Here is a 51,378-nt window from a genome sequence, read left to right as displayed (position 1 = left end):
CGTCCCGCCCCAAGAACCGGCCTGTGGCGGCCCGTAACCACCCGGTTGGACTGGATGTCCGGGGAAGGGCTGCGGGGCCGCGTACGGGCCGCCTGCAGGCTGCGTCATCGTGGTGGTCTTCGTCTTGCGGCCCATCGCCGCCGCGATCGGCCACCCAGTGATGGCCCACAGCCCGCACGTACACACCGTCAGCAGGACGTGCAGGCCATGGTTCGCACCCCGCTTCGTCACCTGCGTCTGCTGCTGCGGACCCGGCGGAGGACCGTACGGGGGAGGGAAGTTCGGCTGTGACAACGCGCTGCTCCTCGGCTCCGAGAGAACGGACGCGCCGAGCCTCCCAATCGCGTGAGCGCCCCGTGGCCGAAGTGATGAACCTGTGACGCGCGATCACGCCAGCAGCGCAGACTCCCGCGCCTCCAACTCCTCCGGCTGCAACTGGCAGTCCCGCCACACCGCGAACCAGCGCCGCCACTCCCGCAACTGCGCCCCACGGTCCCACCACGTCCCGCCCTCCATCACCGGACCCGCCTCCACGGACACCACCCCCGGCCCCGCATTGCACGCCGGATGCTCCAGCCAGATCGCCAGATGCTCCGCATACATCGACTCCGGAAGCCCGAACGGCAGCCACTCCACCTCCGTCCGCGCCACCGCCGGCCACCAGCCGAACCACTTCGCGTGATCCCGAAAACGTCGCTCCGGATCCAAGCTCGTGCCGATGTACAGCAGCCACCCGTCCGCGTCGAAGCACCGGTACAACCCTGTCGGGCCCGCCGCGGCACGCCGGCGCCGAGCCTCAAGCTGAACCTCCCAGCACGGCCGGCACCGCCCGCCCGGCCAGATGTACCGGGCGCGGCTACCGCACTCGCGGCACTCCCCGGGCCCCTGCGAACTGGGCAGCTCCATCGGTCAGAACGGCGCCGGGCCGCTGCCGATGACCGCGATGCCCGTCGAGCCGGCCTGAAGGTTGGTGGCGACGACGTTGCCCTCGCGGCCGTCGGGGAGGCACAGCACGATCTGACTGGCCTGGAACACGGCCCACGCGTCGCCGTCGGTGTCCACGTCGATCGTGCCGCTCCACGCCCGGAAGCCGCCGGAGTCGTACGAGTTCAGGTCGACGTAGGCGGGGGCCTGGATGTCGCCCGCGATGATCTCCGCGGGCCCGCTGTAGCTGCTCATGAGCGGAGCCTAGGCCCGGGCGCTGACAGACGGGGCGCAGCGGGGGAGGAGTCCGCGAAGTCTTCCGGTCTGCCGGAACTCCTGGCTACAATCGCGGCCACGTCCGCCGCGCGTCCCACCCCGCGTCAGACAGCGGGGCCTTCCCCGTGAAACGAGATTCCGCTACGCTGCCCGCGTCGCACGCGGCCCATGATCCGCGACAACAATGCAGGCCCCGCAGCCCACCTGGCTCGGGGCCTTTCCCATGCCCACAGAAGGCCTCACCCCCACAGCGGGGTGGGGCCTTCTCGCGTTCCAGGGAGACCCGTTGCCCCACTGCCCCCGCCTCGCCGGCCACTGCACCCAGACCGGCGACCACTGGATCCACCACGGCACCCTCCACGCCGTACCTGCCCCGCACCAGGTCGGCGGCACCCCGATCGTCGACGTGCGCCTGGAGGAGTACGAAGACGGCGTGCCGCTCCTCGTCCTCGGCTGGGGAGGCGACACCGCCAGCCTCAGCGCCGGCCAGGCCCTCAAGCTGGCCGGCCGTCTCGTCGGCTTCGCCGGCCGCCTGATCGTCGAGGCCGCACGCCTCGTGAAGGCCCGCCGCACCGCCTGAACCCGCCGTCCCCCTGCGAGCCCCGACCGCACCGCGGCCGGGGCTTCTTCATGCCCGCACACCGAAGGCCCCGCCGCTGCCCGGCGGGGCCTTCGCCGTACCTGGAGGTCAGCCATGCGCACGTACAACTGCCCGGCCCTCGGAGGCCACTGCGTCACCGACACGTACTGGTACCACCAGACCGAACCCGTCCCGCTGCCCCTCGCGGACGGACGCGAGGGGCTCCTGTGGGTGGCACAGGCCGAGGCTGCCCCCGCCCGTGTCTACCTTCAGGCCGAGCCGGCGGGTGCGGTGACGGTCCTCTCAGGTGTTGCCTCGCTGGGCCAGCTGCTCGGTGAGGGCCTTGATGGCCTCGTCCGGGCCGCCGGCCTGTTCTACGAGTTCGCCGAGTTCGGCGGGTACGACGGCGGCCTGGCGCTTGCCGCGGCTGGTGAGGAAGTAAGTGCGGCGCAGCAGGCGGACCGAGGCGAGTAGTTCGGAGATGTTCGCGCGGGCCACGGCGATGGGCTGGTCTGCAGTGTTGGAGTCCATGGCGTCGATGTTAGCAATCCGCCTTGATGTACATAAGGACGCGATGTACCGTTGATGGGTCGAGCCGCCCCGACCCTCGGAGGTCCCCATGGCGCAGCGCACCTGGCCCACCCGCGACGAATGGGCCGCCAAAGCCGAGTACTCCGTCCGTACTGCCTGCCTCCCCAGCGAGCGCGTCAGCAACAAGCCGGCCGACTGGCTCACCGAAGCCGAGCTCGCCGAGGCCCGCACCCTCATCCCCGTGATCCTCAAGGCCGCCCGCGCCGGCCTCAACCGCGAGATCAAGAACTTGCGCACCCAGCTCGGCGACATCCCGAAGGGCGCCGCCTACTACGGCTGGTACGAGAACCTCACCGGCGACCAGAAGACGCTCGCCAACCAGCACGACAGCCTCGCCAGCCACCGCCGCCAGCTGAACCACAGCGCCAGGCGCGCACTCGACGCCTACGCCACCGTCAGCGAGCTGCTGTTCGACTGGGGCCGGGTCGGCGCGGCCGCTGTCCAAGTGGGCGCAGCTGACGAGCAGACCGACCGGCTCGACAAGCTGCAGCACGTGCTTGCCGAACGGCGTGACACCGCCGCCCAGGCCGCCCTGCGCGAAGCCATCGACCGGACCGTCGCCCGCCGCAACAGCGACGAAGGCTGGGCCGCCGAACTCGAACGCCGAGCCGAAATCGACGCCGGCCCCCGCATCATCCGCCACCCCGCCTAAGGAGCAGCAGTGAACCCCGACGACATCCCCGCCGCCGTCACCCAACTCGTCTACACCGACCCGACCGGCATCGTCCTCAGCCAGAACCAAGCCGCCGCATACCTCGCCCACTACTGGCCGGCCATCAAGGCGCACATCCTCCGCGAAGCCGCCACCCAGCAACGCCAAGCCGCAGACCGACTGCCCGAACACCTCGCCGCGGCCCGACCCCTGATCGGCACGGTCGCCGACCTGATCGACCCCGACGCGCTCTACTGGTTCAAGCCGGCCCGCATCCGTGACGCCGCCACCGACCTCCTGCAGCCGGAGGTGGAGCAGTGATCTACGACGGCAGCCTCCCGCCCGCCGACGGCCGCGACTACTACTGGAGCACCCACGCCAACCAGTGGGAACTCGCCGACACCGAACCCGACCACTCCGACTGCATCCACCCCCACCGCACCGCCGACGGCTACACCGACTGCGACGGCCGACCCCTCTGAGGAGCAGCAGTGACCGAACCGAGAACCCACAACTACGGCCCCGGCCACCGCACCTGGGGCCACGACTACTCCATCACCCAGACCATCGACGGCGGCCAGCGACTCAAAGTCTCCGGCTGGGGCCCCATCGGCGGCCACATCCGGCAGGGCGACTACCTCCTCCTCCAGAAGGACCGCGACCGCGACACCCGCTACCAGGTCACCGAGATCCGGTACGACCTCGACCCGAACGACATGTGGCACGCCACCCTCGACTTCGCGCCCCGCCAGGCCAGCAAGGAGCCGCAGTGATCACCGGTCGGGTCCGGCACGCCATCGACCTCCACGCCCACCCCGACCAGCCGCCCACCGCCACCATCGACTTCACCTCCCACGACATCGGCCACACCCAAGGCACCACCCTCAGCCACAACGGCACCGTCATCGCCCAGTACCTGCCCGGCACCCGCTACTGGGACCGCGCCCTCGACATCGCCACCCAGAACCTCACCAAGGCCGCCGAACGCACCCTCGCCGGCGGGCAACTGTGGGACGTCGCCAGGTTCACCGAGCACCTTGCCGCGATCCTCGACGAGGACAACTGCACGCCCTGGAACGGCGTCGGCCCCGACGACGAGGAGTGGCAGTGAACGCCTGGGATGACCTTTCGCCGCGGGCCCGCTGGTTCATGGAGAACTTCGACGAGCTCACGATCGCCGAGATGCTCGCGTCCGCCGACCCTGGGGACGGCAAGCACCGGTACCTGTCGACCGGCTGCCTCCACCGCGAGCACGACTACTGCAAGTCGAACACCGGCAGCAACGGCCAGAAGGTCCCCGCAGTGTGCAAATTCTGCCGGGCGCCTTGCGTATGTGCGTGCCACAGAGAGTGACGAGCCTAGGCGCCTGAAGAGCCCTGCCGCCCGACGCGGCAGGGCTCTCGTCGTTCCCCGCCGCTACCCGGCCGGGTCGCGCTGATGCGGTACCTGATACCAGCCATGCCGCGCTGCGCCCTCGTGCAGCCATGCCGTGGCGAACTCGCGGAACAGGTCCTCCGGGTGCTCGCCGAACGGCAGGCCCATGATGGCGAGGAGCCGGCCGCCCGTGGTGGGGCCGGTGTCGCAGTGTCGGCAGAGGTGGAGGTCGAAGCCGTCGCCGATGGCGACGTGGGCGGTGAGGACGAGGGTGGTGCCGCAGGTGGGGCAGGGTTCGGCGCCGGGGGTGACGGTCACGGTGAGGTCGGTCATGCGGGCTCCTCCGTGGTGGGGGTGGCTCATGATCGACCGGCCGGGTTGCGGAGTCAAGAGTTCCGGCGCTGCCCGACCACCTGCCCCGCCAACACCGCCTCCCCGCCCGCCGTCCGACTGTTCAACGCCTGACTTGCAACGGCAGGGAACGCCTCCACCTGCGACTCCAAGCGTCCCGCCAGTCGGCGATGCCTGAACGGCTCCGGCGGGTCCGGAACGCCCGACTCGTCATCGTCGACGTGCCCGGCCCTGGCGGACGTGCGGACGAACTCTTCGGCAAGCTGCAGCATGGCCCGAGACGCGGTGACGATGGGCGCCGGCCCTTCTATCGCCACATGCTGCGCAGCGTGCCGAAGATCTATGGTGTCGATGAACAGCTGTGCGCGAAGGGGATCTGCCCACTCGGAGTTCAAGACCTGCCTGCGTTCGAAGGCGTTCACCGCCGCCTGGTCCAGTTCCTCCGCCGGTACCGCGATCCGGGCCGCGGCAGCAGCGAAGTCCTGCGCTGCATTGAGGAACCGCTCGTACACCTGCCGTTGCGCCGTGCGCTGTGCAACGTCCATGGGCGCGAGGTACGTGCTGCGGGCCGTGGCAAGTGCGGCCTCCACGGCCCGTCGGGCCTGCACCCGGGCCGCCCCGAGGGCGAACGAGCCGGCAACCAGGCCGCCGACAAGACCGCCGGCCGCGCCGATCGCGGCGCTGATGAGTTCAGAGTTCACCGGAGGATGGTGGCAGTGGCGCGGGGCGGGCGTCCCGGGTTCCGGCGGATTGGCCCCCATCCGCGCATTCGAACGTACGTGCGACTAGCCTGGGAGTCGTGACCACCCTCCACCCCACCTGGTGCGACCCCCACCACTGCACTGTCGCCGACCACCCCACCGGACGCGGCGGCGGCGCCCACCGCTCCCGACTCGGCAGCCCGCCGGCCAGCAACGCCTCGACGACGCCGAACCACTCGCCTGGCTCCTCGCCGAGTACAACCCGTCCCCCACCACGCGAAAGCGCCCGGCTATGGTGGCCGGGCGCAGCAAGACGATCACAACTCGGGCAACCCGTAGCCGGACAAGTCCGCGATCACGTTCTCCACCCGCTTGGGAAGCGGCGGAGCAGGCTCACCCACCGACGGCAGCAGACCCTGCCCGCTCAGGTACTCCGCCCGCTCCTCCTCCGACGCCCCGTCCCACCACGCGTCGAAGCCGTTCACGGCACCATCCCGTGGCACCGACACCACTCCGGACACGACCCGTCCGGCAGCCGGTCCGACTCACCCGCATACCCGGTGCCGTCATCCGGTTGCCCCTGCTGAGCGACGGCAGGACGCAGATGCACCTCACCCGCCGGAAGGCTGCCGTCCGGCACCAGGGGGAACCCGAAGAACTCCCCAACCTGCCCGGCCGCGAACCCGCCCCGATCCGCCGGCCCGCTGAAGAACTGCGTCTTCAGCCGGCCGAGAGTCACCGGCTCCGCGGCAACCTCCTCCACCGGGCCCGTCGTCACCACCCGGAACCCGGCCTCCCCATCGCGGGCGGACTCCTGCCGGAGACCAGGACTGACCTGCTCGCCGCACTGGCAGAACAAGGCCAGGCCCGACCCGGGGCGGTGTCCGAGCTTCTTCGGGTCCCGGTGCTCGCAGACGAACGCCGCACCGACCTGAGGCAGCGCCCGGTCAACCTGCCGGGCAAAGCTCGCGGCCACCTCCACTGCATGCCTGCGCAGCAACTCGTCCACGACGGACCGAGACCCGTTGCCGCTCTTCATTCCCCACTGGGCGAGCAGGTTCAGCAGCATCGACCGGGCGTCCTGGCCCTGGTGGTTGGGGGCGGGCTCGACCGGGGGCACCTCGGCCTTGGCGAGCCGAATCTCGACGTCCGCCGGGGTGTCGCCATCGAGGGCGCGGATCGTCGGGCACGGCCACGGGTGGTCGTCGCAGGAGTCGAGCCCCTCGGGGTCGCAGCCGATGCACCACTGGCCGGAGCAGTCGGCGTTGCCGCATGGCGCCGGACGGTGGAGCGTCCGGACGGCGGCGATGCGGGCCGAGCAGATCGCCGACTCGTTGCGCCAGCCCTCCACGGCCCCTTCGCACTCTGCCGTCACGGCGGCGAGTCGGGCCTCGGCGGTCTCGGAGCGCTGCTTGAGCGCGGCTTCGTCGAAGGCGCGCCGACGCCACTTCGCGAGCTCGTCCTCGGCGATGCTCAATGCGTTACGCGCGTCGGTGAGCTGTCGGGCGAGTTGCTGCTGGTAGGTCTCCTGCTCGGGGATCATGCTGCACTCCTGACGGGGCCGAGGTGGAGCTGGCCTGTGCGGTGGGCGCGGACGATGGCGTTCGGGTTGGTGGGGGCGCCGAGCTTGCGGCGGATGGACGCGAAGCGGGACGCGACGCCGTCGTAGGTGAGGCCGAGTTCGGCGGCGATCTCGGCCATGGTGGAGCCGTCGGCGTAGAGGGCGAGGGTGTCGACCTCGGCGGGGGTGAGGGGCTGGTCGGGGCGGGCGGTGACGGGCATCTACCGCTCCTTCGTGCTGGTGGTCTGGTAGGCGTGGACGATGGCGTCGAAGTCGGCGTCCCAGTCGGCCTGCGTGGGCCGGGGCCGGGGCACGTAGACGGCGGTCCGGCGGCCGATGCGGTGGAGCCACCACACGGACAGCACCGCGGCCGGGCCGCAGGTGGCGAGGAGGGTCCAGGGGTTCACGTCCGGTCTCCTTCGGGCTGGTCTCCGCGTCCGGCGGCGCGGCACAGGGCGAGGGCGGTGAGGGCGGAGGCGGCGACCAGCAGGCCGCCGCCCACGACCAGCAGGACAGTCACCCGCCGTCCTGTCCGAGGACCGCGCGGGCCACCGCGAGCGCCTGGTCATGCGTGTTGATGCCCCACGAGAGCTTGAAGCCCGCGGGTGCGACCTCCGCCTTGGCGGTCTCGCAGGCGGTCCAGATCTCGGCCTCACGCTCCAGCCAGGCGGCGACAGCGAGGCCGACGCCGGGGTGCATCAGGGCGATGTATGCGGCGGTGTCGCGGCGTTCCTCGGGGAGGTCGGCGCCGGGCTGGGGCGACCAGTTCCTGCCGGTCCGGGGGTTGGCGGGGCCGACGCGGAGGAAGCCGTTCGCTTGGTGGACGGTCCACGGGCCGGGGTCGCCGTAGAGGGTCGCGGCGGCCCGGAGCTTGCGGGCGGCGGCGGTGAGCAGGTCGGCGGGCTGGTCGGGCATCGGGTTCTCCTCGGGGTGGGGCCGGCCGCCCGGGGAGGAGCGGCCGGCCGGGCGTGGTCAGCTCTGGTCGGCGATCAGGTGCCAGGCGGGGCCCGGGTGGTCGGCGTAGTCGAGTTCGAGGCAGGCGTGGCGCAGGCGCGCGTCTCGTTCGGCCTGCCCAACCGGGTCGAAGGGGGTGACGATCACCGTCTCGCCCATGTCCGCGTTGAAGTAGTCCGTGCAGAGGTAGGTGGTGTCGCAGTCGTAGGGGCCCTCGCTGGCGTGGCCGACACCCTCGTGGTGTTCGAGGATGGCGTCGCGCAGTTCCTCGCCCTGCCATCCGGCGGCGTCGTGGGTGTCGGGGAGGGGGACGCCGTACAGCAGGACGGCGCTGTTGTAGATGCCCATGGCGGGTGCTCCTGGGGGTTGGGGCCGCCGGGTGGTCCGGCGGCCGAGCGGGGCGTCAGGCGCGGGCGGGCTCTATGGCCTCGCCGGTCAGGGCCTCGACGGCCATGGCGACCAGGTCCCGAGCGACGTTCGGGGTGACGGCGTTGCCGACCATCTCGACCCACTGGCGCTTTGTCGGGGGCTTGCCGGCCGTCTCGCCGATGAACACGTAGTCGTCGGGGAACTCCATGGCGCGGGCGTATTCGTGCGGCTCGATCATGCGGAACCGGCAGTCCTCGACCGCGGCAACCCGGCCGCCAACGAGGAGGGAGTGCCGCTCGACGGTGGTGACGGTGGCCATCGGCTCGGCGGCGAGCTGGGCCTTGCCGTTGCTGTAGTACGGGACGAGCAGGTCCGGTGCGGTGACGAGTCCGTGGTGGTTGCCGCCAGCGGTGACGGTGGACATCGGGGCGGCGGCCGAGCGGTGGGAGGATCCGCCGCCGCGCAGCTCGACCATGTACGGCGGCACGGCGAGGCCGGTCTCGTTGCGGGTGGTGACGGTCCGCAGAAGCCGGTCGGCCGGGTCGGCGGTCTTGCCTTCGCGGCCTTCGGTGGGCACGAGGAGGGGGCGGGAGAACTTGGCGAAGCCGTCGCGGATGCGGCGCATGGTGTTGGCCTTCAGCGGGCGGCTGCGGTCGCCGATGATCTGGGCGGGCAGCGTCCAGTCGATGGCGTCGGCCGCGGAGCGGACGGCCGGCTCGACGACGGCGTTGCGGCACTCGACGCGGGGGCACCGGTACAGGTACTGGCCGGTCTTGCCGTAGACGCCCCACGGCCGGTCGGGGCTGGACATCTTGGTGTGCTTCCAGGCCTGGATGAGCTGGACGCGCCCGTGCATCGGGCAGTCGCCGTACGGGCGGAGCCACTTCTCGAAGTCCGGTGCGCGGTGTCCCTTGCGCCAGAACTTGACGTACATGCGGGGCCGGCGGGAGCGACTGCCGGGACCGTAGGCCTGGGCGTGGGCGCTGTCGAGGTAGATGATGCGGTGCTCGTAGCCCCAGGAGCGCATGACCGCGAGCCAGGCGTCGAAGGTGCCGCCGGGCATGTCGTCCGGCCCCCACCAGCGGGCGTCGGGCACGTTCTCGACGATGATGATCGGGTAGCGGTGGGCCTCGGCGAAGCGGGGAACGTCCCACATGGTCGCGCGGGAGCGGATCGCGGCCTCGTCGGTGCCGTCGGCGGCGAACAGGCCGTCGTTGTACTCGCCGTGGCCGCGGCGGCGGCCCTTAGCCCGGGAGTGGTTGGTGCACTCGGGGCTGGCCCACAGGATGTCGGTGGCGGGGTATCGGCCGGGGACGACCTGGGAGATGTCGGCGCAGTCGTGGTCGGCGTCGGGGTGGTTGGCCTGGTGGGTGTTGACGGCCTTGCGGGCGTGGTTGGCGGCCATGCGGACCTGGACGCCGGGGATCTGGACGGCGCCGGTGGAGGAGCCTCCGCCGCCGCAGAACAGGTCAGTCATGGTGATCATCGAGGGCTCCTGGATCAGCTGGTCTGGGTGCGGGCGGGGCAGGACGGGTAGTGGCCGGGGTGGACGTACGTGACGCAGCCGCAGCCGCCGGGGCTGGGCGTGGTGCGGGCGGCGATCTCGGCCTCGACCACGGCCAGCACGGCGTTGGTGATCCAGTCGGCCCACTCGCCGATTCGCTCCCGGCCGGGCTCGTCGTACAGCTCGGCGTCCTGGAGGCCGATGAGCATGGTCGGGCGGATTGCTGCGTCGATGCGCTGGCGGAGGGGCTGCTGGCTGGTCACCGGCCCTCCCCCGCGGCGAGGAGGTCGAGCTGGGTGCCCAACGCCACCGCGGCCGGCGGTTCGACCCGCTCGGGGTCCCACTCGATCTCGGCGTTCTCCCAGTTCATTTCGAGCATGTCGCCGAGCGAGAGCATGCTCCACAGGGCCTGGCCGAAGAGCTCCCTGCTCATCCGGCCGTCGGGGTGGAGGGTGCAGTCCTGGGGCTCGTAGCCGTCCTTGTGAACGCGGAAGCGTCGGGGCTCGGCAGGCAGTTCGATGGGCAGGGCGGGGTGCATCAGGCGGCGTCCTTCTCGGCGAGGCGGGCGTTCTGGTTGAGGAGCGTGGCGACGGTGCTCTCGTCGACGCAGAGTGCGGCGACCAGGGCCGGCACGTCGACGCGGGCGTGGGCGATGAAGCGGGCGTTGGCGGCCCCGTGGTCGGGCAGGTCGACGTTGCACGTCTCGCCGATCCACGTGGGATCGGGGAGGCAGTCGTCGGGGGTGCCCTGGTAGATCTCGTGGCTGTCGGCGGTCCACGGGCCGGGGGTGGCCGCGTCAGCGCGGGCCTTGATGGCGTCGAGGTCGAGCGGGGCGGCGGGCTGGGTCATCACGACTCCTCGTTGGTGGACGCGTGGTTGGTGATCGTCGGGTAGAGGTCCGGGAAGCTCAGGCAGGCGTCCACCACGGCGGTCAGGGCCTGCCGGTCGCCGGGGTAGGCCAGGTCGTGGTGCCGGATGCCCTGCACCCAGCCCATGACGGCCGCCTCCCTGACCAGCAGGCGCTCGCGGTTGGTGAGGCCGGAGAGGACCCCGGCGACGGCACGGGCGCGGTAGTCCTCCCGCTGGGCGAAGTAGTCGACGAGGGCATCGGGGAGGCCGACGCCGGCGTCCTGGGGCTGGCTCATCGGGTGGTCTCCTCGGTGCGCGGGTCGACGTGCTCCAGGGAGATGCCGCCCGCGTAGCCGTCGACTAGGACGACCGGCTCGCCGTGGCCGAGGGCCCAGGCCCGGCTGCGGGTGCGGGTCTGGAGGCGCTTCGACTTGAACTCGGCGAAGGCGGGGTGCTCGGGGCGGAGGCCGGGGTAGGCGGTGACGGGGGTGCCGGGCGGGTAGCGGTCGTTCCACTGCTCGGCGGTCAGGGGCTGGGGCTGGGTCATGGCGGGTCCTCAGGCGGTCGGGGCGGAGGTGGTGTGGCCGGCGAGTGCGGCGGCGACGATCTCGCTCCGAACCCGGCGGAGGTCAGCGAGGGCGTCAAGCCACAACTCGGCGGTGGCCGCGTCCTTGGGATCGGCGTCATGCGCCGCCCGGCACTCGGCGGCCCACAACTCGGCCTGCGCCAGCAAGGTCGAAGCGCTCATCAGGGGTCCCCTCGCGGGTCTAGTGGTAGGCGTACGCGCGGTACTCGGCCGCGTCCTCGTCGAGCTGCGCCCGGCACTCCGGGCACTCGCCGTCGCCGTCGAACTCGGCGTCGTGCGGGCAGCCGGCCAGCATCCCGGCGGCAATGCGGTCGATCAGGTCGAGCGTGTCCGGGTGAACCCGGCGTTCCGTCGGCGGGACGAACTCGGCGAGCAGCCGGTCCTCCAACTCCGCCCGGCGCAGTCGGGCCACCTTCAGCGCCCCAGCGGCCAGCTGCGCGTACTCGGACCAAGCGCCCCCGTACCGGGCCAGATCCCACTTGCGGTAGGCGATCTCCCGGTCCGTCTCGTCGACCTGGGCGAGAAGCCCGGAGACCTCCGGGTCGATCCACCTGCCGGTGCCCGGGTTGATGGTGCGGATCGCGGCCGGCGTGATGTCGGCGACGGTGAGGGCGATACCGGTGAGGATGATCCGATCGGTGACGGTCATTGGCTGGTCCGTTCTGTGCAGGTGCTGCTCGGACGGGAAGATCAGGCGGCGAGGGTGAGGCGCAGCGCGGCGGCCTTGTACTCGGCCTTGCGGGGCCGGTAGGTGGCGGCGATGAGGGCGACCTGCGCGGCGGTGTACCGGTAGACAGGGCCGACGCGGTCGGCGGTGACGCGGGCGATGCGGGTCTGCACCTTGCCGAGGAGGCCGGCCTTACGGAGCTCGCGGGCGGTCTTGCGGAGCGCGGCGGTGACGCCCTTGGCGGCGGCGGCGTCGGTGGTGGCCTTGCGGACGTGGGTGGCGATGGTGCGCTTCTGGTTGGCGCGGGTCCGGTTGCGGAGGGTCTGGCGGGCGGTGCGGGTGCGGGCGTTCATGAGGGCAACCCCATCGGCTACTTGGTTCGGCCTGGCGCCGCTCCTTGTAGATACAAAGCTACGCGTCTTGTATCTACAAAGCAAGGGGTTCGGCTGGAGTCTTGTATCTACATAGGGCCACCCGCCCCGTTGCCCCTTGTAGATACACGCCGGTACCCTGTCACCATGCCCAAAACAAGCAGCGACTACGAGAAGCCCAAGGCCATCCGCATCCCCACAGAAGACGAATGGGACCCCTTCGGCGACGCCACCAAAGCCGTACACCCCAACGGGCGCAGCCCCCGTACAGCCGTGATCCGCGAGTTCATGCGCTGGTACATGCGACGCCCCGGTGCCAAGCTCCCCACCCGCCCCGACGCCGGCCCCTGGTCCACCCCGAAGACCGACCAGGAACAGCCCGCCACCGACTGACCCACACCGCCCCGCCAGCCGCCGGCCCACGCCGCGCGGCCATTCGCGCTGCCCGCTCACGACTTCACCACCCGAACGTCGATCCCGGCAGCCCGCGCCAGGCGCACGCAGCTCCACGTCCCCCGCGACCCCGCCGTCGGGAACGCGAGCACCCGGTCAGCCCCCGCCCCGACCATCCGCGCATTCCGCCGCGGACCAGCACCCGGACAGAAGTCCGCCACCAGACCAGACCCCGGGTGATGCGCATCGCCAGGCCGGCGCAGCACCCGATGCGGACCCGACGGACACTCCCACCCGCACGAATCCCAATCCGCCCGGTACGGGAACTCCTCGGCCCGTAGCGGCCCGACCCGCCGCACCCACTCCGACGCCCACGCATCCGCACCCGACGGACACGCCCCGTGCGCCACCAGCAGTCGGCCACCGGACGCCGCCAGTGCTTCCTCGTTCAGCGCCCCGAACACCGCCGCCGGCGACGCCAACGACCGGCTACCCGTCACGATCACGACCCGGTTCCGCGCCGTCACGGCCGCACCCCCGTCGCGCCGCACCGGATGCACGAGAATCCGGTCGGCGGTACCCCGTGGCACGTCCCACACGCCGGCACAGCAGGCCCGTCACCCGCAGCCACCAGCACCAACTCAGGCGCCCACCCCAACCACACCAACAGATTCGCCAGCAGATGCGCATCCGGCATCCCACCCCGCGTCATCCGCGTGAACGCCGACGGCGTCGACCCCAGGCTCCAGGCCAGCCGCGACCGCGACCACCCCAGCTCGGCACACCGCGCATCCACCACCGCCAACAGCCGGGCGGGATCCAACCTGATCGCCCCGCTCACGACACCCCGTCCTCGGCGTCAAGGTGCTCCAGCATCCGCTCGAACCGGTCATCGAACGCCTCCGGCAACCCCCACAGCACACCCCACGCCGCCGGCCGCCCCACCAGCCCCGCCCTCGACGGCTCCACACACCGGAACCGGCGCCGGTGACGATCAAAGGCCGTCCGCGAACTGAACGTCAGGTGACACCCCCCGCAGTGCCCCCGCTCCCGCCCCGTCCACCACGCCCCACACCCGTGCCAGATCGCATCCCGCGGCACCCGCACCTCGCCCCCGCTCACTGGATACCCCTTCCCGCGTTCGCCGTTTCGCCTAGAACCGCTTCGCAGCCCGACCCCGGGCCATCGGTCCAACCAGCCCCCGAAACGCGGCCTACGCCCGCCTGCCGCAGTTCGGCATCGTGTGGCGGCCGAATCGACCAGCCCTGCGCCCGCAACTCCGCCACCACCAACTCCGCCTGCCGCCACGGCTTCGAGCACGGGTGCTCCTCGATCACCGCCGCGATCACCGCCACCACAGCGGCAGGTATCGGGTCGCGGCGCATCCTCCGGGCCCCACGGTCACCAGGCACCGTCGCCGTCCTCCAGCTCGTCCTGGTCCCCGTACGCGGAGCTCAGGTACTGCGTCGTCCACCCGCGACCGCACCGCGGGCAGCGCCACCAAGCGGTCACCCGCGCCCCGTCGTCGTCCTGGCCGGCGCACCCGGCCTCGGCCAGGCAGGTGGGGCAGTGCTCGTGCAACGTCATGCGAGGGCTCCTGACTGCGAGTAGCCGGTGTACGGGTCGGCGTCGATCGGCGTGTACGTGCGCCACGGCCATCCGCCGACCGGGCCCTGGCACACGTAGCGGGGCCAGGCCCGCTCGTCGCGGGCGCCGCGCCAGGGCAGGACGCGGCGGGCGCGGTCGTCGTGGGCGGAGCGCTTGTCTTCGACGGGCCGCAGTCCGAGGCCGAACTCGGGCCAGCGCAGCCACAGCGAGCTGCCGACGGGGCGGAGGGTGCGGGGGCCCATCGGCCCGCCCTGCGGGGAGTGGGCTTCCATCGACAGGGCGCAGCCGGCGGTGGCGCGGGCTTCGTCGAGAACGACTGTGATCTTGCGGGCGAGTTCCTCCGAGTTCGGGTCGCCGTTGTGCAACCGGTAGATCGGCCCGACGATCAGCAGGTCCGGCATCACGGCCTCGACCCGGCGCATCAGCCACGCCCGCCCGTCGGCCCGCGTCAGGTCGACGCCTTGCGGCCGCAGGTCGATGTGCAGCTGCCCGCGCTTGACCGGCGCGCCGAGCTGCTCGGCGACCTGGACCAGGGTCCGGTAGTGCCGGCGGGACTGGCGGTGGGAGTTCTCGCAGTCCAGGATCAGCACCTTTTGTGCGCCGCACGGGTTGTGGTCGCCGAACGGCAGCAGGCCGGCCGCGGCGGTGACGCCGAGCTGCCGTTGCAGAACCGATTTGCCTCCGCCTTCCCCGGCGGTCCACACGATGCGGTCGGTGCGTTCCAGGTAGCCGGGCAGCGTCCAGTCGTGTTCGGGGTCGTCGCCGGCGAGGAACTCGTGGATGTCCTGCACGGGGGAGTCCTCGGCTGCCCGCCCGGCGTCGCGGACTTCCCGGATGCGGTTGACGGCGTGTTCGGCGAGGTCGCTGGCCCGCGCGTTGCCTTCGGGCGTGAACCCGAGTTCGCGGATCTCGGTGCCGGCGTGGATGAGTTCGCGGCGTACTGCAAGGTCTCGGATCCGCTCGTCGAGCCAGGCAAGGCTCGCCCCGTGCAGGGCAGCGTCGATGCATGTGTTGATGTAGTCGGGGCCGCCGCATCGGGCGAGGTCTCCGCGGGCCTGGAGTGCGGCGTTGACGGTGAACGGGTCGATCGGGTCGCCGCCGTCGGCTATCGCGAGGATGGCCTGGTGAATGAGCTGGTGGCCGAGCCGGTAGTAGTCGCTGCTGGTGATGGTGAGTTCGCGCAGCGCGTGCCGGGGGCTGCGGCTGAGGACGATCTCTCCGATGAGGGCCTGTTCGGCGGGCAGGTCGTGGGGCTCCATGCGGGTGATCGGCGTGTCGTCGTTTGTGGTCATCAGAAGACGCCTTCGTCTGCGTGGGACTGGTGGCTGGTGGCGTGTGCCTGATTGCGCCGGCGTTCGGAGTCGGCGCGCAGGCGGAGCTTGGGGTACTGCTTGCGCAGGGTCGGCATGGCGAGGATGTTGGCGCGCCAGAACTCGTCGGCCTGGGACCAGCGGATGATGTCGAGGACGTCGTTGAGGGCGATACCGTCCTTGTCGATCATGAGGCGGGCGGCGTCCCGCCATCGCTGGGTGATGGCCGGACGCTTCGTGCCGTTCCGCACGATCAGCTCGACAAGGAGCGCGCAGGCTTCCTCCACGTCCGGCCGGCTCTGCCGGGCGGACCGGATGTCGACGACATCCGCAACGAAGAAAGAAGGGGATTGGGGTAGGGGAAGGGGAAAACGCCCGCGCGCGCGCGTTGAGCCTTCGCCAACCCCTTCCGGGAGGGGTTCCGCAACCCCCTGCGGCACCCCTTCGGGAACCCGGCCCGCGGGCGGTCGCGGTCCCAGGTCACCAAACGCCTTCCGCAGCACCTCGATGTGCCCCGACACCTCCTGCCGAGGGGACAGCCCCTTGCGGCCGGGCTCGTCGCTCAACTGGTCCAGAGGAATGCGGCTCACCTCATCGAGCAGTGCCCATCGAAGCCGCCTCGATGAGATCTCCAGCGCACCGGAGACCATCGCGCCCATGATCTGCGGCTGCTTCCACACCCCGTCGTTTCGGACGAACGATCGGACCAGCAGTTCCTCGGTGTCCTCGTCGACGACGACGAACCGCCGCTCGGCAAGGCCGGCAAGCTGCCCGCGAAGGCCCTCTGAGGACAGGCCGATCGCCTTGGCGCTCCACCGCTTCAACGTGAGCGGCAGTAGGCCGGCGTGGTTCAGGTTGGGCTGCGAGATGAGGAACAGGTAGAGACGCTGCAGCTCGGCCGTGAGCGCGGTGAACTCGGGGTCGTCCCAGATCCGGGTGAGGATTCGGCCGTGACCGCGTGCCATGGTGGTGTCCGATCAGGAAGTGGCGGGCGATGGAGTCGGTTCGGGGGCGGTGGCGCGTTGGCGGCGCCGGAGTTTGCGGTCGGCTGCGGCGACGGCGACGGCGTCCCGGCAGGGCTGGCAGGTGGGTGTGCCGAGGACGGTGTGGTCGTAGTAGCCACCCGTGGAGCCGCAGCGGCCGGTCCAGTCCGCGACGGCGTCCGGGTCGTCGATCTCGTCGTCGTCCCAGGCCATGGGCGGGGCCCAGCGGTGGTCTGCGGCCATGCGGTGGGCGGTGTGGATGTCGTAGCCGCGGGCGCCGTGGTCGGCGGGGTTCTGGTCCCACAACTGGTCGTAGGCGACGGCGATGCGGGCAGAAAGTCGGGCACTGACGCGGGGGACCCGCCCGTGGAGGATGGCCCGCAGATAGCCGGTATCGCAGATCCGCTGCCGGGCGTTGATGGTGCGCAGTGGCCAGCCGGCGGCCGTGAGGGCTTGGAGGCGGCGGGTGCTGCCGATGGCGGGTACGGGGGCGGTGCCGGGGTCGGCGAGGGCGCGGTGGATGCGGATGCCGCGGATGGCGGTGGCGGTGTCTGCGCTGATTGTGGCCAAGGTGCGGTACCGGACTTGCTTGATGCGCCACTCGGGTAGGCCGGCCTGGGCGGCGATCTGGGCGTGTGTCATGCCGGCGGCGTGCAGGGCGACGATGTGGTTGCGGACGGGCTGGGCGGCGACCTTGCGCTGCCAGCGGCCGTAGGCGATGGCGCGCTGCCGTTGGGCGTAGTACTGGCCGCGGTGGCGCGCGCCAGTGACGGCTGCGGTGCGGGGGTGTGCGGTCACTGGCGGGCCTCCGTGCGGCGTGGTGCGGGGTGGACCTGGGCGCTGCTCTTGCGGTTAGAAGGGGGGCTCGTTGGCGGGCGCACTGCCCCAGCCGCTGTTCGCGGGCGGCCCGGACTGCTGCTGGGCGGCCCACGGGTCGCTGCTCTGCTGCTGGCGCTGCTGTCCGCCGCTGTTCCCCGCGTTCTGGGTGCGGGTCACCTTGGCGGTGGCCGAGCGGAGGGACGGGCCGACCTCGTCGACCTCGACCTCGAAGACGGTGCGCTTCTCGCCTTCCTTGGTCTCGTACGAGCGCTGGCGCAGTCGGCCCTGCACGATGACGCGCATGCCCTTGGTGAGGGATTCGGCGACGTGCTCGGCGGGCTGCCGCCAGACGTTGCACGTGAGGAAGAGGCTCTCGCCGTCCTTCCACTCGTTGGTCTGGCGGTCGAAGGTGCGGGGGGTGGACGCGATGCGGAACTTCGCGACCGCCGCACCCGACGGGGTGAAGCGCAAATCCACGTCGTCGACGAGGTTGCCGACGAGGGTGATGAAGGTCTCGCCTGCCATCAGGCTGGACTCCTTGGTGGTCTTGGGGGAGGGGGGCTATGCGGCTTCGGTGAACCGGTCGGCGCGCCCGCGGTAGATCTTGTGGCGTTCGCCGGGGGTGGTGCCGCCCCAGACACCGCTCCGGTCCCGGGCAGACTTGCTGCCCTCGTGCTGGAGGATGTCCTCAAGGCATGCGGCCTTGATGGGGCAGCCCTTGCAGACGCCCTTCGCCTCCTCGACCTGGACCAGCCCGAAGCCGGTGTACGAGATCGGGAAGAACAGGTCCGGATCGTCCTGGCAGGGAAGCCGGGCTTCGCCGCGGTTCATCGGCGGGCCTCCTTCTTCAGGAGACGATCAATGTCACGGAAGGCTTCGCGGCGAGCCTGGCGACGACGCCACCGGTGGGATACGGCCGCCCAGGTCAAGGCACACATGGCGCTGAGCAGCGCGACGCAGTAGACGGCTCCCACTCCGGCGAGGAACTCGATCATCAGAGCCTCCACACCCGGATCACGGCACCGCTGCCGAACGGCAGGACGTCCTCGGCGGGATCGCCGGCGTAGTACTTGGCGAGACGCACGTACTCGGCGACCCGGGCGTCGTCCTTCCACACCACGCCCGTCAGGGCGTCCTCGGTGGAGCGCAGCAGCTTCGACAGGTCGGGCGTGGAAGCGGGCCGCCAGCGCATGGACTTGGACCACGGACGGCCGGAGGGCCACCACGTCGGACGGCTGACAGGCTGCTCACGGACGGTGAAGACGACGCTGGCGCCGAGCGGCCCGTCCAGGGGGGTCCAGCCGGGGATCTGCGAGACGACCGACAGAGCCGCGGCCTTGACGTCCTGGCGCCAGGGCTTCAGCTTGTCGGACATCTCCTTCATGATCCCGTTGCCGACATGCTTCTTCGAGCCTTGCGGGGCGGGAGCGCCGTGGACGGTGATCACGACCTCGGCTGTGGCCGGGTGGATATGGGTGAGGATCGGGGGAGTGAGGAGGTCAGTCATTGCGGGCTCTCCAGGCGGTGTACGACAGGACGATGAGGGCGATCGCCAGGGCGGTGAGGACGAGGACGGCGACGCCGTCCCATACCTGGTCGTAGGTGATCTGCGTGATGAGGTCGCGGATCACGTGGCGGCGGTCGCGGGGACGGGCTGCCAGTCGCGTTCCTCGGAGGTGCGCTGGTAGACGTCGATCCGGTCCTGAAGCTGCACGAGGAGTTCGTGGAGCTGCCGGTTCTCGCGTTCCAGCCGGCGGGTCTGTTCGGCGAGGGGCCGCAACTGGGCGTTCTCGGCGCGGTAGCGGGCGCAGGCCCGCAGGGCGCGGGCGAGACGCTCGGCATGGTCGACGGCCTCCGACGACCAGGTGCCTTCCCGGACGAGGCTGGCAGCGTGACCCAGCCGGGAGGCGGTGAGCTCCTTGGCCTGGGCGACCCGGTCGTTGCTGACGCGTTCGGCGAGGGCGAAGTGCATGCGGCCCTCGGTGGTGGCGGCGCCGAGCGCGACGTTGAGGCGGACGAGTCGGGCGGACAGGTCGGCGACCTGCTGCTGGAGTCGGACGTTCTCGCGGCGCTGTCTACCGAACATGGGGGCCTCCCTGGAGGATCGCGGCGGGGGTGATGAGACCGAGGGCCGAGGCAACGCCGACGGCGTGGGCAGCGTTCGTGACGTCCAGCGCCTTGAAGATCCGCTTGAGGTGGGCACGGACGTCGTGCACGCTGACCCCGAGCTGCTCAGCGACCTGGCCAGGCGCCAGACCACGCGCGAACCCGAGCAGAACCGCGAGCTGCTCGTCCGTGAGAACCAGGTCGGCCGCGACAGGCTGGGGGCTCACGACGCCACCCCCACCGGCAAAGGGCGCAGCGGCCACCGGCCGTCCACCACCGCCTGCGGATCCCGCTTTGGCCCGGCCTTCTCCGAACGCAGCCACTCCTGCAGCGACACCGCGTCCTCAGCCGCCCACCGCACCTGCCGGCGGTGCAACTCGTCCACGTCACACGCCAGGTCGTCGAACCGGTCGTACGGCCCCCGGCGGTTCCGCAGACCCTGCACCCACGCGGGCCGCTCGCCCGGCGGCTTGTGCCCGATTACGCCCATCACCCAGGCAGCCTGCGCGGCCCTGTGCGCGTCGTAGTCCGCGCCGTGTGCCTGCTCCTCGTCCCACTGCAGGCCGTACGTCTCGACCGTGGTCCGCAGCTGGTAGGCGCCCTGCGTGTCCGACACCCGGCGCCGGTACGGGGCGGCGTGCTTGTCGAGGACGAGGGTGTCGATGACCCGGGTGATGGGGCCGGTGGCGTCCTCCAGGGTGGCGCTGAGGTGGCGGTTCATCTCGGCGTTGAGGAGGTTCAGGTCGTACGAGCCGAGGTTGTGGCCGACGAGGGGGATACCGGTGCCGACGGCCTCGGCGACGGCCTGAGCGATCTCGGTGAGGGCCTGCCTCGGGTCCTGCCCGTGGACGGCTAGGTACTCGTCGGTGAGGCCGTGAACGGCGATGGCCCCCGGGTCCTGGGCAACGCCAGGGTTGATGAGCCACGTCGCCCGTTCGGTGGGCAGGCCGCCGCCGAGGTGGATGAGGGCGCAGGACACGGCGGGGGCGAGATGGGGGTCCTTGCCTCCGGCCTCGAAGTCAATGGCGGCCATGCGGTGCAAGTGCCAGGGCTTCACGGGGTCCTCCTTTCAGGGGGTGGATGATGGGGGGCGGGGGCCGCACCCGATTCGGGCGGGTGCGGCCCCGGCCGTCCTGCGGCTAGCTGCGCAGGTGCGTCAGGAACTTGCGGAGCTCGCCCGCGCTGGCAGAGCCGGCCATCGTGCCGCCGGAGAACTCGGCGAACGCCGTCTCGGTGTGGTCCATCGACCAGCCCCGCGTACCGGCCGCAGCGAGGATCTGCTGCCAGACCTCCATCGGGTCGGAGTCGTCCACGATCTCCGGGACGATGACCTCCGCCTTCGCCTCCTCGATCACGCGAAGCTGCGCCAGAAACTCCTCGGGGGCGCCCTCGCCAGCCGCCTCCGCGATCAGAGCGGCAACCGCCTCAGCGCTGCGGGCCGCCCGGGCGAGCACCACGAAGTCCTTCGACGGCCCCGAACGCTGGTCAGCCGGCCTGGCCTCGATCGCAGTCCGCTGCTGGGCGGCGCCGGGCGACTCGACGGCGATCTGCGGGACTTCCCCCGCTAGCGCCTGTCGTGCCGTCATTCCTCGTACCTCGACGACGATCACCGGGAACTTCTTCGTCTGGCCGTTCGCCACCCGCTGCCGCGGCTCGATCCGCAGTGACACCGGCACCAGTGCCCGGCCGCCCGTGGCAGAGAGCAGCATGTCCACCTGCCCGGCGATCTCGTTCGCCGCGTAGTAGCCGTGGGTCTCCATCCGCCACACGCCGAGGTCCGGCAGGTCGGGCAGCATCACGTTCAGCCGGGTCGTCGGCGCGCACACCGTGCCCTTGCGCTGCTCGAACCACGTGTCCCCGTGCCGTGCCAGGCACAGGCACGGGCGGTCAGACAGCTGCTCGGTGACGCCGTCGCAGCGCCGCGCGCACCCGCCCTTCGACCACATCTCGTTCGCTTGCGACAGCGGGTCACCCGGCGGCAGGATCGCGTCGATGCTCTTCGCCTTGGTGATGACCCGCCACTGCTGGGGGCCGGAGCCGAGCGGCTGCCATGCCTCGACCTTGCCGCCCCACAGCTTCGCGGCGGCTTCCAGGTAGTGCGGCGCGTGCGACGTGACGATCCACGTGTCCGACCTGACGGGGTTGGTTCCGTTGGTCAGCCCGGAGCGCAGCCGGCCGAGCTCGCGGGCCTGCCGCTGCATGGTCAGGATTCGTCCGGCCATCAGGCTGCCTCTCTCAGGGATACGGTCGGGAGCTCCAGCGGCTCGCCGATGACCTTCTTCGACAGGCCCGACGTCCAGGCGGCCATGTCCCGCGCGGTGAGGAACCTCGCGAACACCTCGTCCCCGCACTCGACCGGGAACACCTGGTAGCCCTCCGGGCGCAGGTGCAGCACGATCCCCGTCGAGTGGACCTTCGGCATCGCCAGCCGGGAGCCGTCCCGCATCCAGCAGACCGTCGCCCCGCGGTAGGCGCCCATCTGCAGCGCCGCCTTGTCGTACACGCCCTTCACGCCGAGCTCGCCGCCGGTCTTCGTGTCGCCGGCGAACAGGGTCCGCGGGGGGACACGCAGGAGCCGGGCGATGAGGCGGCTGTAGAAGAGGTAGTCGAGCATGCCGGCGTATCCCTGCTCCGGGTTGCCAACCACCATCTCGGACGCCTCGAACTCGATCTCCCACTCGGCGACGAACCGGAGGAAATGCGCCACGAACGGCGCCAACTCGGGATCGTCGAGCAGCTCGGCGGGCACGGGGTTGCCGAGGATCTTCGACTCGATCAGGCGGTGGACCGCTTTGCCGACCTCGGCGCGCTCGTCCTTGCGCCTGATGTGCGCCTTGCGGAGCCAGTCGTACGACTCGGAGCGCTCGGTGCTGGTCCGGGACGAGGCGATCAACTGCGGGAGGCTGTCGATCGCGGTCTGCGCGGTGAAGTTCGCCGCCCAGAACATGAGGGCCGGGTTCGGGCATCCCTGGTCGAGGATGGTGGTGACCCGACGGAGCTTGTCCCCGGTGACGGGGTCGCGGTACCAGCCCTGGGACGGCTTCGGGATACGGTCCGGGCCGACCGGGGGAGTCTTCGCCCGGGAGGTCTTGGCGGTCACGATTCACCGCCGGTCCGCTGCCGGGGCAGCCGCGCCTGAGACCTGGACTTCGGGCACTGGCCGGTGCAGCAGTGCGCCAGGTGCTCACTCAGGCGGCGCAGGTACACCCCGACCATGACCACGATCAGCGCCGTACCGGCCGCGACGATCAACAGCTCCCACTGTTCCGCGCTCACGCCGCCGCCTCCAACCGCACCCGGTCCAGGCCGGCCCGGTACTCCAGCCACGTCTGCGACGACCAGCACCACATGTCGTCGTGCACCTGGATGAACTTGGCGGCGAACTCGCACTCCGCCGCTTCGAGCAGCTCGGGATACGCGGCGAGGTCCGAGAGGAACGACAGGTTGACCGAGAGCCCGTCGACGGTGGTGGCGACGTGCTGAGAGACGCGCCGGTGGCCGTCGTTGCTGTACGACAGCGGCGGCAGCGGGGTGACGGAGAGGACCGCGGCGTAGACGGAGGCCTCCCAGCGCAGGTCGTGGCCGGTCAGGTAGCCGGTCAGGCTGCCGTCCTCGCCGATCGACCAGCGCATCCGGGCGAGGCCGGGGTGCTGGAGGAACCGCTGGAGGAGTTCCAGGGCTCTGTCCTGGGGGTTTTGGGTGGGGGAGGGGAAGGTAAGCTCAGCTGTCATGGCCTATGCCTCCTGTGATTGGTGGGTGGTTGGGCCGTAGGGGCTCCGGTGGACTGGCCTCCATCGGCAGCCCCGGCCCGCGGGTACTACGCAGCGAGTGCGCGGGCAGCCACGGCCGCCCGCTGGCGGACGATGAGCTCCTCGATCGCGTCGACGCTCTGGAGCCGGTGACCCGGGTACCAGGCCGCCTCGGCGGCGGCGCGGGGCGTCAGGGCGTCACGCTCCCGGCGGGCCTGAGCGAGGATCCGGCCGGCGTCGGCGATGGCTGCGGCTCGGCTGGTCATGCCGCGGCCTGGTGGTCGCAGGTCATGAGTTCGTCAAGCGTCACGCTGTATGCGAGGCGAATCTTCGCCTGGGTTCGCGCGCTCGGGCTGCACTGTTCGTTGAGCAGTCGGGACATGGTCGACTGGCTGACGCCGAGGCGTCCGGCAATCTTGTACGCGGTGTCGTCCCCGGCCTGAGCTGCTGCGTTGAGGAAGTACTCGACGTTCAGTCGCACGGGATCTCCCAAAGCAGAATGCTTCCGTGTTCGGCACTACTGCCGGATGTGGAAGTAAAGCTAGACCCGTGATGCCGGATCCGCAAGTGTTGCCACATGTGGAAGTTGTGGAGTGCTCCGATGCGCCCCCCGGGTGCCCGTGACCGGATCCAGACCACGTCGTATATTCCAGAAACGGAACTACTGCCGGACCGGGCAGCAAGCCCGCTATCCTCACGCCCGGAGAGGTGACACTTACATGACGCTTGCAGAGAAGTACGCAGCATGGCTCGCCGACGCCATGCGCGCCGCCGGCCTTGACATCGACCGACAGCGAGGCGGCGGACGCCAGGCCCTCGCCGCCGCCGTCGGTGTGTCCCCCAGCTCAGTCGGACGCTGGCTCGGCGGCGCAGCCCTACCCAGCCCCGAGTACTTCGAGCCGATCGCCGACGCAGTCGGCGTGCCCGTCACTCAAATGCTTGTTGATAGTGGAATCATTTCCGCCGCATCACTGACACTCGGACAGGTCCCAGGCGTACGATTTCAGCCCATCACCCCCGCGCAGGCAGCAGACGAACTCGGCCTCACCGACCCCACCGAACGCGCACTGTTCATGAGGGACCTGGCCGAACGCAACCGCCGCCACCTGCGAGCCGCCGACGAGGGTGACGGTGATGCAGTAGCCCAATAGCGGGGAGGATGCATGACAGCGAGGACCACCGCAGCACTGGCCGGCATAGCGCTGCCCACCGGCATAGCCATCACCGGGGTCGCCGCCATCCGGCACGACCCCCTCACCGCGCTGATCGGCCTCACCCTCGTCGTCATCGGCCTCGCCGCCGCAGTCACCCACACCGTCTGTGCCGCCGTCACCAACACTGAGCTCGAACGCCGGCAGCTCCACGAAGCCAAGCAGCGAGCCGACAGCCTGTACATGCGCTCTATCGCGGCCCGCGCCATCGTCGACGCGGACGCCGAACGCCTCTGCCGCGAAGCCGCCGCGCTCGAAGCGCGCATCGCGCAACGGCTCGCCGCCGAACGCGAAGCTCTGCAGGCCGAGTTCGAAGCCAGCCGCACCGCCGTCAAGCAGGAGGGCTACTTCATCGGCCTCGCGCACGGGCAGCGCACCATCGCCGACGCCGCGGCCGGCCCGCACACCGGCCGCATGGCCACCGTCATCCCGCTGCCCACCCCGCCCGCAGGCTCCGAGTCGACCGTAGGCAGCGGACACTCGTCCTAGCCCTCCTGGGGGACCATTGCCTGACATCGACGACGACTTCGTACCCGCGATCGGGTACATCCGCGTCAGCACCGCCCGCGAGGAGATGATCTCCCCGGAGCTGCAGCGCGCCTCGATCGAAGCCTGGGCCGAGCGCCGCCGACGCCGGATCGTCCACTGGGTCGTTGACCTCGACGCCACCGGCCGCAACTTCCGCCGGAAGATCATGAAGGCGATCGGCTACATCGAAGACGGCACCGCCAAAGAGATCGCCGCCTGGAAGTACAACCGCTTCGGCCGCCAGCGCCACGGCAACGCCGTCAACCTCGAACGCCTCGAACGAGCAGGCGGCCAACTCGCCTCCGCCACCGAAGAAGTCGACGCCCGGACCGCCATCGGCCGCTTTCAGCGCGGGATGCTCCTGGAGCTCGCGGCCTTCGAAAGCGACCGCGCCGGCGAGCAGTGGAAGGAGACCCACGAGTGGCGAAGGAAGCAGGGCCTCCCCTCCGGGGGCGGCAAGCGCTTCGGCTATATCTGGCACCCCCGCAAGATCCCGCAGCCTGACGGCACCTTCCTGCTGCAGCGCGAGCACTATGAACTCGACCCGGCCACCGCGCCGGCACTGGCAGAGCTGTACCAGCGGTACGTCGACGGGACCGGGTTCCGCCTGCTCGCCAAGAGTCTCAACGACGCGAACCTGCTGACGACCCGGGACATGCCGTGGTGGGACGAGACCCTCCGGAACTACATGGACTCGGGATTCGCCGCCGCCCGGCTGCGGGTGCACTCCAAGGACTGCCAGTGCGAGCCCTACCTGGGCAACTGCCCCAACCACGAACTCGTGAAGGTCTACGACGAGAGCGTCCTGCCGCCCATCATCTCCGACGGCCTCTGGGAGCAGTACCTCGAACGGCGCGAGGTGATCAAGGCGACGCCGCCCCGTGCCCGCCGTCCGAGGTCGCCGTTCTCCCGCCTCGCCAGGTGTGCCCTTTGCCGGGGGGTTGTCGTCAAGCAGGACATCGGCATCTACTCCTACGTTCGTTGCAACACCAGGCGCAGGCGGGGCACCGAATGGTGCCCCGGAGTCAACCTCCCCTATCCGAAGCTTGAGACTGGCGTGAGGCAGTGGCTCCAGCAGGTTGTCGACGAGATCAACGAGGAGGCAGACAGGCAGCCCACAGGCCACGGCGTGCTGGCGCCGTCAGAGGGCGCCGGTAGGGAAGCTCTCGTCCAGAAGATCGAGAAGCTGGAGCGGGCTGCTATCCGGCACATGCGCGCGTACGCCCTACTCGATGAGGAGGAGGACGGGACTCTCGAAGCGGAGTACAAGGCGACCCTGGCGCAGCTGCGGAAGGAGAAGGCCGAAGCCGCCGCCCAACTCGCGGAACTGACGAACGCCGGCGCGGTGGCCTCGAAGAAGACGACCGCGCGCGACGCTGCTCCGGCCGTGGCGCTGGGGCTCCTGGAGGAATGGGATTCTCTGCCTGTCGAGCACCTCAACGCCCTGCTGTGCAAGGTCATCCGTGAGATCCTCGTTACCGCGGATCGGGAGGTTGTCGTCGTCCCGACGTGGGCGGATGACGCGGTCGTTGACCAGGCATGATGCCGACGGACTGATCCCCTCGGGGGAGTTTGCTCTTTAGGTATGTTGTCGAGCGGGCACGCCGGCACGAAGTACGGCATCCCGTTCCCGGTGTTCGCCCGGGCCTCCTTCGGCCTGCGCGGCGCCAACCTCCCGGCGCTGATCCGGGCCGCCGTCGCCTGCGCCTGGTTCGGCATCCAGACCTGGATCGGCGGCTCCGGGATCTTCCTGCTGGCCGGCCGGCTGCTCGGCGAATCCTGGCGCACGGCAGCGGAGTTCGGCGGCCACCCGTGGACGCTCTGGCTCTCCTTCCTGCTGTTCTGGGCCCTGCAGATCGCCATCATCCACCGGGGCATGGACACCCTGCGCAAGGTCGAGAACTGGGCCGCGCCGTTCGTCATCGTCGGCGCGGTGATCCTGCTGGTCTGGATCGCGGCCAAGGCGGGAGGGTTCGGCACCCTGCTCTCCCAGCCCTCCCGACTCGGCTGGGGGCCGGACTTCTGGAAGGTCTTCTTCCCCGGCCTGATGGGCATGATCGGCTTCTGGGCCACACTGAGCCTCAACATCCCCGACTTCACCCGCTTCGGCGGCAGCCAGCGCGCCCAGGCACTCGGCCAGACGCTGGGCCTGCCCACCACCATGACCCTCTTCGCCGTGCTCTCGGTGCTCGTCACCTCGGGCTCGGAGGCCGTCTACGGCCGGGCGATCTGGGATCCGATCGAGCTCACCGCGAAGATCGACAGCGTGCCCGGCATCCTCTTCGCACTGATCACCGTGCTGATCGCCACCCTCTCGGTGAACATCGCCGCCAACGTCGTCTCCCCCGCGTACGACCTCGCCAACCTCGCGCCGAAGCACATCGACTTCCGGCGCGGGGCGCTCGTCACGGGCGTGGTCGGCATCGCGATCCTCCCGTGGAAGCTGCTCTCCAGCCCGCAGATGTACATCTTCACCTGGCTCGGACTGGTCGGCGGCCTGCTCGGCACCGTCGCCGGCATCCTCATCGCGGACTACTGGATCCTGCGCCGCACCGAACTCCACCTGGCCGAGCTCTACACACCCGGCTCCGGCCGCTACTGGTACCGCGCAGGCTGGAACTGGCGGGCCCTGGCGGCCTTCGGCGTCGGCGGGGTGCTCGCCGTCGGCGGCTCGCACTCCACCGTCGACGCCGACGGGGCCAAGGCCGGCCCGTTCCCGGTGGACGGACTCGTGCCGTTCCTGCGGCCGCTCGCCGACTACGGGTGGGCGGTGGGCTTCGGCTCGGCCCTGCTGCTGTACACCGTGCTCGGCCTGCGGAGCCGCGGCCGGGTGTCCTGACCGGGCGGGTGGCGTGTGTGTGGGCCGGCGCGCGGGGCGGTGGCGGCGGTTCAGCGGTCCAGCGGTTCAGCGGTTCAGCGGGCCAGGCGGTCGAGGGCGGTGAGGACGGCGGCCGGACCGTCCTCGGTGGCCAGCGCGGCGGCCACCGTCCGGGCCCGGGCGCGGTACCGGGGCTCGGACACCGCCCGGTGGAGCGCCTCGGCCAGCCGCCCGGCGGTCAGCGCGGCCAGCGGGACCGGCCCCGGCGAGACCCCCAGCGCCGCGACCCGGGCGGCCCAGAACGGTGCGTCGAGCTGGCCCGGCACCGGGACGGACGGGATCCCCGCCCGGAGCGCGGCCGCCGTGGTGCCCGCCCCCGCGTGGTGCACGGCGACCGCCGTGCGGGGCAGCAGCCAGTCGTGCGGGACGTCCCCCACCGTGAGGACGTCGTCGTCCTGCGGCGCCGCGAGACCGCTCCAGCCGGACTGCACGACCGCCCGCAGGCCCGCCGCCCGCACCGCGGCGAGCACCGTCACCGTGAGGCGCTGCGGATCCGGGACCACCAGACTGCCGAAGCCGACGAACACCGGCGGCGGCCCGGCGGCGAGGAACTCGGCCAGCCGGGACGGCGGTTGCCACCCCGGCTCCCGGCGGGGCCACCAGTAGCCGGTGACGGTGTGGTCGGGGTGCCAGTCGGCGGGGCGCGGAACCACCAGCGGCGAGAAGCCGTGCAGCAGCGGCTGGTGGCGGCGCAGGCGGCCGATGCTGCGCTGCGGCAGGCCCAGTCGGCGCCGCAACCTGCGCACCGCCGGGGCGAACAGGCGATCCGTCACGCCCTGCACCGCGCGTCCGGCGAGCAGGTTGCCGGTCCGGCCGAGCGAGCGGGTGCCCGTCACGGCGGGCGCGAACTCGCGTGTCGGCGCCAGCGGTTGGAGGTAGAGGCCGAGGCAGGGGATGCCGGCGGCCTCGGCCGCGACCTGCCCCAGCGCGGTGGTGGTGCTGGTGGTCAGCAGGACGTCGGCCCCGCGCTCGGCCGCGTCCGCGATCCCGTCGCCCAGCGCGGGCATGAACGCCCGCCCCAGCCGCAGGAGTTCGAGCAGCGCGAGCGGCCCGGGACCGTCCTGCAGGAGGCGCTGGCCCCGGGCCGAGGCGAGTTCGGTGCGCGGGGCCACCGGGAGCGGCCGGAACTCCAGACCCGCGGCCCGGACGGACTCGGCGAAACCCGCGTGGGTGGCCACCGCGACCTGGTGGCCGGCCTCCCGCAGGCGGACGCCGAGACCGGTGAACGGCGCCACGTCGCCGCGGGAGCCGGCGGTCGCGATGAGGATGCGCATGGGGCCAGTATTCCGGCGCGGGCGGCGGACGGGGAGGGCGCCGCGCCCGCCGCCCGACGGCGTCCGGGTGCCCCGGCGTCCCCGATGCCTGGGGCGGTCGCGATCGGGGGCAGGGGACTCAGGTGGTGGCGTCGGGGTCGGCCGGGACGTCGAGGTCGGCCGGGATGTCGGGGGCGGCCGGGGTGGCCGGCGGGACCGGCGGTCCGGCCCAGGCGGGGAGCGGTTCCCGGGCGGCCAGCCACGCCTCTGGCACTGCGGCGAGACCGGTCCGGGCGGCGACCACCCCGGCGGCGATCGCACAGGTGGTGTCCCGGTCGCCCCAGCCCTCCAGGGTGTGCCAGAGCGCTTCGGGCAGTGAGTCCGGGTGCCCGGCGGCCGACCACAGGGCGAACGGCACGGTGTCCGGTGCGGACAGGCCCCCACCCGAGCCGAGGACCGCCGCCGCATGCCGGACGGAGGTGCCCGCCGGGAAGCCGGCCGCGATCCGCAGCCCGGAGCGCACCTCGCTGTCCGGCAGTCGGCCGGCCACCTCCGTCAGCAACTCGGCCCGGTCCGGGGCGGATTCGCCGCGGCTGCGGACGGCGAGCGCCGCCGCCAGCGCGACCGCGACCGCGCCGGCCGTCGCCTCCGGATGGAAGTGCGTGGTACGCGCCTGGAGTTCGGCCTGCCGGGCCACGGCGCCGAGGTCGTCGGCGAACCAGGCCCCGAGCGGCGCGACCCGCATCGCCGCACCGTTGCCGTGCGAACCCTGCCCGCCGAACTGCTCGGCCGTCACCGTCCGCCAGTCGGCACCCTGCTGGATCGAGCGCAGCACGCGGCGCATCGAGGGCCCGTACTTGCGGTTGTACTCCGCGGTGTACGCGGCGGCGAACCCGCGGGCCAACTCGTCCGGCACGACCTCGCCGCGGCGGGTCAGATGCTCGACCAGGACCAGGGCCATCGCGGTGTCGTCGGTCCAGTGCCAGGGGGAGCGGCGGGGGAGGCGGGCGGCCAGGGCCGAGGGCGCCTCGTCCAGGGGGACGGAGAACCAGCGGTCGCCGAAGGCATCGCCGAGCGCCAGGCCGTGCAGGCTGTCCAGACAGGCCGGGGGCGGGCTGCCGAGGGCGTGGGCGGTGGCGCGCATGTCTTCCTCCGAGGGGATCAACGGTGCGCGCCAGTCTGTCCGGTGGTGTGCGGCGGTGGCGATCGGTTTTCGCGGCGGTTCAGCGGGGGCGGCGGCGGGGCCGGCGGGTGCGGGTGCGGTGCGGCCCAGCCCGGTGGCTGCCCAGCCCGGGTGGGCGGCTCAGCCGGCGCGCAGGCCGCGCAGCAGCAGGTTCCAGAGTGCCTCGAAGTGCTCCTCCGCCTTGGGGTCGGCCCACTCGGCGGCGTGCGCCGGGTCGTGGTAGTGCGCGGTCGCCTCGAAGACCGCCCGGGAGACCGTGCCGACGTGGACGGGCCGGAACTCGCCGTTGTGGATGCCGTCCTGGACGATGTGGCCGATCTGGGAGACCAGCGTGGTGAGGTGCGCCTCGACGGTGCGGCTGGTCTCCGGGATCAGCGCCATGTAGGTGGCGAACAGCTCCGGGTCGTCCAGCGCCTTCTTCCGCTTGGCCGCGAACAGCGTCAGCAGCCAGCGGTGCAGCCGCTCCACGGCCGGGCCGGGCTCGTTGGCGATCGACGACAGGCTGTGGTGCGCCTGGTCCAGCCAGCGCTGGGTGACGGCCTCGCGCAGCGCCGCCTTGCTGGGGAAGTGCCGGTACACGCTGCCGTGGCTGACGCCCAGGGTGCGGGCGATGTCCACCACGGTGGCCTTGGTCGGCCCGAACCGCCGCAGGACGTCCTCCGCCGCGGTCAGGATCTGCTCGGGAGTGAGAGTGCTGTCCGTCGTCACGGCGAGGTCGTCCTTACGGGTGGTGCGGCGGCCGTCGGGCTGACGACCGGTGCGGCGGCTGGATCGGGCGGTCGGATGGCGGCGCTCCGGCGCGGAGCGCAGCGGCGGACGGCCCGGGACCCGGCCGCGCACGGGGACCCCCGGGGGGAGCCCCGGTGCGGTCACCGCTCGCTGTCGAGCATGGCCATCTGAGCGGCAGCGTACCGCTCCCCGGCGGCCGACCCGGACGGTACGGCGGCCTCGACGGCGGCCAGCTCGGACGCGGTGAGCCTCAGGTCGAGCGCACCGAGCGACTCGGCCAGCCGGTCGCGGCGGCGGGCACCGACCAGCGGCACGACGTCCCCGCCGCGCGAGGCCACCCAGGCGGTCGCCACCTGGGCCACCGTGGCGTCCTGCTCGGCCGCGACCGCGCGCAGCGCCTCGACCAGGCGGAGGTTGTGCTCCAGGTTGTCGCCCTGGAAGCGGGGGCTGTGGCCGCGGAAGTCGGTGCCGGCCAGTGCGCGGTCGCTGCGCCAGTGGCCACTGAGCAGGCCGCGCGACAGCACCCCGTAGGCGGTGACGCCGATGCCCAGCTCGCGGGCGACCGGCAGGATGCCGGCCTCGGCGGAGCGGGACAGCAGCGAGTACTCGATCTGCAGGTCGCTGATCGGGTGTACGGCGGCGGCCCGGCGCAGGGTGTCGGCGCCGACCTCGGAGAGGCCGATGTGGCGGACGTGGCCGGCCTCGACCAGTTCGGCGATGGCGCCCACGGTCTCCTCGATCGGGACCGCCGGGTCGAGGCGGGCCGGGCGGTAGACGTCGACGTGGTCGGTGCCCAGCCGGCGCAGGGTGTACGCCAGGGCGGTCTTGGTGGCGGCCGGGCTCGCGTCGTAGCCGAGCCACTGGCCGTCCGGGCCGCGCTGGGCGCCGAACTTCACGCTGATCTGGACGGACTCGCGGTCGCGGCCGCGCAGGGCCTCCCGGATCAGCAGTTCGTTGTGGCCCATCCCGTAGAAGTCGCCGGTGTCGAGCAGGGTGACGCCGGCGTCGAGGGCGGCGCGGATCGTCGCGATGCTCTCGGCCTCGTCGGCGGGGCCGTAGAGGTCGGACATGCCCATGCAGCCGAGGCCGAGGGTGGAGGTGGTGAGGCCGTTCGTACCGAGGGTGCGGGCGGCGACGCGGGGGGAGGTCTGCGGGGTTCGCTCGGTGGCGGAGTACATGCGGGGCTCCTGGGATCAGGGGGCGGGCCGACAGCGGGCCGATGTGGGTCGACCGATGACGGCTGACCGATTTCAACTATGGCATGACGGATGACAGATTTCAATATCTGTCATCCGTCATCTGTCATTCGCCACCCGAAAGTCCAATGCTGCCCTCTGTCATCGGTCATCTGCGGAACGTCATCCGTCGACTGCTCGCCGCCGATCGCCGTCCGTCATCTGTCACCCGTCAGCGCGCATCCGTCATCGCTCGTCCGTCGCTCGTCCGTCGGCCGTTCGTCCGCGTCCGGCCCTGCGCGCGCCCGCCGCCCTCCGCGTCCGGCCGTTCGCGAACCGTCGCCGGTCGGCCGGGGTGCGTCCCGTCCGCCCGCGCCGCCGATCTCGGGCATGCGCACGGCCAGTTGGGGCCTCGCGGCGGATTGCCGACGCGGCTCGGGACGGGCGGCGGCGTACCGCATGCTGAACCGCTGTCACCCATCCGGCGTGGAAATGCCGCGCCTTGGCGCTTTGCGCTGCCGAACCGGGGCGCGAGGTCCATGGTGGAGATGGGCGCGATCCGGCGACCGCGCTCGCGGGCCGATCCGGGCCCACCTGCCGTGCGCCTGCCGACGTTCTCGGGCGGACGTGCGGAGCGGGCCCGGCCCCCGGCACGTTGGGAACAGGGCCACCTCGCAGGAAACCGAACGGTTCTTCTAGGCTCACATCTCGGCTTCCGTGCGGTGGTGCAGGCGCTGCGCCCGCCGCCACGAAGCCGCCGTCCACGGGGGCTCCGGGCCGACCGGGGTCACCGGATCGAGCGAGGAGGACGCAATGCCAGGCATGCCGCCCAGCCGTTCCAGCGCACTTGGGCCAGCGGGGCCGTTCGGGAGGTGGCGGGCCGACGGGTTCGGCGACGCAGCCGCGACCGCGGTCCCGCCGGCCCCGTCGAGTACCGATGGCGGCCGTGGGGGCGAGCTTTGAGTCCGCAGACGGTCCGGCGCTCCGCCCCCACCCCGGACCGTGCACCCGCCTCCGACGCCGTCCTCGCCACCGGGGCCGAACCCTCCGCCGAAGCAGTCCCCGCGCCGACCGCCGCTGCCCCCCAGGCCGCTGCCGCCCGGTCCGCCACCTCACAAGCCGCCACCCCCGCAGCTGTGCAGGCGCCCGCCGCCATCGTTACGGCCACCACCGCAGCCACCGCCACGGCCACCACCGCCGTGCAGGCCGGCGCCACGGCAGCCACCACCCCGGTCACCGCCACGGCCGCGGCACACCCCGCCGCTACGCGAGCCGCCGCGCAGGCCCCCACCGCCGCGCTGCCCGGCGTGCCCCGTGCCCTGAGCGCCCGCGCCCGCACCCTCGCCGGTGCCGTCCGGCGGCGTTGCGCCGACCTGGCCCGGATGGAGTCCCCGAGCGGTGACGCCCCCCGACTCGACGCCCTGGCCGAGGAGTTGGCTGCGGGCTTCCGTGCCACCGGGGCCACCGCCCGCCGCGAGGCCGGCCCGGCCGGCGACCACCTGGTGCTGCAGTGGGACGGCCATGACGAGCGCCTCCCGCACCTGCTCGTGGTCGGCCACCACGACACCGTCTGGCCGGCCGGCACGCTCGCCGACTGGCCGGTGACCGAGCAGGACGGCACCCTCAGCGGGCCCGGCGTGGTCGACATGAAGGGCGGACTCGCCGTGCTGGAGGGCGCGTTCGCGCTCCTCGCCGACCTGGGTCAGCGCCCGCACCGGACCGTCCGGCTGGTCGTGGTCTCCGACGAGGAGGTCGGCAGCCCGGACGGCCGCCGTCTGGTCGAGCGCCAACTGCGCGGGGCCGCGGCCGTCCTGGGGCTGGAGCCGCCGCACCCCGACGGCCGGCTCAAGACCGCCCGCCGGGGCAGTACCCGGGTGCGGCTCACCGTGACCGGGCGCGAGGCCCATGCCGGCAACGACGCCGCCGAGGGCGTCTCGGCCGTGGACGAACTCGTCGACCAGCTGGTCGCCGTGCGCGGGCTGGCCGGTCACCCCGGCACGGAACTCAACGCGGGCCGGATCAGCGGCGGCACCCGGGCCAATGTGATCGCCGGCCGCGCAGAGGCTGAACTCGGCCTGCGCTTCGCCACCGCCGACGCGCAGCGCCGCACGCTCGACGGCCTGGCCCGGTTGACCGCGCTGCGGCCGGGGGCCCGGGTGCGCACCGAGGTGCTGTCCAGCCGTCCGGCGTGGCAGGAGCGGTCGGCCAACCCGCTGCTGCGGCACGTCCGCGGGCTGGCGGCGGTGCTCGGTCAGCAGTTGGACGGTGCTCCGGCGGGCGGGGCGGGGGACACCAATCTGCCGGGTTCGCGCGGGCTGCCGACGCTGGACGGCTTCGGCGCGGTCGGTGCGGGCGCGCATGCCCGCCACGAGCACATCCGGATCGACCAGCTCGCACCCCGGATCGCCCTGCTGGCGGCGCTCCTCGCCGTGCCGCTGCCGAGCCTGCGCGACCGTACGGAGGGCTGAGCCCCGCCGGGGGCGGGCCGCCGACCACGGCCCGCCCCCGCATCGCCTCCGTCCACCGCCCGCCGCCCGGCCCCCCACCCGATCCGTCGCCCGGCCCCACCCCGCCCCCACCCCCACCGCGGCCCCGGCCCCCACCGGCCCCGGCCCCCACCGGCCCCGGCCCCCACCGGCCCCGGCCCCCACGCCCGCCCCCGCACCCCGCTCCGCGGCCCCCGCCCAGGCGCCCCGGCGCCGACGCTTGTCAGCGCACCGTCCCACCGCGCACAATGGAACCGACCGAACGGTCAGTCGGGAGGCGGACCGGATGCCCAGAGGGGAGCCGTGGTGACAGCAGAAGTGGTGGCCGAACGGACACCGGAGGACGGCCACGCAGCGGACCGGGAGGCCGACGAGGCCCGTTTCGAGGCGGTGATCGCCGCCGAGCAGCGGATCGAGCCCCGGGACTGGATGCCGGAGGCCTACCGGGCCACCCTGATCCGCCAGATCGCCCAGCACGCGCACTCCGAGATCATCGGCATGCAGCCCGAGGGCAACTGGCTCACCCGCGCGCCGTCCCTGCGCCGCAAGGCGATCCTGCTGGCCAAGGCCCAGGACGAGGCCGGCCACGGGCTCTACCTCTACGCCGCCGCCGAGACGCTGGGCGTCGACCGCGCCGAGCTGACCGAGAAGCTGATCTCCGGGCGGCAGAAGTACTCCTCGATCTTCAACTACCCGACGCTCACCTTCGCCGACGTCGGCGTCATCGGCTGGCTGGTCGACGGCGCGGCGATCTGCAACCAGGTGCCGCTCTGCCGCTGCAGCTACGGCCCGTACGCCCGCGCGATGGTGCGGGTGTGCAAGGAGGAGTCGTTCCACCAGCGCCAGGGCTACGAGCTGCTGATGACGCTGATGCGCGGCACCGAGGGCCAGCGGCGGATGGTGCAGGACGCGGTGGACCGCTGGTGGTGGCCGTCGCTGATGATGTTCGGCCCCTCCGACGGGGACTCCCCGAACACCGCCCGCTCGATGGCCTGGCGGATCAAGCGGCACACCAACGACGAGCTGCGCCAGCGCTTCGTCGACATGACCGTCCCGCAGGCGCAGCACCTCGGCGTCACCCTCCCCGACCCCGAGCTGAGCTGGAACGAGGAGCGCGGCGGCTGGGACTTCGGCGAGCCCGACTGGGCCGAGCTGACCCGGGTGATCCACGGCCAGGGCCCGTGCAACGCGCAGCGCGTCGAGCGCCGCCGCACCGCCCACGAGGACGGTGCCTGGGTGCGCGAGGCGGCCACGGCGTACGCGGCGAAGCGCCGCGCGGAAGCAGCGGCGGCCACCACCCCGGCGACGCCGGAAGCAGCCCCGGCAACGGCGGAAGCAGCAGAGGAGAACGACCGATGAGTGAGCCCCGCGAGTCCCGGGTCGGCTGGCCGCTGTACGAGGTGTTCGTGCGCCCCCGGCGGGGCCTGAACCACGTGCACGTCGGTTCGCTGCACGCCTCCGACGACCGGATGGCGCTGCTCGCCGCCCGCGACCTGTACACCCGCCGCAACGAGGGCGTCAGCCTCTGGGTGGTCCGCTCGGACGCGATCACCGCCTCCACGCCGGACGAGCAGGACCCGTTCTTCGCCCCCAGCGGCGACAAGGTCTACCGCCACCCGACCTTCTACGACATCCCCGAGGATGTCCCGCACATCTGACGGGGAGCACCTGAGATGACCGACGACGACCACGTCTACCTCACCCTCAGCGAGGCCGAGCCCGGACCTGAGGGCGAGGGCCGCTGGGCGTACGGGACGGGCTTCGCCGACCCGCTGCTCGGCGTGGACACCACCGTGCCCGAGGGCCTGGACGGCGCCGACCTCGCCGCGTACTGCCTGATGCTGGGCGACGACGCGCTGGTCCTCGCCCAGCGGCTGATCGAGTGGTGCACCCTGGCGCCGGAGCTGGAGGAGGAGGTCGCGCTGGCCAACCTCGGCCTCGACCTGCTCGGCCAGGCCCGCCAGCTGCTCACCCGGGCCGGCCAGGCGGACGGCAGCGGACGCAGCGAGGACGACTTCGCGTACTGGCGCGAGGACCACGAGTTCCGCAACATCCGGCTGGTGGAGCTGCCCAACGGGGACTTCGGCCACACGATCGCCCGCCTGCTGCTGTTCGCCACCGCCCGCCGGGCGCTGTACGAGGCGCTGGCCGGGCACGCCGATCCGGTGCTGGCGGCGGTCGCCGCCCGGGGCGCCAAGGAGCTCGCCTACCACCAGGAGTACGCGACCGCCTGGACGCTGCGGCTGGGCGACGGCACGCCGTACTCGGCGGAGCGGATGCAGGCCGGGCTGGACGCGGTGTGGCCGCTGCTGGAGGAGCTGTTCACCGCCCACCCGGCGGAGCTGCGGCTGGGCGCCGACCCGGCTGCGCTGCGCGGACCGGTGCTGGACTCGATCGCGGCGGTGCTGGCCGAGGCCGGGCTGACGGTGCCGGCGGCGGCGCCGCTGGCCGCGGTCGGCGGCCGGTCCGGACGGGACGGCGTGCACACCGAGGCGCTCGGCCTGATGCTGGCCGAGTTCCAGGTGGTGGCCCGGGCGCACCCGGGGGCGACGTGGTGACCGCCGTGCGCGCGGACGCCTGGGAGGTGGCGTCGGCCGTCCCCGACCCGGAGCTGCCGATGCTGACCCTGGCCGACCTGGGCGTGCTCGCCGGGGTCGAGGCGGACGGCGACACCGTCACGGCCTGGCTCACCCCCACCTACTCGGGCTGTCCGGCGGTCGCCGAGATGGCCGCGGACGTGGACCGGCGGCTGCGCGCGGCCGGCTACCGGGACGTCCGGGTCCGGCTGCGGCTGGATCCGCCGTGGTCCACCGACCTGATCAGCGAGGAGGGCCGGCGCAAGCTCTCCGAGGCCGGGATCGCCCCGCCGGGGCCGGCCGGTGCGGCCGGTGCGGCGGGCGGACCCGGTGCCGGGGTGCTGCTCCGGCTCGGTCCGACCCGCCTGGCCGGCGGTGCCGCGGTGTCCTGCCCGCAGTGCGGCGGCACCGACACCGAGGAGCTGTCCCGCTTCGGCTCGACCGCCTGCAAGGCGCTGTGGCGCTGCCGCAGCTGCCGGGAGCCCTTCGAACGCGTCAAGGAGATCTGAATGGCCGCCGCCCCCCTCTCCGCCGAGTCGGCCGCGACAGCCGAGCCGGCCCAGGCAGCCGAGGCAGCCCAGGCAGGCGGGACCGCCGGGACCGCCGCCGGGGCCCCCGCCGCGGCTCCCGCAGCCACCGGCAGCACCCGCCGCCCCTCCTTCCACCACCTGCGGATCGCCGACATCGAGCGGCTCTGCGAGGACGCCGTCGCGGTGAGCTTCGAGGTGCCCGCGGAGCTGTCCGAGGCGTACGCGTTCCGGCCCGGCCAGACCCTGGCCCTGCGCCAGGTGCTGGACGGGGCCGACGAGCGCCGCTCGTACTCGATCTGCGCCCCCGTCGGCGGTCCGCTGCGGATCGCGGTGCGCGAGGTGCCGGGCGGGCTCTTCTCGCGCCGGCTGGTGCGCGAGGCCCGGCCCGGGGACGAGCTGGAGGTGCTCACCCCCACCGGCCTGTTCACCCCCGAACTGGGCACCGGCGAGGAGCACGTGCTGCTCGCGGCCGGCTCCGGCATCACCCCGATGCTCTCCATCGTCGCCTCCGTGCTGGCCGCCGACCGCACCTCGACGGTGACCCTGCTCTACGGCAACCGGCGCAGCGACACGGTGATGTTTGCCGACGAGCTGGCCGACCTGAAGGACCGCTACCTCGGCCGCTTCCAGCTGGTGCACGTGCTCTCCCGGGAGACCCGCGACGCCGAGCTGCTCTCCGGCCGGCTCGACCCCGAGCGCGTCGCCGCCCTGCTGGACGCGCTGGTGGACGTCGCCACGGTCGACCACTGGTGGCTCTGCGGCCCGTTCGGGATGGTCACCGGGGCGAAGGAGCTGCTGGCCGGGCTGGGCGTGCCGGGCGCCCGGGTGCACCAGGAGCTCTTCCACGCCGAGGACGAACCGCTCGCCGAACGCCCCGCGGAGGAGGCCGGCGCGGAGGACGGCGAGCTCAGCGAGGTCACCGTCGTCCTGGACGGGCGGGGCAGCACGCTGTCCCTCCCGCGCGACCGCTCCATCCTGGACGGTGCCCAGCGCTCCCGCCCCGACCTGCCGTTCGCCTGCAAGGGCGGCGTCTGCGGCACCTGCCGGGCCCTGGTCTGCGACGGCGAGGTGGAGATGCGGCGCAACTTCGCGCTGGAGGAGAAGGAGGTCGCCGCCGGCTACGTCCTGACCTGCCAGGCGCGGCCGGTCAGCGACCGGGTCACGGTCGACTACGACCGCTGACGGAGGCCGTCGGTACCCATTCCTGCGCCCCCGGGCGCTACCCGGCCACCGCCGCGACCGCCGCGACCGCCGTGTCGGCGGCGGCCGGCCGGGGGACGGGCGACCCGAGCAGCTTCACGATCTCGTTGACGGCCGCCCGGCCCGCCCGGTTGGCGCCGACGGTGCTCGCGGACGGGCCGTAGCCCACCAGGTGGATGCGCGGGTCGGCGGTGGCCCGGGTGCCGGTCAGGGCGATGCCGCCGCCGGGCGCGCGCAGGTGCAGCGGGGCGAGGTGGCCGACCTCGGGGCGGAAGCCGGTCGCCCAGACGATCGCGTCGACCGCGAGTTCCCGTGCCTCCGGGCCCTCGCCCCAGGCCACGCCGTGCTCGGTCAGGCGGTCGAACACGGGCCGGCGGTGCAGGGCGCCCAGCTCCTCGGCGCGCCGGTACGCGACGGACGGGCCGAGCCCGGTCACGCTCACCACGCTCCGCACCGGCAGCCCCTGCCGGACCCTCTCCTCCACCTGGGCCACCACCGCCCGGCCGTACTCGGGCGTGAACGGGCCGTCGTGGAAGACCGGCGGGGTGCGGGTGACCCAGACGGTCTCGCCGACCGCCGCGACCTCCGACAGCACCTGGACCGCCGACGCCCCGCCGCCGACCACCAGGACCCGCTTGCCCGCGAACTCCTGCGGCCCGCGGTAGTCCGCGTAGTGCAGCTGGCGGCCGGCGAAGCGGCCCGGGTAGTGCGGCAGGAACGGGCGGGTCCAGGTGCCGGTGGCGTTGATCAGCGCCCGGGCGGTCCAGCTGCCGGAGTCGGACTCGACGAGCAGCCGGCCGTCGGGGAGCGACCGCACGGCCCGGACGCCGACGGGGCGCACCACCGGGAGCGCGTGCCGGGCCTCGTACGCCGCGAAGTACCCCGGGACGACCTCGCGCGCCGGGGCCCGCGGGTCGGTTTCCGGCAGTTCGAAGTCCGGCAGGTCGTGGAAGCCGTGCACGGTGGCCATCCGCAGCGACGGTGCGCGGTGCGCCCACGCCCCGCCCGGGGCGGCGTCGGCGTCCAGCACCACGAAGCCGCCGGGCACCCCCTCCCGGTACCGGGCGAACCCGCGCCGGCCCAGGTGGTACGCGGCGGACAGGCCCGCCTGCCCGGCGCCGATCACCACGACGTCGACCTCGTGCACGGGGGCGGGCGCCTGCGCGGGGGATGTTGCACCGTAAACAGTCACACCGGTGAAACACCGGCGGGTGCGGGGTGTGTTCCCGGGGCGCCGGACGACGGAGACCCGGCGGGGCGGTGTCGTTCCATCACCCCACCGGGTCGCCGGAGGGGGACCGGTCAGGTGGCCGGGGAGATCACCACGGCCGTGCCGTAGGCGCAGATCTCGGTGCCCACGTCCGCCGCCGCGGCGACGTCGAAGCGCATCATCAGCACCGCATTGCCGCCGCGCGCCGTGGTCTGCTCGACCAGTCGCTCCATCGCCTCGTTGCGGCTCTCCACCAGGGTCTTGGTCAGGCCCTTCAGCTCGCCGCCGACCAGCGACTTCAGGGAGGCGCCGATTTGGCTGCCGATGTGCCGGCTGCGCACGGTCAGGCCGAAGACCTCGCCGATCACGTGGTCGACCCGGAACCCCGGAATGTCGTTGGTGGTCACTACCAGCACCTGGGCGTTCGGGCCCTGCCCGCCGCCGAACTCGTCGAGATTCGTCATACCGCCCATCCTGCTCGTCCGCGCCCGGCAGGGGGAGCAGGCGGGGCCGGAACGGCCGGGAACGGGCGCGCGCGGGCCGGGAACCGGCTCGCGGTCGGGGCGCGAGCGGCCGACCGTCCGGGAAGGCGGGAACCGACCGGTGATCGGGCGCCCGAAAGGCCGTACCGTAGCCCCATGAGCGAGCGGAGCGATCATCCACAGGGGCCGGGCGCGGCGGAGCACTCCGGCGCGCAGGAGATCGAGGCGACAGTGGTGCTGGGCCTGCGGATCAGCGACTGGCCGGCGCTGCGTGCCGCCGCGGTCGCGGCCGTCGAGGAGATGGAGTTCGAGGGCATCGACGCGGCCGGCCAGCGCAGAGAGCTGCTGCGCGAGGTGGCCGAGGACGCCAACGCCGCCCTCGGCGCGCTGCTCCACCCGGACCGCCTGGTCGCCGCGATCCCGGGCGTCGAGGCGCTCGGCGGCACGCTGGAGATCAGCGTGACCGAGGACTTCGCACCGGACTTCGCCGAGCTGTTCCCGCTCGACGGGGACGAGGTCGACGGCGGCGGCGCGGCCGGCGACTGGACCCTCACCCCCCGCACCGCCTGCCTCCTCCACGCCCAGTTGCTGGGGCTCGCGGACGCCGCGTACGACGACCTGGAGGAGCACGAGGACGAGCCGGTCGCCGACGGCGAGGAGCCCGACTGGACGGTCTTCGGCCGCCTCCCGCAGCGCACCTGGCGCCTGCACCGCGGATGGCGGCGCGCGATGGCCCGGGCCTTCGACGACCTCGCCGACGACCTGGCACTCGGCGAGTGGCCGCTGCCCCGCTGCCTCGCCGAGGAGATCGGGCTGCGGATGGCCCTGGTGGACGCCCGGGCCCTGCTCGGCGCCCAGCCCGAGTCGGTGGCCGACATGATGGGCGACCTGCCCGCCGACCTCTACGACTACGACTGGGACGGCTGCCACGACGAGCTGTTCGGCGTCTACGGGCCGGAGGACGGCGATCCGGAGCTGGACTCCGAGCAGCGCGCCGAACTGCTTCTCGCGGCCACCCACCCGGAGGGCTGGTTCCTCCCCTACGAGGACGCGGAGGAACGGGACCCGCAGCGCGGCTACCGGCGCTGAGCCCGGACGGGGCGGAGCGAGCGGGACGGGCGGGACGGGCGGGGAGGGCCGCACGGGCCGGGCACGGGGCGTGGGGCGGGGTTAGGCTGCGGACATGTCCGACATGCCTGAGATCGCGGACGCCCCCGCCACGGCCGCGGGCGGCGACGACCCGGTGGCCTCCCGGCTCGCGCTGGGCCTCGAAGGCGTCCAGGCCGCGCAGGCCGGGCGGACCGCCGAGGCGCGGGCCAGCTTCGAACTGCTCTGGCAGCAGCTCGGCGAGCGCGGCGACGTCTTCCACCGCTGCGTCCTCGCGCACTACCTGGCCGACCTCCAGGACGACCCGCGCGCCGAACTGGAATGGGACCGGCGCGCCCTGGCCGCCGCCGACTCGCTCACCGCCGAACGCGCCCGGACCTACCGCGACGCGCTCCAGGTCCGCGCGTTCTACCCGTCCCTCCACCTCAACCTGGCCTCCGACCACCTCAAGCTCGGCGAACCGGAGCAGGCGCGCGACCAGCTCGACCGCGCGGTCCACAGCCTGGACGCGCTGCCGGAGGACGCCTACAGCGCGGGCATCCGGACGGCCGTGGAGCAACTGCGCCGCCGCCTGCGGGAGTGACGGCCGGTGCCCGCCGGGGTGAGGGCCGGCGCCGGGGACGGCTTGATCGCCCGGACCGGCGGGCTGGCATCCTTGACGGGTGACCACTCCCTCCGAGCGCCCCGCCGCCGTGTCCGACCCGTTCGCCCCCGCCGTCCCCGCCGTCCCCGGCTCCGTCTCCGTCGCCTCCGCCGGTGCGGCCGAGCCCGCGGCCCCGTCCGCCGAGGACCGGGACACCCGGGACACCCGGGACGACCGTCCACAGTACGTGCTGCCGCTGGTCGTCCGGATGGAGCGGGACGCACCGCCCGGGAGGACCGACGCGCTGGAGACCTCGGCGCGGGCGGTGCTCACCCTGCTCGCCGACCCCCGGGCCACCGAGCCGGACGGCGAGTGGGCCGAGCGCGTCGCGGCCTGGGAGGACGCCCGCATCCGCAAGGTGGTCCGGCGGGCGCGCGGCGGCGAGTGGCGCCGGGCCGGGGAGCTTCCGGGCATCACGGTGGCCGGACGGGAGGCCGAGGTGCGGGTCTTCCCGCCGATCCCGCTGGACGGCTGGCCCAAGGACCTCGCCAAGCTCCAGGTCTCCGGGACGGAACTGGAGGAGAGCGGCCCGGTGGCGGCGCCCGACCCGGGACTCCCGGTGCTCTGGCTCAACCCGGAGCTGGGGATGAGCGCGGGCAAGACCATGGCCCAGACCGGGCACGCCGCCCAGCTGGCCTGGTGGCGGCTGGACGACACCCGGCGCAAGGAGTGGGCCGAGTCCGGCTTCGCCCTGGCGGTGCGGACGGCCCCGCCGGAGCTCTGGGCCGAGCTGGTGGCGAGCGGGCTCCCGCTGGTGCAGGACGCCGGGTTCACCGAGATCGCGCCGGGGAGCTGCACGGTGGTGGCCGACCACCCGGCGCTCAGGTAGGCCGCACGTCCGCCCGGCGCATCGCCCGCAGGCCCCCGTACGCCGCCGCCCCGGCCCAGCCGGCCATGATCAGCAGCCCGGTCCAGTGCCCGTACGCGATCTGCGGGTCGTCGGCGTACCGCAGCGCGTACTGGCCGGCCCGGTCGGGGAGGAACTGCACCGCGTGGCGGACGCCGGGGACACCGGCGAGCAGCGGGGACAGCAGGAAGACCGTCGGCACCAGGAGGCCCATGGCGGCGCTGAGGTTGCCGATCATCGCGGTGAGGCCGAGGCAGAGCACGACGAGCAGCACGGGGTACACGACCCCGGCGGTGGCGCTGCGCACGAAGCCGGGGGCGTCCCAGGCGCCGGTGGCCGCGGTCGCCGTGGCGGCGTGGCCGGCGTAGGAGCCGACCGTGCCGACGAGCCCGGCGGCCAGCGCGACCAGGGCCGCGACGGCGAGCTTGCCGCCGTAGAGCAGGCCGCGCCGGGGGACGGCGGTCAGCGAGACCGTGATCATGCGGGTGTTGAACTCCTGGCCGAGCAGCAGGATGCCGAAGCAGACCAGGGCCGCCTGGCCGAAGTTGAGGCCGTAGTGGATGCCGACGCCGGGGTCCTCGGTGAGGCTGTCGTCCTTGCCGCCGAGGGCGGCGCCGACGGCGGTGCCGATTCCGGCCGTGAGCAGGGCGGCGACCAGCGGGGTGATCCAGAGCGAGCGCAGGGTGGTGAACTTGGTCCACTCGGAGCGCAGGACGGCCGCGACGGGGGAGGTGCCGCGGGCGGTCGTGGTCGTGGCGGGGGCGGTCGTGGTGGTCATGCCGCCACCGCCCGGTACTCGACGCTGTCGGCGGTCATCCGCATGAAGGCTTCCTCCAAGGAGTCCTGTTGGACGGCGATTTCGTACAGCACCACACGGTGCCGGGCGGCCAGTGCGGCGATCCGCTCGGGGGTTGCGCCGCTGACCTCCCAGGCGCCGCCGCCCACCGGTTCGGCGGTCACCCCGGCACCCAACCCGCCCGGCCCGTCCACGCTTTCCACGCCGCCGTGCCCGTGCGCCCCGTCGCGCAGCAGCGCGGCCAGCCGGTCGGCGTCCACCGCGCGGACCCGGACCCGGGTGCGGCCGTGGCGGTCGAGGAACTCCGGCATCGCGGAGTCGGCGAGCAGCCGGCCCCGGCCGATCACCACCAGGTGGTCGGCGGTGAGCGCCGTCTCGGTCATCAGGTGCGAGGAGACCAGCACCGCCCGGCCCTCGGCGGCGAGGCCGCGCAGCAGGGTGCGGATCCAGCGGATGCCCTCCGGGTCGAGGCCGTTGACCGGTTCGTCGAGCATCAGCACCGGCGGGTCGCCGAGCAGGGCGGCCGCGACCCCGAGCCGCTGGCGCATGCCGAGCGAGAAGCCGCGGATCCGCCGGTCCGCCGCGTCGGCCAGGCCGACCCGGGCGAGCACCTCGTCGACCCGGCGGTCGCCGAGGCCGTTGCTGTGGGCGAGCCAGCGCAGGTGGCCGCGGGCGGTGCGTCCGCCGTGCAGGGCCTGGGCGTCGAGCAGGGCGCCCACCCGGCGCAGCGGGTCGGTCAGTTCGGCGTAGGGGCGGCCGTCGACCAGGGCGCGCCCGGTGGTGGGCCGGTCCAGGCCGAGGATCATCCGCATGGTGGTGGACTTGCCGGCGCCATTGGGGCCGAGGAAGCCCGTCACCGTGCCGGGGCGGACGGTGAAGCTGAGGTCGTCGACCACCCTGGTGCCGTCGTACTCCTTGCCGAGGCCCTGTACTTCGATCACGGCCGTCCTCCCTCGTCCCGTCGCCGCCGGTGCCTCCGGCGGTGCTGGCGCCGGTGTTCCCGGCGGTGGTCCCATCGGACCGCAGCGGGGCCGGTCGGCGGATCCCGCCGGGGGGTGGACGGGCCTCCCTCCCGGGAGGGAGGCCCGGCACGGGAGCGGGCTGGCAGGATGACGGCATGCCCAAGATCGTTGCGCCCCTGCTGCAGGCCGCCACCTACGCGCGGGCGGTGCACCTGCTGGTCGGCTGGGTCTTCGCCGGCATCGTCCTGATGGTGTATCCGGGGACGTCCGATCGGGACCTGGCCGCCATCCTGGTGCGGAGCGTGCCGCTCGACGCCGCGCTGCTCGTCCTGGCCGCCCTGGTGCCCGCGGTGCGCCGCGCCGAGGGGGTGCAGGCGCGGTTGCTGCTGGTGCCGGAGCGCGAGCAGGACATCGCCGCCGAGCCCGCGCGCAGCGGTTCCGACCGCTGGCGGACCGCGGCCTGGCTGGTCGGCCGGGTGGCGCTCGGGACGGCCGTCGGGACGGCCGGCGTGCTGCTGGTCGGCGCCCTCGCCGAGCTGGTGGCCGTGGCCGAGCCGGCGCCGTTCGGCCTGCGCCTGCCGCGGTTGGACGGACCGTCCTGGTACCCGCTGCTCGTACCGGTGCTGCTGTTCGGCTACGGCTGGCTGCTGGTCTGGGCGGGTCGGCTGCAACTGGCCATGGCGGTAGGGCTGCTGGGTCCGTCCCCGGCCGAGCGGCTGGCCGAGGCCGAGCTGCGGGCCGAACGGCTGCTGGAGCGCAACCTGTTGGCCCGCGAGCTGCACGACTCCATCGGCCACGCGCTGACGGTGACGGTGCTGCAGGCGGGCGCGGCGCGCGAGGTCGGAGATCCGGGGTTCACGGCGAAGGCGCTCGAAGTCATCGAGGAGACCGGCCGCCGGGCGATGGACGACCTGGAGCGGACCCTCGTCCTGCTGCGCGACACCCCGGACGCCGCGGCGGTCGAGCGGCCCGGGATCGACCGGCTCCCGGGCCTGTTCGCGACCGCGCGGGCGGCCGGCAGCCCGGTCGAGGCGCGGGTCGACGTCCCGCCGGACGCGCTGCCGGGGGTGCTGTCGCGGGAGTCGTACCGGATCGTCCAGGAGGCGGTGACCAACGCCCTCAAGTACGCGCCGGGCGCGCCGATCGCGGTCCGGATCGGCCTGCGGGACGGTGGCCTGGAGCTGCGCTGCGCCAATGCCGTCGGCCCGGCCGCCGCGCCCGGCCGGGGACCGCAGCGGAGTTCGCCGCGGCGGGGCGGCAAGGGGCTGCGCGGGATCCGCGAACGGGCCGTCCTGCTGGGCGGCGAGGCGGCGGCCGGGGCCGAGTCGGGGGAGTGGGTGCTGGCCGTCCGGTTGCCCCTACGCTTGGGATCATGATCGACGTACTGCTGGCCGACGACGAGGAACTGGTCCGCTACGGGCTGCGGGCCGTGCTGGAGGCGCAGGGCGACCTCCGGGTGGTCGGCGAGGCGGCGGACGGCCGCGAGGCGGTGGCGCTGGCGCGCGAACTGCGCCCGCACGTGGTGCTGATGGACGTCCGGATGCCCGAACTGGACGGCCTGGCGGCCACCCGTGCGATCCTGGCGGCCACCCTGCCGGCCGGTCCCGCCGGCAGCCCCCCGCCGCAGCCGCCGCGGATCCTGGTGGTCACCACCTTCGAGAACGACGACTACGTCTACCAGGCCCTGCGGGCCGGGGCCGACGGCTTCCTGCTCAAGCGGACCCGCCCCGCCGAGATCGTCCACGCGGTACGGCTGGCGGCGGCCGGGGAGTCGCTGCTGTTCCCGGTCGCGATCCGCCGGCTGGCCGCGGGGCGGGGCAACTCGGCGGCCCGGGCGGCGATGGCCCGCGCCGGGCTGACCGAGCGCGAGGCCGAGGTGCTGCGGCTGATGGCGCGCGGGCTGGCGAACGGGGAGATCGCCGAGCAGCTGTACCTCGGGGTGCAGACGGTGAAGACGCACGTGAGCAGCGTGCTCGGCAAGCTGGGTGCCCGCGACCGGACTCAGGCCGTGATCGCCGCCTACGAGTCGGGCTTCGTGGAGCCCGCCGACTCCTGACCGGCGCCCGCCGGGGAGCTCGGGCAGCGCGAGCCCGGGACCCCGTGGGCCCGGCGCTACGCCGGGTAGGCGTGGGTCTGGGCCGCCTTGACCGCGGCCCAGACGGTGGTGCCGGTGGCGAGGTCGAGTTCGGCGGCGGCGGCCGGGGTGAGGTCGGCGGCCATCGGGAGTTCACCGGCCAGGTCGGCACGGATCTGGTCGCCGTGCAGTTCCAGCCCGGCGACCCGCAGCTCCCACACGTTCCGCGCGCTGGACTCCGGCCGCCCCCGGTGGAGGGTCACCGCCGAGGGCGGGAAGGCGACGAAGGCGGGCCCGGTCAGCTCCTCGTCGGTGGTGAGCACCGGGCCGTCCGGCAGGGTGACCCGGTGGCCGTCCGCGACGCCCTGGTAGAGGTTGAGGCCGACGAGGCGGGCGATGTAGTCGGTCCGCGGGTGGCGGGCGATCTCGGCGGGGCTGCCGGACTGCACCTCGCGGCCCTGCTCGATGACGACCAGGCGGTCGGCCAGCACCATGGCGTCCAGCGGGTCGTGCGTCACCAGCACCGCGACGGCCTCGAACTCCGCCAGGTGGCGCCGCAGTTGCGAGCGGACGTCGAGCCGGGTGCGGGCGTCCAGGGCGGCCAGCGGCTCGTCGAGCAGCAGCAGCCGGGGGCGGACGGCGAGCGCCCGGGCGAGCGCGACCCGCTGGGCCTGGCCGCCGGAGAGCCGGCCGGGCCGGGCGTCGGCGTGGGCGGCGAGGTCCATCCGCTCCAGCCAGCGGGCCGCCTCGGCGCGGGCCTCGCGCTTGGAACGGCCCTGGCAGCGCGGCCCGAACGCGACGTTGTCGAGCGCGCTGAGGTGCGGGAAGAGCAGGTAGTCCTGGAAGACCACGCCGACCGGGCGGGCTTCGGCGGGGGTGTGCACGCGCTGCCGCGGGTCCTCCAGCGTGCGGCCGTCGAGCCGCAGGTGGCCGGCGCCGAGCGGCAGCAGCCCGGCGAGGGCGCGCAGCGCGGTGGACTTCCCGGCGCCGTTGGGGCCGAGCAGCGCGACCACCTCGCCGGGGGCGGCGGTCAGCGTGAGGTCGAGGCCGAAGGAGCCGCGGTCGACCCGCAGGTGGGCGTCGAGGGTCATGGTTCGGTCCGTCCTCACGGCGTCGACATCCAGCGGTCCCGCAGGCCGACCAGCACGGCCACGGAGACCAGCAGCAGGACGAGGCTGAGGGCGATCGCCGCCTCCGGTTCGGACTCCATGGCGAGGTAGACGGCCAGCGGCATGGTCTGGGTCTCGCCGGGGAAGTTGCCGGCGAAGGTGATGGTCGCGCCGAACTCGCCGAGTGCCCGGGCCCAGGCGAGCACCGCCCCGGCGCCGATGCCGGGGGCGATCAGCGGCAGGGTGACCCGGCGGAAGGCGGTCAGCCGGGAGGCGCCGAGGGTGGCGGCGGCCTCCTCGTAGCGGGGGTCGGCGGCGCGCAGGGCGCCCTCGACGCTGATCACCAGGAACGGCATCGCGACGAACGCCTCCGCCACCACCACGCCCGAGGTGTGGAAGGGCAGGGTGATCCCGAACGCCGAGTCCAGCCACTGCCCGACGATGCCGCGCCGGCCGAGGACGAGCAGCAGGGCGACCCCGCCGACGACCGGCGGCAGCACCAGCGGCAGGGTGACCAGGGCCCGGACGAGCCGGCGCCCCGGGAACTCGGTGCGCGCCAGCAGCCAGGCCAGCGGCACCCCGAACAGCAGGGACAGCCCGGTGGCGGCCGTGGCGGAGACCAGCGAGAGCCGCAGCGCCTCCCAGACCTCCGGACTGGTCAGCTGCTCGCCCATGCTGCTCCAGGGCGCCCGGACGAGCAGTCCGACCAGCGGCAGGATCAGGAAGGCCAGCCCGAGCAGCGCCGGGAGCAGCAGCGCCACCGGGGGGCGGCGGCTGTGCTTCCGGTGCCGGGCGGGCTGCGGTGGCGCTGCTGCTGGCCCGGGCTGCGGAGCGGTGGTGCGTTCGGTCACGGCGCCTGGAAGCCCGCCTCGGTGAGCACCTGCTTGGCCTCGGGTGACTGCACGTAGGCGGCGAAGGCGGCGGCGCCGCTCTTGTTGGGCGCCTTGGCGAGCGCGGCGACCGGGTAGTCGTTGACGGCCTGGGCGGCCTCGGGGAAGTCCACGCCGTCGATCTTCGCAGCATCGGCCTTCACATCGGTCCGGTACACCAGCGAGGCGTCGACCTCGCCGAGTTCGACCTTGGTGAGCGCGCCCTTGACGTCCTGCTCCAGGGTGACCGGCTTCAGGTCGACGCCGGCGGCCTTGAGGGCGGTCTCGGCGGCGGCGCCGCACGGCACCTGCTTGGCGCAGAGCGCGACCTTGACGCCGGAGGCGGTGAGGTCCCTGAGGCCGGTGATCTTCCGCGGGTTGCCCTTGGGGACGGCGATGGTGAGCGTGTTCCGGACGAAGGTCCTCGGCTCGCCGCTCGCGCCGCCCGCGTCGGTGACGGTCTTCATGGTGGCGGGGCTGGCGGCGGCGAAGACGTCCGCGGGGGCGCCGTTGTTGATGCCGGCGGCGAGGGCGGAGCTGCCGCCGAAGTTGAACGTCACCTTGGCACCGGGGTTGGCGGCCTCGAACTTCTTGCCGAGCTCGGTGAAGGTCTCCTTGAGGGAGGCCGCGGCGAACACGGTGATGTTGCCGGAGACGGCCGCGCTGTTCGCCGCGGCGTTGGTGGAGCCCCCGGTCGCCCCGCTGCCGGTGGCGGTGCCGCCGTCGCTGCCGCAGGCGGTGACCCCGAGGCTGAGGGCGAGGGCCGCTGCGGCGGCGACGGCGAGTCTGCGGGTGTGGGCGGGCCGGATCATCTGCGTGCTCCCCTGCTGGAGCGCCGGGCGGGGCGCGAAGGCGGTGGGCCGCAGGTACGGCCGCTACGGCGATCATAGTGCCGCATATGCAAGGGATTGAACGCCTGTCCTATCGCACAGATCGCCGGGTGGGAGTTCCGGTCGGCGGCTGTGGGATGGCCCGAACGGGGGACCACCGGCCGGCGGTCGGCGGTCCGGCAGCCGCCCGTGCGGCGGCCCGCGGCGGTTCCGTACGGCGGCCCCGCAGCCGTGGTGCGGGCCGGCTGCGGGGGCCCCGGGGGTGGAAAATCCCTGGCCCGGGGGCCTGCCCTCCCGTCAGAGTGATCCGGGTCCGGGCGAACGGGTCGCCCACGGGGGAGGAGTCACGTCCATGTCCACACTGCGCGTCACCGTCGAACAGCTGACCGTCCTGGAGCATCCGAACGCCGACGCCCTGGAGCTGGCGCAGGTCGGCCTCTACCGGGCCGTCGTCGCCAAGGGCGCCTTCCGCACCGGCGACCACGCCGTCTACATACCCGAGCAGGCGGTGCTGCCCGCGCCGCTGATCGAGGAGCTGGGCCTGACCGGGAAGCTCGCCGGCAGCAGGTCCGACCGGGTCCGCGCGGTACGGCTGCGCGGCGAGCTGTCCCAGGGCATCGTCTGCCGGCCGAGCGCGCTGGCCGGCGTCGACCTGGCCGCCGCGGCCGGCAGCGGCGAGGACTTCGCCGAACTGCTGGGCGTCACCAAGTGGCAGCCGCCGATCCCGACCTCGATGAACGGCGAGGTGGAGCGCGCGCCCGACCTGCTGCCCTGGGTCGACATCGAGAACCTCAAGCGCTACCCGGACGTCTTCGAGCCCGGCGAGCCGGTGGTGCTGACCGAGAAGCTGCACGGCAGCTGCTGCCTGGTCACCTACCACGCCGCCACCGGGCAGGTGCAGGTCTCCTCGAAGGGGATCGGCGCCCAGGGCCTGGCGCTGGTGGAGGAGGAGCGCAACCTGTACTGGCGGGCGGTGCGGGCGCACGGCATCCCCGAGGTCGCCGCGCGGCTGGCCGAGCGGCTGGGCGCCGAGCGGGTCGGCATCTTCGGGGAGGTCTTCGGCGCGGGGGTGCAGGACCTCACCTACGGCGCCTCCGGGCGCGCCGAACTGCCCGGCTACGCGGCCTTCGACGTGTCCGCGGTGGTGGACGGGCAGCTGCGCTGGCTGCCGGCCGCCGAACTGCTCGACGGCGAGCTGCCGGTGGTGCCGGAGCTGTGGCGCGGGCCGTTCGACGCGGGGACCGTCCTGGTGCTGGCCCAGGGCCGGGAGACCGTCTCCGGTCGCGAACTGCACATCCGCGAGGGTGTGGTGGTCCGACCGGTGGCCGAGCGGTACAGCCCGGTGGTCGGCGGCCGGGCCATCGCCAAGGTGGTCGGCGACGCCTACCTGACCCGCAAGGGCGGCACCGAGTACGAGTGATC

Annotated in this window: 73 protein-coding genes and 1 pseudogene; 24 read left to right on the top strand and 50 right to left on the bottom strand. The window is 73.1% G+C overall.

The features are described from left to right. Window positions 1-387 precede the first annotated feature (387 nt). Window positions 388-708 (bottom strand): hypothetical protein, encoded by a 321-nt coding sequence (locus ACWGB8_RS01750; RefSeq protein WP_452209192.1) that lies wholly within the window; start codon window positions 706-708, stop codon window positions 388-390. Window positions 709-909: 201 nt separating this feature from the next. After that, window positions 910-1,179, bottom strand: a complete 270-nt coding sequence (locus ACWGB8_RS01745) for a hypothetical protein (RefSeq protein ID WP_452209190.1) — start codon at window positions 1,177-1,179, stop codon at window positions 910-912. Window positions 1,180-1,486: 307 nt separating this feature from the next. Between ACWGB8_RS01745 and ACWGB8_RS01740 the strand changes: the two genes are divergently transcribed. Continuing rightward, on the top strand, window positions 1,487-1,780 hold the full coding sequence (locus ACWGB8_RS01740; RefSeq protein ID WP_452209188.1) for a DUF6907 domain-containing protein: 294 nt from the start codon (window positions 1,487-1,489) through the stop codon (window positions 1,778-1,780). 303 nt (window positions 1,781-2,083) lie between these two features. Here the strand turns inward: ACWGB8_RS01740 and ACWGB8_RS01735 are convergent, their stop codons facing one another. Next, entirely contained in the window at window positions 2,084-2,311 is a 228-nt protein-coding gene (locus ACWGB8_RS01735; RefSeq protein ID WP_452209187.1) for a prevent-host-death family protein, read from the bottom strand. An 88-nt stretch (window positions 2,312-2,399) separates the two neighbouring features. Between ACWGB8_RS01735 and ACWGB8_RS01730 the strand changes: the two genes are divergently transcribed. From ACWGB8_RS01730 to ACWGB8_RS01705, 6 genes are read left to right on the top strand one after another with little or no spacing between them, the layout of a single operon-like run. Next, window positions 2,400-3,023, top strand: a complete 624-nt coding sequence (locus tag ACWGB8_RS01730; RefSeq protein WP_452209185.1) for a hypothetical protein — start codon at window positions 2,400-2,402, stop codon at window positions 3,021-3,023. A gap of 9 nt (window positions 3,024-3,032) precedes the next feature. Beyond that, the gene (locus ACWGB8_RS01725) at window positions 3,033-3,344 is read left to right on the top strand and encodes a hypothetical protein (RefSeq protein ID WP_452209183.1); all 312 of its coding nucleotides are present in this window, start codon (window positions 3,033-3,035) and stop codon (window positions 3,342-3,344) included. Further along, window positions 3,341-3,505: a hypothetical protein gene (locus ACWGB8_RS01720; protein ID WP_452209182.1), complete on the top strand. Its 165-nt coding sequence runs from the start codon at window positions 3,341-3,343 to the stop codon at window positions 3,503-3,505. Before ACWGB8_RS01725 ends, ACWGB8_RS01720 begins: the two co-directional genes overlap by 4 nt. Window positions 3,506-3,514: 9 nt before the next feature. Then, window positions 3,515-3,796, top strand: a complete 282-nt coding sequence (locus tag ACWGB8_RS01715; protein WP_452209180.1) for a hypothetical protein — start codon at window positions 3,515-3,517, stop codon at window positions 3,794-3,796. Next, window positions 3,793-4,134, top strand: a complete 342-nt coding sequence (locus ACWGB8_RS01710; RefSeq protein WP_452209179.1) for a hypothetical protein — start codon at window positions 3,793-3,795, stop codon at window positions 4,132-4,134. Before ACWGB8_RS01715 ends, ACWGB8_RS01710 begins: the two co-directional genes overlap by 4 nt. Next, window positions 4,131-4,376 (top strand): hypothetical protein, encoded by a 246-nt coding sequence (locus ACWGB8_RS01705; RefSeq protein ID WP_452209177.1) that lies wholly within the window; start codon window positions 4,131-4,133, stop codon window positions 4,374-4,376. Before ACWGB8_RS01710 ends, ACWGB8_RS01705 begins: the two co-directional genes overlap by 4 nt. A gap of 63 nt (window positions 4,377-4,439) precedes the next feature. Here the strand turns inward: ACWGB8_RS01705 and ACWGB8_RS01700 are convergent, their stop codons facing one another. From ACWGB8_RS01700 to ACWGB8_RS01620, 17 genes are all read right to left on the bottom strand, one after another. Then, window positions 4,440-4,730, bottom strand: a complete 291-nt coding sequence (locus tag ACWGB8_RS01700) for a hypothetical protein (protein WP_452209175.1) — start codon at window positions 4,728-4,730, stop codon at window positions 4,440-4,442. Window positions 4,731-4,783: 53 nt separating this feature from the next. Then, window positions 4,784-5,449 carry a hypothetical protein gene (locus ACWGB8_RS01695; RefSeq protein WP_452209173.1) on the bottom strand — a complete coding sequence of 222 codons (666 nt, stop codon included), beginning with the start codon at window positions 5,447-5,449 and terminating at the stop codon, window positions 4,784-4,786. 317 nt (window positions 5,450-5,766) lie between these two features. Then, window positions 5,767-5,934, bottom strand: coding sequence for a hypothetical protein (locus ACWGB8_RS01690; RefSeq protein ID WP_452209172.1), 168 nt, complete (start codon window positions 5,932-5,934; stop codon window positions 5,767-5,769). Further along, window positions 5,931-6,992, bottom strand: a complete 1,062-nt coding sequence (locus ACWGB8_RS01685; protein WP_452209170.1) for a hypothetical protein — start codon at window positions 6,990-6,992, stop codon at window positions 5,931-5,933. Before ACWGB8_RS01685 ends, ACWGB8_RS01690 begins: the two co-directional genes overlap by 4 nt. Next, the gene (locus ACWGB8_RS01680) at window positions 6,989-7,231 is read right to left on the bottom strand and encodes a response regulator transcription factor (RefSeq protein WP_452209169.1); all 243 of its coding nucleotides are present in this window, start codon (window positions 7,229-7,231) and stop codon (window positions 6,989-6,991) included. Before ACWGB8_RS01680 ends, ACWGB8_RS01685 begins: the two co-directional genes overlap by 4 nt. Continuing rightward, the gene (locus ACWGB8_RS01675) at window positions 7,232-7,417 is read right to left on the bottom strand and encodes a hypothetical protein (protein ID WP_452209167.1); all 186 of its coding nucleotides are present in this window, start codon (window positions 7,415-7,417) and stop codon (window positions 7,232-7,234) included. Between the two features lie 109 nt (window positions 7,418-7,526). Then, window positions 7,527-7,925 (bottom strand): hypothetical protein, encoded by a 399-nt coding sequence (locus ACWGB8_RS01670; protein WP_452209165.1) that lies wholly within the window; start codon window positions 7,923-7,925, stop codon window positions 7,527-7,529. A gap of 57 nt (window positions 7,926-7,982) precedes the next feature. Then, window positions 7,983-8,312 carry a hypothetical protein gene (locus tag ACWGB8_RS01665; RefSeq protein ID WP_452209163.1) on the bottom strand — a complete coding sequence of 110 codons (330 nt, stop codon included), beginning with the start codon at window positions 8,310-8,312 and terminating at the stop codon, window positions 7,983-7,985. Window positions 8,313-8,367: 55 nt separating this feature from the next. Then, a complete protein-coding gene (locus tag ACWGB8_RS01660) occupies window positions 8,368-9,819 on the bottom strand; it encodes a DNA cytosine methyltransferase (protein ID WP_452209161.1) in 1,452 nt (483 codons plus the stop codon). 14 nt (window positions 9,820-9,833) lie between these two features. Further along, window positions 9,834-10,100, bottom strand: a complete 267-nt coding sequence (locus ACWGB8_RS01655) for a hypothetical protein (protein ID WP_452209159.1) — start codon at window positions 10,098-10,100, stop codon at window positions 9,834-9,836. Beyond that, window positions 10,097-10,375 carry a hypothetical protein gene (locus ACWGB8_RS01650; protein WP_452209157.1) on the bottom strand — a complete coding sequence of 93 codons (279 nt, stop codon included), beginning with the start codon at window positions 10,373-10,375 and terminating at the stop codon, window positions 10,097-10,099. Before ACWGB8_RS01650 ends, ACWGB8_RS01655 begins: the two co-directional genes overlap by 4 nt. Continuing rightward, complete coding sequence (locus ACWGB8_RS01645) at window positions 10,375-10,686, bottom strand: hypothetical protein (protein WP_452209156.1); 312 nt, start codon at window positions 10,684-10,686, stop codon at window positions 10,375-10,377. Before ACWGB8_RS01645 ends, ACWGB8_RS01650 begins: the two co-directional genes overlap by 1 nt. Further along, complete coding sequence (locus ACWGB8_RS01640; protein ID WP_452209154.1) at window positions 10,686-10,982, bottom strand: hypothetical protein; 297 nt, start codon at window positions 10,980-10,982, stop codon at window positions 10,686-10,688. Before ACWGB8_RS01640 ends, ACWGB8_RS01645 begins: the two co-directional genes overlap by 1 nt. Then, a complete protein-coding gene (locus tag ACWGB8_RS01635) occupies window positions 10,979-11,233 on the bottom strand; it encodes a hypothetical protein (protein ID WP_452209152.1) in 255 nt (84 codons plus the stop codon). The genes ACWGB8_RS01640 and ACWGB8_RS01635 overlap by 4 nt, the downstream gene beginning before the upstream one ends. 9 nt (window positions 11,234-11,242) lie before the next feature. Further along, window positions 11,243-11,434 carry a hypothetical protein gene (locus ACWGB8_RS01630; RefSeq protein WP_452209151.1) on the bottom strand — a complete coding sequence of 64 codons (192 nt, stop codon included), beginning with the start codon at window positions 11,432-11,434 and terminating at the stop codon, window positions 11,243-11,245. A gap of 19 nt (window positions 11,435-11,453) precedes the next feature. Next, entirely contained in the window at window positions 11,454-11,921 is a 468-nt protein-coding gene (locus ACWGB8_RS01625) for a hypothetical protein (RefSeq protein ID WP_452209149.1), read from the bottom strand. A 41-nt stretch (window positions 11,922-11,962) separates the two neighbouring features. Next, on the bottom strand, window positions 11,963-12,292 hold the full coding sequence (locus ACWGB8_RS01620; RefSeq protein WP_452209147.1) for a hypothetical protein: 330 nt from the start codon (window positions 12,290-12,292) through the stop codon (window positions 11,963-11,965). 165 nt (window positions 12,293-12,457) lie between these two features. Between ACWGB8_RS01620 and ACWGB8_RS01615 the strand changes: the two genes are divergently transcribed. Further along, a complete protein-coding gene (locus ACWGB8_RS01615) occupies window positions 12,458-12,703 on the top strand; it encodes a hypothetical protein (protein ID WP_452209146.1) in 246 nt (81 codons plus the stop codon). A gap of 837 nt (window positions 12,704-13,540) precedes the next feature. Here the strand turns inward: ACWGB8_RS01615 and ACWGB8_RS01610 are convergent. The 19 genes from ACWGB8_RS01610 to ACWGB8_RS01520 form a co-directional block, all read right to left on the bottom strand. Continuing rightward, the gene (locus ACWGB8_RS01610; protein WP_452209384.1) at window positions 13,541-13,804 is read right to left on the bottom strand and encodes an FDXHR family putative zinc-binding protein; all 264 of its coding nucleotides are present in this window, start codon (window positions 13,802-13,804) and stop codon (window positions 13,541-13,543) included. Window positions 13,805-14,104: 300 nt separating this feature from the next. Continuing rightward, complete coding sequence (locus ACWGB8_RS01605) at window positions 14,105-14,290, bottom strand: hypothetical protein (RefSeq protein WP_452209144.1); 186 nt, start codon at window positions 14,288-14,290, stop codon at window positions 14,105-14,107. Continuing rightward, the gene (locus ACWGB8_RS01600) at window positions 14,287-15,603 is read right to left on the bottom strand and encodes an AAA family ATPase (protein ID WP_452209142.1); all 1,317 of its coding nucleotides are present in this window, start codon (window positions 15,601-15,603) and stop codon (window positions 14,287-14,289) included. The genes ACWGB8_RS01605 and ACWGB8_RS01600 overlap by 4 nt, the downstream gene beginning before the upstream one ends. Beyond that, the gene (locus ACWGB8_RS01595) at window positions 15,603-16,586 is read right to left on the bottom strand and encodes a hypothetical protein (RefSeq protein ID WP_452209140.1); all 984 of its coding nucleotides are present in this window, start codon (window positions 16,584-16,586) and stop codon (window positions 15,603-15,605) included. The genes ACWGB8_RS01600 and ACWGB8_RS01595 overlap by 1 nt, the downstream gene beginning before the upstream one ends. 12 nt (window positions 16,587-16,598) lie before the next feature. Next, window positions 16,599-17,402 (bottom strand): hypothetical protein, encoded by an 804-nt coding sequence (locus tag ACWGB8_RS01590; protein WP_452209138.1) that lies wholly within the window; start codon window positions 17,400-17,402, stop codon window positions 16,599-16,601. Between the two features lie 54 nt (window positions 17,403-17,456). Continuing rightward, the gene (locus ACWGB8_RS01585) at window positions 17,457-17,948 is read right to left on the bottom strand and encodes a single-stranded DNA-binding protein (protein WP_452209136.1); all 492 of its coding nucleotides are present in this window, start codon (window positions 17,946-17,948) and stop codon (window positions 17,457-17,459) included. A gap of 36 nt (window positions 17,949-17,984) precedes the next feature. After that, window positions 17,985-18,254 (bottom strand): WhiB family transcriptional regulator, encoded by a 270-nt coding sequence (locus ACWGB8_RS01580; RefSeq protein WP_452209135.1) that lies wholly within the window; start codon window positions 18,252-18,254, stop codon window positions 17,985-17,987. After that, window positions 18,251-18,418 (bottom strand): hypothetical protein, encoded by a 168-nt coding sequence (locus ACWGB8_RS01575; protein WP_452209133.1) that lies wholly within the window; start codon window positions 18,416-18,418, stop codon window positions 18,251-18,253. Before ACWGB8_RS01575 ends, ACWGB8_RS01580 begins: the two co-directional genes overlap by 4 nt. Then, window positions 18,418-18,930, bottom strand: a complete 513-nt coding sequence (locus ACWGB8_RS01570; protein ID WP_452209131.1) for a RusA family crossover junction endodeoxyribonuclease — start codon at window positions 18,928-18,930, stop codon at window positions 18,418-18,420. The genes ACWGB8_RS01575 and ACWGB8_RS01570 overlap by 1 nt, the downstream gene beginning before the upstream one ends. Beyond that, window positions 18,923-19,054 carry a hypothetical protein gene (locus tag ACWGB8_RS01565; protein WP_452209130.1) on the bottom strand — a complete coding sequence of 44 codons (132 nt, stop codon included), beginning with the start codon at window positions 19,052-19,054 and terminating at the stop codon, window positions 18,923-18,925. The genes ACWGB8_RS01570 and ACWGB8_RS01565 overlap by 8 nt, the downstream gene beginning before the upstream one ends. Beyond that, window positions 19,051-19,509 carry a hypothetical protein gene (locus tag ACWGB8_RS01560; protein WP_452209128.1) on the bottom strand — a complete coding sequence of 153 codons (459 nt, stop codon included), beginning with the start codon at window positions 19,507-19,509 and terminating at the stop codon, window positions 19,051-19,053. The genes ACWGB8_RS01565 and ACWGB8_RS01560 overlap by 4 nt, the downstream gene beginning before the upstream one ends. Next, the gene (locus ACWGB8_RS01555; RefSeq protein ID WP_452209126.1) at window positions 19,499-19,756 is read right to left on the bottom strand and encodes a response regulator transcription factor; all 258 of its coding nucleotides are present in this window, start codon (window positions 19,754-19,756) and stop codon (window positions 19,499-19,501) included. The genes ACWGB8_RS01560 and ACWGB8_RS01555 overlap by 11 nt, the downstream gene beginning before the upstream one ends. After that, a complete protein-coding gene (locus ACWGB8_RS01550) occupies window positions 19,753-20,586 on the bottom strand; it encodes an exonuclease domain-containing protein (protein WP_452209124.1) in 834 nt (277 codons plus the stop codon). Before ACWGB8_RS01550 ends, ACWGB8_RS01555 begins: the two co-directional genes overlap by 4 nt. A gap of 82 nt (window positions 20,587-20,668) precedes the next feature. After that, the gene (locus ACWGB8_RS01545; RefSeq protein WP_452209122.1) at window positions 20,669-21,751 is read right to left on the bottom strand and encodes a recombination directionality factor; all 1,083 of its coding nucleotides are present in this window, start codon (window positions 21,749-21,751) and stop codon (window positions 20,669-20,671) included. Next, window positions 21,751-22,629 (bottom strand): hypothetical protein, encoded by an 879-nt coding sequence (locus ACWGB8_RS01540; RefSeq protein ID WP_452209120.1) that lies wholly within the window; start codon window positions 22,627-22,629, stop codon window positions 21,751-21,753. The genes ACWGB8_RS01545 and ACWGB8_RS01540 overlap by 1 nt, the downstream gene beginning before the upstream one ends. Next, window positions 22,626-22,805 carry a hypothetical protein gene (locus tag ACWGB8_RS01535; protein WP_452209118.1) on the bottom strand — a complete coding sequence of 60 codons (180 nt, stop codon included), beginning with the start codon at window positions 22,803-22,805 and terminating at the stop codon, window positions 22,626-22,628. The genes ACWGB8_RS01540 and ACWGB8_RS01535 overlap by 4 nt, the downstream gene beginning before the upstream one ends. Then, the gene (locus ACWGB8_RS01530) at window positions 22,802-23,260 is read right to left on the bottom strand and encodes a hypothetical protein (protein WP_452209117.1); all 459 of its coding nucleotides are present in this window, start codon (window positions 23,258-23,260) and stop codon (window positions 22,802-22,804) included. Before ACWGB8_RS01530 ends, ACWGB8_RS01535 begins: the two co-directional genes overlap by 4 nt. A gap of 86 nt (window positions 23,261-23,346) precedes the next feature. Further along, window positions 23,347-23,544 carry a hypothetical protein gene (locus ACWGB8_RS01525; protein ID WP_452209115.1) on the bottom strand — a complete coding sequence of 66 codons (198 nt, stop codon included), beginning with the start codon at window positions 23,542-23,544 and terminating at the stop codon, window positions 23,347-23,349. Beyond that, window positions 23,541-23,759: a helix-turn-helix domain-containing protein gene (locus ACWGB8_RS01520; protein ID WP_452209113.1), complete on the bottom strand. Its 219-nt coding sequence runs from the start codon at window positions 23,757-23,759 to the stop codon at window positions 23,541-23,543. Before ACWGB8_RS01520 ends, ACWGB8_RS01525 begins: the two co-directional genes overlap by 4 nt. Window positions 23,760-23,997: 238 nt before the next feature. Here ACWGB8_RS01520 and ACWGB8_RS01515 point away from each other — a divergent pair, with 238 nt between their 5' ends. From ACWGB8_RS01515 to ACWGB8_RS01500, 4 genes and pseudogenes are all read left to right on the top strand, one after another. Continuing rightward, the gene (locus ACWGB8_RS01515; RefSeq protein ID WP_452209111.1) at window positions 23,998-24,429 is read left to right on the top strand and encodes a helix-turn-helix domain-containing protein; all 432 of its coding nucleotides are present in this window, start codon (window positions 23,998-24,000) and stop codon (window positions 24,427-24,429) included. Window positions 24,430-24,441: 12 nt separating this feature from the next. Continuing rightward, window positions 24,442-24,978: a hypothetical protein gene (locus tag ACWGB8_RS01510; RefSeq protein ID WP_452209109.1), complete on the top strand. Its 537-nt coding sequence runs from the start codon at window positions 24,442-24,444 to the stop codon at window positions 24,976-24,978. 16 nt (window positions 24,979-24,994) lie between these two features. Then, complete coding sequence (locus tag ACWGB8_RS01505) at window positions 24,995-26,560, top strand: recombinase family protein (RefSeq protein WP_452209107.1); 1,566 nt, start codon at window positions 24,995-24,997, stop codon at window positions 26,558-26,560. A 42-nt stretch (window positions 26,561-26,602) separates the two neighbouring features. Further along, window positions 26,603-27,856: pseudogene (locus ACWGB8_RS01500) on the top strand (NCS1 family nucleobase:cation symporter-1); the annotation flags it as partial. A gap of 74 nt (window positions 27,857-27,930) precedes the next feature. On the opposite strand, the gene ACWGB8_RS01495 reads toward ACWGB8_RS01500, so the two are convergent. The 4 genes from ACWGB8_RS01495 to ACWGB8_RS01480 form a co-directional block, all read right to left on the bottom strand. After that, entirely contained in the window at window positions 27,931-29,169 is a 1,239-nt protein-coding gene (locus tag ACWGB8_RS01495) for a glycosyltransferase (protein WP_452209105.1), read from the bottom strand. Between the two features lie 118 nt (window positions 29,170-29,287). Then, on the bottom strand, window positions 29,288-30,292 hold the full coding sequence (locus ACWGB8_RS01490) for an ADP-ribosylglycohydrolase family protein (protein ID WP_452209103.1): 1,005 nt from the start codon (window positions 30,290-30,292) through the stop codon (window positions 29,288-29,290). 159 nt (window positions 30,293-30,451) lie between these two features. Next, window positions 30,452-31,039 (bottom strand): TetR family transcriptional regulator, encoded by a 588-nt coding sequence (locus tag ACWGB8_RS01485; RefSeq protein WP_452209101.1) that lies wholly within the window; start codon window positions 31,037-31,039, stop codon window positions 30,452-30,454. Window positions 31,040-31,200: 161 nt separating this feature from the next. Then, entirely contained in the window at window positions 31,201-32,238 is a 1,038-nt protein-coding gene (locus tag ACWGB8_RS01480) for an aldo/keto reductase (protein WP_452209099.1), read from the bottom strand. A 956-nt stretch (window positions 32,239-33,194) separates the two neighbouring features. Between ACWGB8_RS01480 and ACWGB8_RS01475 the strand changes: the two genes are divergently transcribed. The 6 genes from ACWGB8_RS01475 (at window position 33,195) to paaE (ending at window position 39,009) form a co-directional block, all read left to right on the top strand. Then, window positions 33,195-34,703 carry a M20 family metallopeptidase gene (locus ACWGB8_RS01475; protein ID WP_452209097.1) on the top strand — a complete coding sequence of 503 codons (1,509 nt, stop codon included), beginning with the start codon at window positions 33,195-33,197 and terminating at the stop codon, window positions 34,701-34,703. Between the two features lie 339 nt (window positions 34,704-35,042). Further along, window positions 35,043-36,080 carry a 1,2-phenylacetyl-CoA epoxidase subunit PaaA gene (gene paaA / locus ACWGB8_RS01470; protein WP_452209382.1) on the top strand — a complete coding sequence of 346 codons (1,038 nt, stop codon included), beginning with the start codon at window positions 35,043-35,045 and terminating at the stop codon, window positions 36,078-36,080. Further along, entirely contained in the window at window positions 36,077-36,379 is a 303-nt protein-coding gene (gene paaB, locus ACWGB8_RS01465) for a 1,2-phenylacetyl-CoA epoxidase subunit PaaB (protein WP_452209095.1), read from the top strand. Before paaA ends, paaB begins: the two co-directional genes overlap by 4 nt. 15 nt (window positions 36,380-36,394) lie before the next feature. After that, window positions 36,395-37,279, top strand: coding sequence for a 1,2-phenylacetyl-CoA epoxidase subunit PaaC (paaC, locus tag ACWGB8_RS01460; protein WP_452209093.1), 885 nt, complete (start codon window positions 36,395-36,397; stop codon window positions 37,277-37,279). A gap of 59 nt (window positions 37,280-37,338) precedes the next feature. Beyond that, window positions 37,339-37,806, top strand: coding sequence for a 1,2-phenylacetyl-CoA epoxidase subunit PaaD (gene paaD, locus ACWGB8_RS01455; RefSeq protein ID WP_452209380.1), 468 nt, complete (start codon window positions 37,339-37,341; stop codon window positions 37,804-37,806). Further along, on the top strand, window positions 37,807-39,009 hold the full coding sequence (paaE, locus tag ACWGB8_RS01450) for a 1,2-phenylacetyl-CoA epoxidase subunit PaaE (RefSeq protein WP_452209091.1): 1,203 nt from the start codon (window positions 37,807-37,809) through the stop codon (window positions 39,007-39,009). 37 nt (window positions 39,010-39,046) lie between these two features. Here paaE and ACWGB8_RS01445 read toward each other — a convergent pair whose 3' ends face one another. Together ACWGB8_RS01445 and ACWGB8_RS01440 are read right to left on the bottom strand one after the other, a co-directional pair. Next, window positions 39,047-40,174 carry an NAD(P)-binding domain-containing protein gene (locus ACWGB8_RS01445; RefSeq protein ID WP_452209090.1) on the bottom strand — a complete coding sequence of 376 codons (1,128 nt, stop codon included), beginning with the start codon at window positions 40,172-40,174 and terminating at the stop codon, window positions 39,047-39,049. 155 nt (window positions 40,175-40,329) lie between these two features. Further along, entirely contained in the window at window positions 40,330-40,701 is a 372-nt protein-coding gene (locus tag ACWGB8_RS01440) for a YbjQ family protein (RefSeq protein WP_452209088.1), read from the bottom strand. A gap of 174 nt (window positions 40,702-40,875) precedes the next feature. Here ACWGB8_RS01440 and ACWGB8_RS01435 point away from each other — a divergent pair, with 174 nt between their 5' ends. From ACWGB8_RS01435 to ACWGB8_RS01425, 3 genes are all read left to right on the top strand, one after another. Further along, window positions 40,876-41,808: a hypothetical protein gene (locus tag ACWGB8_RS01435; RefSeq protein WP_452209086.1), complete on the top strand. Its 933-nt coding sequence runs from the start codon at window positions 40,876-40,878 to the stop codon at window positions 41,806-41,808. Between the two features lie 94 nt (window positions 41,809-41,902). Continuing rightward, window positions 41,903-42,409, top strand: a complete 507-nt coding sequence (locus ACWGB8_RS01430) for a hypothetical protein (protein ID WP_452209085.1) — start codon at window positions 41,903-41,905, stop codon at window positions 42,407-42,409. Window positions 42,410-42,488: 79 nt separating this feature from the next. Then, window positions 42,489-43,298: an aminoacyl-tRNA hydrolase gene (locus ACWGB8_RS01425; protein ID WP_452209083.1), complete on the top strand. Its 810-nt coding sequence runs from the start codon at window positions 42,489-42,491 to the stop codon at window positions 43,296-43,298. Here ACWGB8_RS01425 and ACWGB8_RS01420 read toward each other — a convergent pair. Further along, window positions 43,291-44,094 (bottom strand): ABC transporter permease, encoded by an 804-nt coding sequence (locus ACWGB8_RS01420; RefSeq protein ID WP_452209081.1) that lies wholly within the window; start codon window positions 44,092-44,094, stop codon window positions 43,291-43,293. The two genes, ACWGB8_RS01425 and ACWGB8_RS01420, sit on opposite strands and share 8 nt — an antisense overlap. Continuing rightward, entirely contained in the window at window positions 44,091-45,053 is a 963-nt protein-coding gene (locus tag ACWGB8_RS01415; protein ID WP_452209079.1) for an ABC transporter ATP-binding protein, read from the bottom strand. The genes ACWGB8_RS01420 and ACWGB8_RS01415 overlap by 4 nt, the downstream gene beginning before the upstream one ends. Window positions 45,054-45,229: 176 nt before the next feature. Between ACWGB8_RS01415 and ACWGB8_RS01410 the strand changes: the two genes are divergently transcribed. Then, entirely contained in the window at window positions 45,230-46,450 is a 1,221-nt protein-coding gene (locus tag ACWGB8_RS01410; RefSeq protein ID WP_452209077.1) for a sensor histidine kinase, read from the top strand. Further along, entirely contained in the window at window positions 46,444-47,130 is a 687-nt protein-coding gene (locus tag ACWGB8_RS01405; protein ID WP_452209378.1) for a response regulator, read from the top strand. The genes ACWGB8_RS01410 and ACWGB8_RS01405 overlap by 7 nt, the downstream gene beginning before the upstream one ends. A 56-nt stretch (window positions 47,131-47,186) precedes the next feature. Here the strand turns inward: ACWGB8_RS01405 and ACWGB8_RS01400 are convergent, their stop codons facing one another. The 3 genes from ACWGB8_RS01400 to modA are packed head-to-tail and all read right to left on the bottom strand — an operon-like array spanning window position 47,187 to window position 49,938. Next, the gene (locus ACWGB8_RS01400; RefSeq protein WP_452209075.1) at window positions 47,187-48,239 is read right to left on the bottom strand and encodes an ABC transporter ATP-binding protein; all 1,053 of its coding nucleotides are present in this window, start codon (window positions 48,237-48,239) and stop codon (window positions 47,187-47,189) included. Between the two features lie 14 nt (window positions 48,240-48,253). Next, window positions 48,254-49,108 (bottom strand): ABC transporter permease, encoded by an 855-nt coding sequence (locus tag ACWGB8_RS01395; RefSeq protein ID WP_452209073.1) that lies wholly within the window; start codon window positions 49,106-49,108, stop codon window positions 48,254-48,256. Then, complete coding sequence (gene modA, locus ACWGB8_RS01390; protein ID WP_452209071.1) at window positions 49,105-49,938, bottom strand: molybdate ABC transporter substrate-binding protein; 834 nt, start codon at window positions 49,936-49,938, stop codon at window positions 49,105-49,107. Before modA ends, ACWGB8_RS01395 begins: the two co-directional genes overlap by 4 nt. 370 nt (window positions 49,939-50,308) lie before the next feature. Here modA and ACWGB8_RS01385 point away from each other — a divergent pair, with 370 nt between their 5' ends. Beyond that, window positions 50,309-51,376 carry an RNA ligase (ATP) gene (locus ACWGB8_RS01385; RefSeq protein WP_452209069.1) on the top strand — a complete coding sequence of 356 codons (1,068 nt, stop codon included), beginning with the start codon at window positions 50,309-50,311 and terminating at the stop codon, window positions 51,374-51,376. Window positions 51,377-51,378 lie beyond the last annotated feature (2 nt).

This window comes from Kitasatospora sp. NPDC054939 (assembly GCF_053610105.1).
The sequence above is the reverse complement of the archived record's forward strand: the minus strand, read 5'-3'. Positions and strand labels throughout refer to the sequence as shown.

Coding starts and splice junctions, on each gene's coding strand:
- ACWGB8_RS01530 (WP_452209117.1), bottom strand. CDS start 23,260: ATGACAGCTGAGCTTACCTTCCCCTCCCCCACCCAAAACCCCCAGGAC.
- ACWGB8_RS01420 (WP_452209081.1), bottom strand. CDS start 44,094: ATGACCACCACGACCGCCCCCGCCACGACCACGACCGCCCGCGGCACC.
- ACWGB8_RS01595 (WP_452209140.1), bottom strand. CDS start 16,586: ATGGCACGCGGTCACGGCCGAATCCTCACCCGGATCTGGGACGACCCC.
- ACWGB8_RS01730 (WP_452209185.1), top strand. CDS start 2,400: ATGGCGCAGCGCACCTGGCCCACCCGCGACGAATGGGCCGCCAAAGCC.
- ACWGB8_RS01430 (WP_452209085.1), top strand. CDS start 41,903: ATGTCCGACATGCCTGAGATCGCGGACGCCCCCGCCACGGCCGCGGGC.
- ACWGB8_RS01620 (WP_452209147.1), bottom strand. CDS start 12,292: ATGAACGCCCGCACCCGCACCGCCCGCCAGACCCTCCGCAACCGGACC.
- ACWGB8_RS01400 (WP_452209075.1), bottom strand. CDS start 48,239: ATGACCCTCGACGCCCACCTGCGGGTCGACCGCGGCTCCTTCGGCCTC.
- ACWGB8_RS01580 (WP_452209135.1), bottom strand. CDS start 18,254: ATGAACCGCGGCGAAGCCCGGCTTCCCTGCCAGGACGATCCGGACCTG.
- paaD (WP_452209380.1), top strand. CDS start 37,339: ATGCTGACCCTGGCCGACCTGGGCGTGCTCGCCGGGGTCGAGGCGGAC.
- ACWGB8_RS01660 (WP_452209161.1), bottom strand. CDS start 9,819: ATGATCACCATGACTGACCTGTTCTGCGGCGGCGGAGGCTCCTCCACC.
- paaB (WP_452209095.1), top strand. CDS start 36,077: ATGAGTGAGCCCCGCGAGTCCCGGGTCGGCTGGCCGCTGTACGAGGTG.
- ACWGB8_RS01585 (WP_452209136.1), bottom strand. CDS start 17,948: ATGGCAGGCGAGACCTTCATCACCCTCGTCGGCAACCTCGTCGACGAC.
- ACWGB8_RS01745 (WP_452209190.1), bottom strand. CDS start 1,179: ATGAGCAGCTACAGCGGGCCCGCGGAGATCATCGCGGGCGACATCCAG.
- ACWGB8_RS01480 (WP_452209099.1), bottom strand. CDS start 32,238: ATGTACTCCGCCACCGAGCGAACCCCGCAGACCTCCCCCCGCGTCGCC.
- paaC (WP_452209093.1), top strand. CDS start 36,395: ATGACCGACGACGACCACGTCTACCTCACCCTCAGCGAGGCCGAGCCC.
- ACWGB8_RS01615 (WP_452209146.1), top strand. CDS start 12,458: ATGCCCAAAACAAGCAGCGACTACGAGAAGCCCAAGGCCATCCGCATC.
- ACWGB8_RS01685 (WP_452209170.1), bottom strand. CDS start 6,992: ATGATCCCCGAGCAGGAGACCTACCAGCAGCAACTCGCCCGACAGCTC.
- ACWGB8_RS01575 (WP_452209133.1), bottom strand. CDS start 18,418: ATGATCGAGTTCCTCGCCGGAGTGGGAGCCGTCTACTGCGTCGCGCTG.
- ACWGB8_RS01490 (WP_452209103.1), bottom strand. CDS start 30,292: ATGCGCGCCACCGCCCACGCCCTCGGCAGCCCGCCCCCGGCCTGTCTG.
- ACWGB8_RS01670 (WP_452209165.1), bottom strand. CDS start 7,925: ATGCCCGACCAGCCCGCCGACCTGCTCACCGCCGCCGCCCGCAAGCTC.
- ACWGB8_RS01385 (WP_452209069.1), top strand. CDS start 50,309: ATGTCCACACTGCGCGTCACCGTCGAACAGCTGACCGTCCTGGAGCAT.
- ACWGB8_RS01510 (WP_452209109.1), top strand. CDS start 24,442: ATGACAGCGAGGACCACCGCAGCACTGGCCGGCATAGCGCTGCCCACC.
- ACWGB8_RS01600 (WP_452209142.1), bottom strand. CDS start 15,603: ATGACCACAAACGACGACACGCCGATCACCCGCATGGAGCCCCACGAC.
- ACWGB8_RS01440 (WP_452209088.1), bottom strand. CDS start 40,701: ATGACGAATCTCGACGAGTTCGGCGGCGGGCAGGGCCCGAACGCCCAG.
- ACWGB8_RS01645 (WP_452209156.1), bottom strand. CDS start 10,686: ATGACCCAGCCCGCCGCCCCGCTCGACCTCGACGCCATCAAGGCCCGC.
- ACWGB8_RS01515 (WP_452209111.1), top strand. CDS start 23,998: ATGACGCTTGCAGAGAAGTACGCAGCATGGCTCGCCGACGCCATGCGC.
- ACWGB8_RS01570 (WP_452209131.1), bottom strand. CDS start 18,930: ATGACTGACCTCCTCACTCCCCCGATCCTCACCCATATCCACCCGGCC.
- ACWGB8_RS01680 (WP_452209169.1), bottom strand. CDS start 7,231: ATGCCCGTCACCGCCCGCCCCGACCAGCCCCTCACCCCCGCCGAGGTC.
- ACWGB8_RS01700 (WP_452209175.1), bottom strand. CDS start 4,730: ATGACCGACCTCACCGTGACCGTCACCCCCGGCGCCGAACCCTGCCCC.
- modA (WP_452209071.1), bottom strand. CDS start 49,938: ATGATCCGGCCCGCCCACACCCGCAGACTCGCCGTCGCCGCCGCAGCG.
- ACWGB8_RS01665 (WP_452209163.1), bottom strand. CDS start 8,312: ATGGGCATCTACAACAGCGCCGTCCTGCTGTACGGCGTCCCCCTCCCC.
- ACWGB8_RS01435 (WP_452209086.1), top strand. CDS start 40,876: ATGAGCGAGCGGAGCGATCATCCACAGGGGCCGGGCGCGGCGGAGCAC.
- ACWGB8_RS01605 (WP_452209144.1), bottom strand. CDS start 14,290: ATGACGTTGCACGAGCACTGCCCCACCTGCCTGGCCGAGGCCGGGTGC.
- ACWGB8_RS01630 (WP_452209151.1), bottom strand. CDS start 11,434: ATGAGCGCTTCGACCTTGCTGGCGCAGGCCGAGTTGTGGGCCGCCGAG.
- ACWGB8_RS01495 (WP_452209105.1), bottom strand. CDS start 29,169: ATGCGCATCCTCATCGCGACCGCCGGCTCCCGCGGCGACGTGGCGCCG.
- ACWGB8_RS01625 (WP_452209149.1), bottom strand. CDS start 11,921: ATGACCGTCACCGATCGGATCATCCTCACCGGTATCGCCCTCACCGTC.
- ACWGB8_RS01545 (WP_452209122.1), bottom strand. CDS start 21,751: ATGGCCGGACGAATCCTGACCATGCAGCGGCAGGCCCGCGAGCTCGGC.
- ACWGB8_RS01650 (WP_452209157.1), bottom strand. CDS start 10,375: ATGCACCCCGCCCTGCCCATCGAACTGCCTGCCGAGCCCCGACGCTTC.
- ACWGB8_RS01410 (WP_452209077.1), top strand. CDS start 45,230: ATGCCCAAGATCGTTGCGCCCCTGCTGCAGGCCGCCACCTACGCGCGG.
- ACWGB8_RS01640 (WP_452209154.1), bottom strand. CDS start 10,982: ATGAGCCAGCCCCAGGACGCCGGCGTCGGCCTCCCCGATGCCCTCGTC.
- ACWGB8_RS01735 (WP_452209187.1), bottom strand. CDS start 2,311: ATGGACTCCAACACTGCAGACCAGCCCATCGCCGTGGCCCGCGCGAAC.
- ACWGB8_RS01525 (WP_452209115.1), bottom strand. CDS start 23,544: ATGACCAGCCGAGCCGCAGCCATCGCCGACGCCGGCCGGATCCTCGCT.
- ACWGB8_RS01635 (WP_452209152.1), bottom strand. CDS start 11,233: ATGACCCAGCCCCAGCCCCTGACCGCCGAGCAGTGGAACGACCGCTAC.
- ACWGB8_RS01560 (WP_452209128.1), bottom strand. CDS start 19,509: ATGTTCGGTAGACAGCGCCGCGAGAACGTCCGACTCCAGCAGCAGGTC.
- paaE (WP_452209091.1), top strand. CDS start 37,807: ATGGCCGCCGCCCCCCTCTCCGCCGAGTCGGCCGCGACAGCCGAGCCG.